We start from the raw sequence: 56,500 nt of genomic DNA on the forward strand, positions 1-56,500 counted from the left end.
GCATCTAAGCGTGAAGCCCCCCTCAAGATGAGATTTCCCAGTATGTAAGACCCCTTGAAGACGACGAGGTAGATAGGCTGGGGGTGGAAGTGCAGCAATGCATGGAGCTGACCAGTACTAATCGGTCGAGGGCTTATCCAATAGCAAGTTTTGATCGCGTACGTTTCGTTTCGAATCTAGTTTTCAGAGTACAATAACTCTGAAACATATTCCCTGATAGCTCAGTTGGTAGAGCACTCGACTGTTAATCGAGTTGTCACAGGTTCGAGTCCTGTTCGGGGAGCCATGGAGAGGTGTCCGAGCTGGCCGAAGGAGCACGATTGGAAATCGTGTAGGCGTCACAAGCGTCTCGAGGGTTCGAATCCCTCTCTCTCCGCCATAATTCTTCTTCAGTAAGGCCCGTTGGTCAAGGGGTTAAGACACCTCCCTTTCACGGAGGTAACAGGGGTTCGAATCCCCTACGGGTCATTATTATTTTCAAACTATAAACTGAGATGAGAAACTCATCACTTCAAAAAAAAAGTTGATTTTCATATCGAGTTTATGGTAAGATCATAAATGTGTTGTTCGGAGGCTTAGCTCAGCTGGGAGAGCATCTGCCTTACAAGCAGAGGGTCGGGGGTTCGATCCCCTCAGCCTCCACCATATAAAATTTTCTAATGACGCGGGGTGGAGCAGCCCGGTAGCTCGTCGGGCTCATAACCCGAAGGCCGCAGGTTCAAATCCTGCCCCCGCAATTGTAACTTTCCTAACCGAAAGTGATCTGGAACCGTGGTGTAGTTGGCCTAACATGCCTGCCTGTCACGCAGGAGATCGCGGGTTCGAATCCCGTCGGTTCCGCCATTTAATTCTTAACATGAGGCAAGTTGTTCACTACATCTGCTGTATGGCACTGATGCCCTGGATAAAGTGTAGCGACTCAAGCTTAAACTTTATTATGGCTCGGTAGCTCAGTCGGTAGAGCAGAGGACTGAAAATCCTCGTGTCGGCGGTTCGATTCCGTCCCGAGCCACCTTGATAGAAAACTTAATATGCCGGTGTAGCTCAACTGGTAGAGCAACTGACTTGTAATCAGTAGGTTGGGGGTTCAAGTCCTCTCGCCGGCACCATGTAATCCTGGAGGATTAGCGAAGTGGCCAAACGCATCAGACTGTAAATCTGCTCCCGTACGGGTTCGGTGGTTCGAATCCATCATCCTCCACCAGTTTTTAGGGGCATAGTTTAAAGGTAGAACAACGGTCTCCAAAACCGTTGGTGTGGGTTCAATTCCTGCTGCCCCTGCCAATTAATTTTAATAGTAGTTTCTATATGGCGATCGTGGCGAAGTGGTTAACGCACCGGTTTGTGGATCCGGCATTCGGGGGTTCAATTCCCCTCGATCGCCCCTTTGTTATCTAATGGGGATTAGCCAAGCGGTAAGGCAACGGACTTTGACTCCGTCATGCATAGGTTCAAATCCTATATCCCCAGCCATTATGCGGAAGTGGCTCAGCGGTAGAGCATCGCCTTGCCAAGGCGAGGGTCGCGGGTTCGATTCCCGTCTTCCGCTCCATAATAAGGCGCCATAGCCAAGTGGTAAGGCACAGCTCTGCAAAAGCTTTATCCCCAGTTCGAATCTGGGTGGCGCCTCCAGCATATTTTTATTATATGCTACAATCAAATAAGCCGGCGTGGCGGAATGGCAGACGCGCTCGACTCAAAATCGAGTGGGAAACCGTGGAGGTTCGAGTCCTCTCGCCGGTATTTATTTAAAGAGTTCATTAGAGTTTATCTCTAGTGAACTCTTTTTGTATTGAGTTTTAATACTCTACTCGTGATTTATATTCTCTCAGTAAATAAAGAAATGATACGTTAGGTACATGGCTTCATTTATGGCCTCTTCCATTTGATATATAAGTGGATCTTGTATTCTGTGTATTAAGTACTCTTTAAGAAGATTAGCATGATGACTCTTTAAAATAAAAATTCGGGGATATCAAACCGATTAAGGATATGATTCGTTTCTTATGATTGAACGCATTTATGCGACATTTTAATTTTTTTATTCTAGGGAGGAAAGCAATAATGAACAAATCAGCAAAATATTTATCCTTACTTTTGGTATTGGGGCTATGTTTAACATTGCCACAGTTGGCAGGTGCAGAAGCATCGGCTCACCATCACATGACGGGAACAACAGACAAAAAGGACGTAAAGCCATCGTCCAAGCAAACGACGGGTTCTACAGCTAACCAAACGACCAAGCCATCTAAACCAACTAAGCCAGCCAAACCGAAGAAATCAGCGCCTGCGACTACAGATAAGAAAAAGTCTACAAAGAAGAAGAGTGATACGTCCAAATCTTCTAAAGATACTAAAAAACCTGCGGGTACCCAAGTAGAGAAAAGCAAAACGTATGTAATTGAAATTTCTGATTTTGCATTTCAAACTGCAGAGCTGAAGATCAAAGTTGGTGATCGTGTTGAATTTGTGAATAAGGATCAAGTTGAGCACTCCGTTGTTGCAGAAGACGATTCTTTCGATACAGGACTAATAGGCGAGGGAGAGAAGTCAGTGGTTACGTTTAAAAAGGCAGGCGAGATCAATTATCACTGTGGGCCTCATCCAAGTATGAAAGGGGTAATTAAAGTTCTCTCCAAGTAGTCCTGTGATTGAAATTGCTCGACCTGACAGGAGAGGGGAAGACTTTTGAATGCAGGAGTATTCCGATTACCAGCTAATTCTGCTGATTAAACAAAAAAAGCAAGAAGCATTATCAGAACTATATGACCGTTATGCTTCTCTCATATACTCATTCGCCTGGAAGGCTCTTCAACAGGAGGACGGTGCTCGGGAAGTGGTGCAGTCCGTTTTTGTCAGGATATGGACAACAGAGGCCGAATATGACCCCAACAAGGGTCATTGCAGGAACTGGATCATCACGATCACACGTCATTTAGCTATCGATTGGTTACGTAAGCAACGAAGTCTGTCGAGCCAGGTGGTGTCTTATTATACATCTGAGAAGCTGGAGAGAGTTGCAGAGCTTGCTGAACTATCGGTCGAAAGCCAGGTTGAAAAACAAATGTTGAAGGAGCAGATTAAAGGAATGCGTGCATTCCTGTCTCAGCAGCAACTTCAATTGCTCGAACATTTTTATTGGCAGGGATACAGCTTGAGTGAGTTAGCTGCACACTATCAGGAGCCTTTGGGCACAGTTAAAAGCCGACTGCACCAGACACTGAAAATACTGCGTAAGCATTTGCTTGCGGGAGGGGAAGAGTGGTAATGTCGTCAATAACCGTCTGCTCATACATGCTGGAATATCTATCGGATCCATGCTCAGAGGAGGGCAAAGCTTTCGAAAGGCATCTTGCTGATTGTGCGTCATGTAAGCTTGAATTAGAACAATTACGGCTAGGTTGGGAGGCGATTCCAACACATATGGAGCAAGTGAAGTTGCCATCTGATTTAAAACAACAGGTGATGGAAGCCGCATGGGGGAAAAGCAACGAATCCTTTGCGCCAGATCTTATTGAACATAAAAGGAGTAGCAGATTCAAGCGGTTTACGAAGCGCTATAACAATCCAAAAGTGAATCTTGTAGCAGCATCTGTACTTATCCTTCTTGGTGCTAGTTTGATAGGAAATGTAGTTTTAATTCAAGAGCGCATCGAGCAACCTGTAACGCTAATGAATTCGATGGATTTGCCTGCTTCTGAAATACAAAAGGTTATGAAGTTGGAGTCGCTCACCTCTGGAACGAGTTATGGAGTAGCTTGTATTGTAGGCACCGGCAAAGATCAGCAGTTTGTCGTCTACCTGTTCAACCCTCCACAGACGCAGAAGAATGAGGTTTACCAGGTATGGTTGAACAAGGATCAGGCGTACCATAACGCAGGCAAGCTGAGAGTAGAAAATCAGATGGGGCTTGCTGTGCTCGCAATTCCTATGGGCAACCAGGCATGGGCCTATGATTCCATTGCGATTACGTTGGAACCTGATTCTACGGGACTTGTCCCGCGTGGTCCGCAGATGTTTCGTTCAAGTTAACAGGTCAGATAAGCAGGGGAGAAGAGATTGTTGTAAATCCGTGTACCATTGAGCGCCATAGTGTTAAACAACACAGGAGAGGGCTTTCCCCTTCTGTGTTGTTTTTACGTTTGAAGATAAGTAACATAAAGGTTGACGTACAAATTGATTCAATATATTGTAGATATATTAAGTCTATAATATGAAAGGACGTGAAGAAGCTGACGACTCAACCGAGTACAGCGAATGCAGAACTATTATTTGACCTGGGTGTATGGGAAGAAGCGTGGAAGAACCGCCCGAGAAGTTCAAGATATAAGCAAAAAAGTGCCCCTTTTGATACAGAGGAAGCATTCGAACGTTGGGCCCGGAATTATCATGCCCAGTCTTTTACAGAGGAAGGCAAGAACCGCTCGGCACGCATAATGGGCTGGATTGAAAATCAGGGTGTAACGTTTGAAGGAGCCTCGGTGCTGGACGTGGGTGCGGCCTCTGGTATATTTACGATTCCTTTTGCAGAAAAGGGAGCCAGGGTTACTGCAGTTGAGCCTTCTGCTTTGCTTGTCTCGTTAATGCAGGAAACCATTCCTGCTGAACTGAAGAATAACATTACGATTGTATCCGAGCGATTTGAAGAAATCTCTATATCGAATAAAGGCTGGGAGAAACAATATGATATCGTTTTTGCCTCGATGTGCCCCGCGATGTCTGATTGGGAAACGATTGAGCAAGCTATACACTGTGCCCGAAAGTATGTTTACGTCAGTACGATTGCCGGTGCAAAAGAGCATACACTGATGGATGAGCTCAGGACAGTACTTGGCGTGGATGCTCCTTACAAGGCAGGGGACATGGCATACCTCCAGCAGTTGCTATACCTTAAGGGATATTCATATACAATGATTATTACGAGAGAAGTGAATGATTTTGAGATTCAGGTAGAAGAATTGATTCAACAGCTCCCTGAGTGGCTACACACCTATGAAATACCAACCGATGCGGTAGCGTTAAGTAAAGCTGAAACATATATTCGTGACACCTATACGAACGGCCTGATTCCCTTTTCTCGCGGAGCAAGATTTGGTAAAATGCTGATTCAGCTAGAACAAGCACATATGAAAACAGTGTCTGCAGTCAAAAAGTAGATATAAAACAAACTTGAATGCATCTTCAAGGTTTAATAAATGGCCCTCTTTCCAATGGAGTTCTTATCTATCCTTTAACAGCCCGTTCGGGATGTTTCTTACACTCCCGGTATCTTCCGGGAGTCATACCCTCCCATTTTCGAAAAGAACGGATAAAATTTTGTGGATTGGTATAACGAAGCCGTTCAGCAATTTCTTTTACCGTCCAATCCCGTTCGTCCAGCCATCTTTTGGCGATATTCAGCCGGTACCTCGTCAAATACTCACTAAATGAAGCGCCCGTTTCCTTACGAAAAACGCTGCTTAAATAGTTAGCATTGTAATGAAGCCGCATTGCACATTCTTCCAGGGTTAGATCTTTGTCGTAATCTTGCTGGATAATAGCGATCACTTTCTCTGAAATGTTCTGAGACTGTACGACCTGTCTTTCTTTAAAAATTTGAATGACAGGCAGGATCACCTGATGGCTGAACCAATGCTCCACCTCAGTAGCGGATTGTAAAACTTGAAGTTCTTGGAAAAGGGAACGGTGGCTCTGACTGATCTGGGCAAGTCGAATGCCAGAGTCCTGTGCAAGCTTCAAGATATGTGTTAACAGCCGCATGAGGGCATATTGATACTCTTCTGGAGTGCACTCCAGTGAAAATAGAGTCTCTAACAGTTCAGTCAACTGTTGGGTAGCAACACTCTCGTCTGCTTGCTGAATAGATTGAAGCAACGAATACTCTATTGCCTCTGGATAGGTCATGGCCCATGCAGCTGAAGCCAAATCATGTTGCTTATATTGTACGATAATGCCTGTCCCAAGCCGCATCCGATGTTTAAGCGCATCTATAGCTTCGTTGTATGCCTGTGGAATATGACTCATGAATGGATGTGGCTGACTTAGACCGATACTGACCTTCAAATCCAAAACCTCACCGATCTGTTGCTGTAATCGTTCTGTTAATTTTGAAATATGCTCCGAGAACAGCAGTAGATCTCCCTCCGTACTGCCAATCACGGTTACAACATGTTGTTCCAATACAATAGGAAGTAGTTGCTGATCAGGCTGAAGCGTTTCTTCAAGCATGTTCTGGATGGCAAATAAGAGCAGAGAGCGATCCTCCATTCTATATTTAGAGTGTTTTATTAGTTCAGGCTGTAGCGCAATGACGGCAATTAGTTGCCACGTAGAAGCGTGTGTGACGTACCCCTGTTCTCTTAATGTGCTGTGTAATGTTTTAAAGCTGGTTTTGCCTTGAAGCAACTGCATCATAGCGTAGGTACGTATCTGGTTCTGATGCTGATTTAAAGTGGATTCCAGTTGAGAATGTGCATCGGATAACTGAGAAACACCCATTCGAATCTGCTCCAGTTCATCAGGCATAATCATAGACTGTTTTGGTACCACGGAATAGCCTTTGTGGATGATATGATCGCCTAATTGAGTAAGAATCCGTCTGATAGGGGCGAGCATTCGTTGGGAGCCCAGCCACGCGAGCAGCAGCGAAAGCAAGAGTATGGCCATACTGATATATAGCGTATGGAATCCGATTTTAATATAGTCTTGAGTCAATGTATTCTCCGGAGAAATGAGAATATATGTCCATCCTTTTAATGTAGAAGGACTATAAGTTAACGAATAATCTGCATTGGCAAGTTGCACTTCACGCTCAGCATAAGCGTCTGAGTACATTACAGGTGGTAACGCCTGAATGTGTTCTCCGTTTTTCCGATCACGCAGGCCTATCGCAGACAAAGGTTGTCCAATAAAGGATGCATTCGGGTGGGCAATGATCCGTTGTTCCCGATTTATAATGATCAGACCTGAGGCTGAGGCTTCAGTTGTCGGGGATTGCGCCAGCGGATTTTGCATATAACATGCCGGAATTCCAGCGATCAGTGCTGCATTGGACGATGCACTTGCATCGGGAATCGTTCTTGCGAGCGTAATATGATAAATGCAGCCTTTATCTGAAAGACGCTCGCTTGAGATGCTTTGCTTGTCTTCATCTTCGTTACTAAATATGGTTGAGGGTGCGAGTTGCCATCCCGAGGTTAGTGTATCCGCAATTAGATCTTTCATGGGCAGTGATAACGGGAAGCGAGTGTTGGTATAAAAGCCGGCATGATTAATAAGCCAATCCTTGGATTGGTTCACCAAAATAATATCGAGCAGAGGTTCCCATGACTTCATATGCTGGAACTCTGTCTGCAGGTCGCCCGCTTGTAACTTGCTGACTCGTTGAAGTGAATTAGAGTCCGTAAGAGAACGAAGTGTAATCGGAGAGCGCACCGCTTGGTCTAGCATGTAACTAACCGTAGCGAGTTTGTGCTCTACATTGGACTGGATCTGTTCGAGAAGCTGTTGATTCGCTTGTGTCCGGTGCAGTTCTGTCTGGTTAGAAGAATAAATAAAAGCAGCAATTCCCGTGAGCAGAATTGGCACTGTACTTAACAGAAGTCCGAAGATAATCATTTTATGGAGATAGCTTAGTGATCGCACGTGTCCACCCCTTGATGGAAAATAGATTTCATTACTTCTTTATTTTAGTAAACGCTTACAATTAGAACAATCTAATTTTTGTTTATTTGGATAAAAAAGTAATTCCAGAAACGAAATCGTGTAATCCACGTACGTATAGAGATAACGGCTTTTTCATATTAGAAGGTGGGCTTCCATGAGATGTTTCCGTTATAAGGGTAATAACAGGTATCCGAAGTGTGGTGTTTTGACGAAAATACCCTGAGTCCTGCCCGCAGACAGTCCAAGGTCCAAGCAGATCCCCGACCTGAGTCTAGGATCAAAAACCGTCCGCAGTCTGTTTTGAAAAGTTGCTGAATCCCCTAGAATAAGGACATAAGGTTAAACAAGAAACACGGAAACAAAAACAAGCAAGTTTTCAACAAACGGATTAAACGATGCATTGAACAGAAACACGAATGAAGCTAAACACAGCACGAGTGTGCTGAGCACATCAGGATTGAAGTTCAAAAACAAAAAAGTAAAATCGGGAAGGGCGGTGAACAACAATTATGAGAATGAACAAGGGAAATGGCTGGGCGATTGTGTTGATTGTACTTGGTGCTCTGATTCTCTTCGGAAAGTTAACACCATTGCTTGGACATCTGATGGGTTACCTGATTCCGGTCTTGATGATTGCACTAGGGTATTACGGAATTAAAAGAGGAAATGTAACGCTCGGATGGATCGTTCTGATCATCGGTATCGTATCTCTGATGGGCAAACTGGCTTGGCTGATCGGGCCGATTATCGCAATCGGATTGATTATCTTCGGTATCTCGATGCTGAGCAACAATCGCAATTCACGTCGCCGTTATTAAGAATTTTCACGATAAACTAAAAGGAGGGACAGAACATAATGAGTGTATTTCGTCGAATGCGGGATATCACCGTAGCTAGTCTGAACGAACATCTGGAGCAAAGTCAGGACCCCGTTAAACTGATTGATCAGTTCCTGGTCTCGACCCGTCAAGACATAGGAGAAGCCGAGAAGCTTCGACACCAGTATGCGAGTCATACAAGACAAATGAAACAGCAGGCAGATCAAGCCGCCGCTATGGTTAACAAACGAGAGGAACAGGCATCTATGGCTTTGAAAGCCGGAGAGGAACATCTCGCCAAGCTGGCTCTGCAGGAGAAAATTCTCCATGAGGAAAAAATGGATCAATACACTGAATTGTACACACAAAGCGCTGCTGCACTGCAGGAACTCGATGAACAGATCAATCAGTTGAAGGCAGAGTATCAGAATGTGTATAGCAAACGCCAATATTACTACGCTCGAATGCAAACCATTCAGTTGCAACAACGAATGAATCAACGTGGAAACTACAGTGGTCAAAATGTACCCGGTATGTTTAACAAGCTTGATGACCAAGTCTCCGATCTCGAATATGAGGCACAGAGTCTTCGGGAAATCCGGCGAATGGGTCAGGATGGTTCCGGCTTATCCGGTAACATGTCATCCTCTGCACTGGACAAAGAGCTGGAGCGCTTGAAGCAAAAGCTCAATAACGATAAAAAGGAGTAGTAAAATGAATAAATTATACCGCTCAACGCGCAACCGTATGCTGACAGGTTTGATCGGCGGCATATCTGAAAATCTAGGATTAAGTACCACGCTGCTACGGATCATTTTCTTCATCAGTATCTTCGCAACGGGTGGTACATCTCTATTCATCTACTTCATCGCAGCATTGGTTGTACCTAAGGAACCTAACTACGCAGATCCGTACGTATATGGTCCCGATCACAGTAGAGGTTACAAGTAAACGAAAGGAGCAAGCACATGAGCAAACTATACCGCTCAACGCGTGACCGAATGATGACCGGTCTAATCGGCGGCATATCCGAGGCAATTGGAATGGATTCTACGCTATTACGGATCATCTTCGTCATCAGTATCTTTGCAACCGGGGGCACGACGTTGTTAATCTACTTCATCGCCGCTCTCGTCGTACCAAAAGAGCCTTTCCCACCATATGATCCATATGGTTACGGCCCGGGGGCTGGCAGAGGTTATGGTGGTTATGACCATCAGCCTCCAAGAGATCCTTTTAACAGCAACCCTAATCAACCGGGTCCCGGCTTTGGCCCTGGTCCAGGATACAACAGCAGACCGCATTCCGGCCCGCGTTCCTATGATAACAACACTTATGGCGCAGGAAGCCAGCACGAAAGTGAACTGGATTCCATGATGAAAGATATTGAGAAGAAGGCATTGAAAAAAGAAGTTGAAGAGCTTCGCCAAAAATTATCTCGTTACGAGAAGGGAGAAAAGTAAAATGGGAGTATTTAAACGGATTAAGGATATGACGAAGGCATCTGTAAATGATATGTTGGATAAAGTGGAAGATCCGATTGTAATGTTGAACCAGTACTTGCGTGATATGGAGGCCGAAATTCATGAGGCTGAGGTGACTGTTGCTAAACAAATGGCTAACGAGCGCCGCATGAAGCAACGTCTGGATGAAGCAGAACGTACTTCGGTACAACGTGAGTCCCAAGCTGAAGCTGCTCTGTCGAATGGTCAGGAAGAAGTAGCACGCAAATTGCTGGAAGAGAAAATTTATTTTGATCAAAAAATTGAGGAATACCGTGAACTGCACGCTCAATCTGAAGCACAAGCGAAAGATCTGTTGCAACAGTTGCATGATATGAAAGATGAATTCTACAAAATGCGCAACAAACGTAATGAGCTTGTATCCCGTGCACAGATGGCTAAAGCTAAGAAACAAATGTCTTCGATCAACAGCTTGCATTCCATTGAGAGCGGAAGCGCATCCCTTGGATTCCACCGCATGGAAGAGAAAATCATGCAACTTGAAGCTGAGGCAGATGTAGCCCGTGCACCATACCGCAATACTGGAGCATCCTACACCAATCCGGTTGATCTGGAGAAACAATTCAAAGTAGATCAACAATTGCAGGCTCTGAAAAACAAAATGGGCAATGGTTCCAAGAACGAAGCGATCGATACTTCTAAAGAATAACTGTTCGCATGCTGGACAATATGATATTCTATAGATCGTGTAGCCTATACGATTCGTAGAACAAAAGTTAAGCCATACAGGACTTCAGTGCCTGCTATGGCTTTTCCGTCGAATGAAGAAAATCCAGATCGTAGATGAACTTACAGAGGAGGTGCGGCAGAAATGAGTAAAAAAAGTCACTGGATTGCAGTCATTATTATTGTGGTTGGTTTTCTAATGCTCTTTAACCGGAATATGAACCTGCTGACGGCTGCCGCACTTATTCTGTTAACGGTTGGAATGCTTCAGATTCGAAAAGGAGAAACCAAAAAAGGGTATCGTTATCTTGGTGTTGGTGCAGCCCTGCTATTGCTAGATAACTTGATGATTGTCTTTATAATTGTACTCGCATCATTAGCTTATTTTTATTCCAAGAACAAAAAGATTCATCTACATGATGATGTCATGAAAAAACAAAATTTTATGGCCCGTTATTACTGGGATCAGTCCTCCTGGAGGCTGCGCAGTATGAGTCTATGGCATGCCATCGGCGAGGTCAATGCGGATCTGTCCCTCTCTATTCCTGAGGAGAAGCAAACGATTGTGCTGTTGCAAGGCGTTATGGGCAATGTACGTCTAACGCTACCTGAGGATTACGGAGTTGAGATTGAGGCGTCGGTGCTATTTGGCCGAATTAATCTGTTAGGCGAGCAGGATAGCGGCATGATGAATCAATTGGTATGGAGAACTCCTGGATATGAATCCAGTGAATATAAAGTGAAATTTGTTATTTCGTATATTGTTGGCGACTTAAATATTCATAATCCGTAGTACTAAGAAATGGATGAAAAAAAGGAGGAGGTCCCGGATGAAGGATAGAAAACATACCGATATGGTTACCCGAAGTATGCGTGAAGGGATCCTCCTTGTTTTCATTGTGTTTGCTGTTATTTTATATGTATTGTATACATATGGTTATCTGGCTCCATTTGCAGGCTGGCGTCATCTTATTCAATCCGGGCTGGCTCTGTTGTTACTTCTGATCGGGATTGGGGCGGTATTTGGATTTTATCAGAGTTATAGGGTGAAAAGGCGGCTAGAATTGTTAACGGAAACCTTGTTGCAATGGGAAAAAGGATCACTCTCCCGTACGGTACCCGATCTCGGTCAGGATGATGTCGGACGGCTTAGTGAACAACTGGGTCGCATAGGCAAAAAGTGGGAGGATCAGGTGTCTTCCCTCCAGCGGTTGTCCACGAACAATGCACAGCTGGCCGAACAGGCCAGAATTACAGCCATTGTAGAGGAGAGACAACGGCTTGCAAGGGAATTGCATGATGCGGTATCACAGCAGCTATTTGCGATCTCAATGACAGCAACGGCGGTAGGCCGGAAGATGGAGAAGGATTTTGAACGGGCACAGCGGCAGGTTGCTTTAATTGAAGAAATGGCTTCCGTGGCTCAGTCCGAGATGAGGGCTTTGTTGTTGCATCTTCGGCCAGTCTATCTGGAGGGAAAACAGTTGGAGCAAGGTCTGCGTGATCTGGTGATGGAACTCAAAACCAAAGTACCGATGGAGATCGTGCTGGAGATGGACGAGGATATTCATCTGGTTAAAGGAATCGAGAACCATTTATTCCGGATCGTGCAAGAAGCGATGTCGAATACGTTGCGTCATGCAAAAGCGGAGAAAATGGAGATCAGATTGCAACGCCGAATGGATGCGGTTCGTGTACTGATTCGAGACGACGGGCAGGGCTTCGATCTGGATGAACAGAAGCAGGCCTCCTATGGTTTGGCGAATATGCGTGAACGGGTTACGGAGATTGGGGGAGCCATCCAATTTGTGACGGCACCTGGCAAAGGAACACGGATTGAGATTACCATCCCTCTGATGAACGATGAAAGCGAGGTAGAACATGTCAATGGAACCGGAAGTCGAAACGGAGACGGAAACGTCGATCAGAGTGTTGCTCGTGGATGATCATGAGATGGTGCGGATAGGTCTTGCCGCGGTTCTTGATACGGAAGACGGCATTGAAGTAATCGGTGAAGCCGGAAGCGGAGAGGAAGGCATCAGGCTTGCACAGGAGTATAAGCCGGACGTTGTACTGATGGACCTTGTCATGGAAGGTATGGATGGCATTGAAGCGACACGTCAGGTACTCAAAATGAATCCGGAATGCAAAGTCATTGTGCTGACCAGTTATCTGGACGATGAGAAAATGTATCCGGTCATTGAAGCAGGAGCATTCAGCTATCTGCTGAAAACGTCCAGAGCCAATGAGGTAGCTGATGCGATTCGTGCCGCTGCCCGCGGGCAATCTGTTCTGGAGTCACAGGTAGCATCCAAGATGATGAATCGGTTCAGACAGCCGCAAGCGGCGGCGCCTTTACATGAAGAACTGACCGATCGTGAGATGGATGTTCTGCGTTTGCTGGCCCAGGGCAAGTCCAATCAGGATATTGCGGACGAATTGATCATCGGTATTAAGACGGTTAAGTTCCATGTAACCAACCTGCTGGCGAAGCTGGATGTGGATGACCGGACACAGGCCGCGATTTATGCCTATAAGAATGGATTAGCCGAGTAAGATAATACGATAGCCAGGTAGCCGCAAGGTATGTGTCTGGAATGGAAATAAACAAAATTTTGAAAAATTTCAGATGAAAGAATCAAGGTTGAATATAACGGAAAGCTCGGTCTGCCCTAACGTGGTGGATGGGCTTTTTTTTGTATGTATTCATAGAAAGAGTCTCGTAATGGGGTTTAGGTCACGTTGGAAGGGGGCATGCTGTTGATAGATTCATAGATTGGCAGAGCGAATGGGGGAATTCACTTGGTAAAACGTTGGATGAATACAGGGGTCATTGCCATAGCCATTATAATTTTAATCGGAGTTACACAGGTATATGCAGCGAATGTAGAAGTAGAAACGAAAGGTTCTGGTACCGAAGTGGCAGAACTGGAGCAATTGTTACATACAGCAGATGCAGTTATCAAACATGCAGATCAATGGGTGATCAAATGGCAAGTCGCAGGCCACGGAGATGCTCGTATGCAAGCTATGAAGCTGGCAGCAGATCTGGGACTTGAAGCTCCCGTTCAGGATGTTCAAACCGGACATGATGTATATCGAAGCGAGGGGAAAGTTGGCGTTTCTGAATCTCCAATAGGGTTGTTGCTTAATGTAGCGAGTACAGAACAGGATGAATATTATGTGATCGTGCAGCTGGCAGGAAGAGCAAAACTGGATCGTCAGGCATTGCTTGCATTACATGGTCAGGTGGCAGAGGCAATGACTGAACACGACTTGAACGAAGCAAGCTGGAATATGTCCGTACAGGGCAAGTTAAGTGAGATGAATGAAGGGAATGACACAACATCTACTATAGATGCATCAAGTCCGGTTCAGGCTGGTGCAGAGATAAAGGCCAGTGAACAGTTAGCGGCGCTCGAAGCCAAGCTCTCTGATGAACTGGAAATGATAGCAGTTGAGCGTTATGAGGATGGAGCTACAGCCAGTGTTTCGTATCAGGCGACAGAGTTATCTTTGGAGATTATGAGCGGCTCGCACCTATTAAATATGCAGCTTGCGGTACATCAAGTCAGTGGACAGAATGATGCACGTGTTACTGTCGGTTTTCCGGTGATCACGATTGAATATTAATTGATGGAGGTAATGATATTGTAGCTGATTCCCGGCAGGGGATATGCTAAAATATCATCACATCCAAGTTGGGACTTGCTGGTAATTGTTATTTGGTTTGTTGAGATCGACTGAACTGAACACTATTACATAGCTCGGGAAGCGGATAAGAAGGTCTTCCCGGAGGAAAGAGGAGCCTATGGACAATAAACAGATGCAAAATGAAGTACAGACACCAGGTGCAGTGTTTTTCATTTTTGGAGCAACGGGAGATTTGGCCCGCCGGAAGTTGTTTCCGGCCATCTACAGTTTATACCGTGAAGGCAAGCTTGCTGATGACTTTGCGGTTATTGGCGTAGCCAGGCGTCCGAGGTCACAGGAACAGTTCCGGGACGATCTTCTTGAATCTATCCAGGAGTTCTGCCGTTACCGGGCAGGGGATTCGCAGGAGTGGAACGCTTTTGCCGAGCATTTTGAATATAAATCACTGGACATCAACAATGTGGACGGGTTCCGGGAACTGCGGGAGCAGACCGAACATTTGGAGACTAAGTTCAAAACACCGGGAAATCGGCTGTTCTATCTGGCACTGGCGCCTGAGTTGTTTGGCAGTGTGTCGTACAGTTTGAGAGATGGCGGCATGCTGGAGGGCAGTGGATGGAATCGTCTGGTGATTGAGAAGCCGTTCGGATATGATCTGCCATCGGCCGAGAAGCTGAATGAACAGATCCGCGAGGTGTTCAAGGAAGAGGAAATTTATCGGATTGACCACTATTTGGGCAAGGAAATGGTGCAAAATATTGAAGTGATTCGCTTCGGGAACGCCTTCTTCGAACCGCTCTGGAACAATAAACACATCGCCAATGTTCAGATTACACTAGGTGAGACAGTTGGTGTAGAGGAGCGTGGAGGATATTATGATCATTCCGGTGCACTCCGTGATATGGGTCAGAATCATATGTTGCAGATGCTGACGATGATTGCGATGGAGCCGCCAAGCCGTCTGTTCCCGGAGGATATCCGGGATGAGAAGGTGAAGGTGCTCCGTTCGTTGCGTGAGTTTACGTCGGATGAAGATGTGCGTAACAACGTTGTACGTGCTCAGTATTCAGAAGGAGAGTCCCGAGGCAAACAGCTTCCGGGCTACCGTCAGGAAGACAAGGTTGAACCGGAGTCCAATACGGAGACGTATTTTGCAGCACGCGTATTTGTAGATAATTTTCGCTGGGCTGGTGTGCCGTTCTACATTCGGACAGGCAAACGTCTGCCGGTGAAAACAACAGAAATTGTGGTTGAATTCAAATCGATGCCGAATAACGTATACCTCGGTAAAAAATATAAGCTGGAGCCGAATCTGCTTGTGATTCGGGTAAATCCGATGGAAGGCATTTATATTAAAATTAATGCCAAAAAGCCAGGCTCTGATTCCGAGATTCAGCCCCTGGCGATGGACTTCTGTCAGAGCTGCATGATCGGAATCAACTCGCCCGAAGCTTATGAGCGTTTGCTGCATGATGCAGCAGAAGGCGATTCCACGTACTTCACCCGCTGGGATGAGGTGGCGACCGCATGGTCTTTTGTCGACCGAATCGCGGCTGCTTGGGGCCGTAATCAGGGTGAATTGCACACGTATCCGGCAGGAACATGGGGCCCGGAGGAGACAGCGAAGTTGCTGGAGCAGGATGGTTTCCACTGGTGGCCGGTGAATGGGCAGGATGAGGATAGCGTCATTTGGCATGTGAACAGTTAAGCTCATGAGGGAATCGACCATAAAGGAATTTAAAGGTTATTAAGGGATAACACGAATGTTCAGGTGGTTTTCCATCGGAATGCTCTGTGTAACTCCCTTTAGTTCAACTATCTGTGTTTGAAAAGGGCCTTGAAAGATCGCATGAGAGATGCGGTCTTTCAGGCTTTTTTCTGTTGATAGTGAATCGAAGTCACGGACATAGAAGTAGATCCAAAGAGGTTCCACCAAAAGGAAATAAATAATTTAAATTAAGTTGTTGACAAAAAGTAAGTTAATAACTTATACTCAACACATGAGTTAAAGAGTTAAGCAAAAGACCTGCTGCGTTCGGTCAAAAAAAATGATATATAAATCCGACGCAGAGGAACATTCATGAGATAAAAGGTAAACCAGTTGAAGGGGTTTGCGGGCAGACAGTATCATGAAAAAATTTTCGCATAATATCTTTAATCTAAGAATACTATTTTGTATATATCGAATGGAGGAAAAGAAAATGATGTTGGATGTAGGGTTGTTGTTGATTCGTTTGGTGATTGGTTTGTCGTTCATGGCGCACGGGGCACAGAAGCTGTTTGGATGGTTCGGGGGTTACGGCATCAAAGGTACAGGCGGTTGGTTTGAATCGATGGGCATGAAACCTGGTGCACTCGTTGCTTTGCTGGCAGGACTTGCAGAGTTCGGCGGCGGACTATTGCTGGCGCTGGGTCTGCTGACACCGGTAGGTGGCATCCTGATCGCACTGACTATGGTGATTGCCATCGTTAAAGTACATGGTGCTAACGGTTACTGGTCTACACAGAACGGATTCGAGTATAACCTCGCCATCCTTGTGGTGGGCGTAGCTCTGGCTCTGACAGGCGGCGGGCAATATGCGCTGGATGCACTGATTTTCTAAAATCGAATGATCTGTAAGACATGAGAGGAACCCGGATGCCAGTTACATGGCGGAAGGGTTCTTTTTTTTGCGAAGAAAAGTGTTGAATTGGTGGAACGTAATCGGTTATTTTCGGCACAGATTATGGTACAATAGGAGAGTTGAATTGAGAACGAGGGAAAAAGCATGAATGGAAGCACCGATCTGAAAGGATGAACTCCATTGTAAATGTGTAAAATGAATTTATCGTGTACCTCTGATGATGAGGATGACATGCGAGTTTATAATCAACCGGCTTAGCCGGGTGGCATAAAGTTTTAGATTTTACAACTACGTTTGAAAGTTTACCAAGTGACTCTATGGACGACCGGCGCTGGCCGGATTAACGTGAATGAACGGATGAAAGGGATAGACGCTATGAGCAAAGCTGCAAATAACATTCTTCAAAAGGAAGTGGACAAACGTCGCACGTTTGCCATTATCTCTCACCCCGATGCGGGTAAAACGACTTTGACCGAGAAGCTACTGTTGTTCGGGGGCGCGATTCGCCTTGCAGGAACGGTTAAAGCCCGGAAAGCAAGCAAACACGCGACAAGTGACTGGATGGAAATCGAGAAACAGCGGGGGATCTCGGTTACGTCCTCTGTCATGCAGTTCGATTATCTGGATCATCGGGTTAACATTTTGGATACTCCAGGTCACCAAGACTTCAGTGAGGACACGTATCGTACACTGACAGCTGCCGACAGCGCGGTGATGTTGATTGACGTGGCAAAAGGTGTCGAGGCACAGACGATCAAATTGTTCCAGGTATGTGCGAAGCGTGGCATTCCGATCTTTACGTTTATCAACAAACTGGACCGTGAGGGACAAAGTCCGTTTGACCTGATGGAAGAACTGGAAAACGTATTGGGTATTCGCTCCGTCCCTATGAACTGGCCAATTGGTACAGGCCGTGATCTGTGCGGTGTGTATGACCGGATGAAAAATCAGGTGGAGCTGTTCCAAGGCGACGATCATTCGACGATCAAAGTGCAAAAAGTCGATGGATACAAGGATCCGATTATCCGCGAGATGGCGGGTGAGTATCTGCATGATCAGCTATGTCAGGAGCTTGAGCTTCTGGATGTAGCAGGTGACCCATTTGATATGGAAAAGGTACAGAAGGGTGAACTGACACCGATTTTCTTCGGTAGTGCCATCAACAATTTTGGTGTGCAGACGTTCCTCGAAAATTTCCTGGAGCTGGCTCCGAAGCCGGAACCGCGCCGCAGTACCGCAGGCGAAATTGAACCAACGAATGAGAAGTTCACGGGTTATGTATTCAAAATTCAGGCGAATATGAACCCTGCACACCGCGACCGGATCGCGTTCTTGCGTATTGTGTCCGGTAAGTTCGAGCGCGGCATGAGCGTGAAGCATAATCGTGTAGGCAAAGAAATTAAGCTGTCCCAACCGCAGCAATTCCTGGCACAGGATCGGGATATCGTCGAAGAGGCTTATGCTGGCGACATCATCGGTCTGTTCGATCCGGGAATTTTCCGGATTGGTGATTCGCTGAGTCAGGGCAGTGAAGTCGTATTTGATGAATTGCCAACGTTCTCGCCAGAGATTTTTGCCAAAGTGACGGTTAAAAATGCCCTGAAACACAAACAGTATCAAAAAGGGATCGATCAGCTTACGGAGGAAGGTACTATTCAGGTATTTAACACGGTGAGCTTTGATGAGACCATTCTGGGTGTAGTCGGTCAGCTCCAGTTCGAGGTATTCGAATACCGGATGAAGGGTGAATATGGGGTAGATGTGCAGTTGCAACGGATGCAGTATCAGTTTGCCCGCTGGATCGTGGACGAGAACTTAGACCCGAGTAAATTCCGGATTAACTCTGCCCTGGTAAAAGATAAAAAGGGCAATTACGTTGTACTGTTCGAGAATGAGTATGCGATGAGAACGGCGATCGATAAAAATCCAACGGCAAAGTTCCTCGAAACCGCGCCTTAATGTTATCTTGATATAATGAAATCCCTCCGCCGGGTGGTGGAGGGATTTTTTTGCTTTACCCTTACCGATCTCGGCAGAATTTATCCTGCCGGGTTAGGGGAGCTTTTTTTTGCAGACAGAACAAACGGTTTGATGGTTCCCTTCACCCGTCAGTGCTTCGATTATCGAAGCGGTTGTACGGGAATGGTGTGCAGATGCTCCTGCGCGATCTGAATCAGTTCCTCCTGCTTGGCAGGCTCTGTGTTCTTCCAGATCATCTCGAAAATGGCGCCAAGTCCAGGCAACGCTGCTTCGGGTCCGTCTACTGAACCTTCGATCATCTCCCGGAGCTGGTCATCACTTTTGTCATGAACCTTATGAACAATCGCTTCACGCAGGCTTAATGTAATGGGCATCGCAATTCCCTCCTCGGTTTATTCGGCTGCTGTATTACTGTTCCCTGTGGAGGGTGAGCGCATTCAAGTTTTTCCGTCTTTGTGGTATACTACGAAGGATTATTTACGTTGGCATCGTACCAGAACTGGTGCGTCTTGCCGTAATGCAGCGGGAGGTTAAATACCCTGATGGCGAAGAAACAATATGCTGTAATCGGTATGGGACGATTCGGATCAAGTATAGCGAATGCACTGAGCGGCATGGGATTTGACGTGCTGGCGATTGACGCGAACGAGCAGCGGACGCAGGAGATGTCCAATGTGGTAACCCATGCAGTATCGGCAGACTCAACGGATGAAGAAGCGCTGAGAGCGCTGGGGATACGTAATTTTGATGTTGTTGTTGTAGCGATTGGTGAAGATATACAAGCGAGTATATTGACTACTTTGATATTGAAGGATATGGGTGTGCCCGTGCTAATTGTAAAAGCTCAAAATGAGTTACATGGCAAGGTGTTGCAGAAGATTGGTGCGGACAAAGTCATTTACCCGGAAAGGGATATGGGTCTGCGTGTAGCGCATCACTTAACATCACCCAACATTCTGGACTATATTGAATTATCCGAGGATTACAGCATTTTGGAGATCAGAGCATCCGAACAGATGATTGGCAAAAACCTGCTGGAGCTGAACATTCGGGCACGCTTTGGTTGCAACGTCATGGCAATTAAGAGCGGGGGTTCAATGAACATCTCCCCTTATGCCGAGGATCGGATTGTAGATGGAGATGTGCTGGTTATTGTCGGACACAAGGATCATCTGACCAAGCTGGAGCTGGCCTATCCAAAATGATTAAGGAATAATAATGAGCCCGAAAATGGGAAGGATGGAACGATGGATATTGTATCACCGCAAAATACACGTGTAAAAGAGTGGGCACAGTTGCTGGAGAAAAAGCATCGAACCCGTCAACATAAATATATAATCGAAGGCATTCATCTCGTACAGGAAGCGCTATGTGCCGGAGCTGATCTGGAGTGTATCGTGTACGACGGTGAGCAAGGAGTGCCTGTAGAGCTGGCAGGACTGGAGAATCCACTGAAGCGAGTCGAGTGGGTCAGTGTGTCTCCTGCCGTGATCGCCAAATGTACGGATACGATGACCCCTCAGCCGGTATTTGCAATCGTGCGAAAAAGCAAAGAGCCGCTACAAAGTCTGATTGCAGAGCCGCAAGGTTTGGTGGTTGTGCTTGACAATGTGCAAGATCCAGGAAATGTGGGCACGATCATTCGCAGTGCGGATGCTGCCGGAGCCGCAGGTGTCGTTCTTGGCGCTGGTTGTGCGGATGTGTACAATCCGAAGACGATTCGATCAACGATGGGCTCTTTGTTCCATTTGCCCATTGTGGAGGGAGAATTGCAGACGTTGCTTCCTGAGGCAAAAGCCGCAGGTGTGAGGCTGGTTAGCACCTCTTTGCAGGCAGAGCATTCGTGTTACAGTTATGATTTTACCCAGCCGGTGTGGCTTGTCATTGGCAATGAAGGCAAGGGCATCTCAGACACCACGGCACAGCTCGTAGATGACGCAATTACGATTCCGATGCAAGGGCAAGCAGAGTCGCTTAACGCCGCGATGGCAGCAACGATATTGTTGTTTGAAGCGATGCGGCAGCGGATGGGTTGAAATAGTACCTACCCTTATTATCCACCCCTATTACCTCCACCAATTGAATGGAGACTGGAACAAGTGAGGGTTTTCCCTCAGCAGATTTCAGTCTTTTTGGTGATGATGTGAAGCATTGAACGACCTATTCCACCTTCAATATGAAGTGTCTGGAATAGGTTTTATTTTTATTCAGGATTGAATTCACCAAATTAAATCGAACGATATCATAGACCAAAACCAATATATAGTATCAGCAGAAAGGGGGATGGGAAATGAGTGAAGAGAATGAGTACATAACATTGGTGAAACTGACCTTGGCTGGAGACCATGAAGCTTATGGAGAGTTATATGAGAAGACGGTAACGGATGTGTATCGTACGGTTCGTTTTCTAGTGCATGATGCGGCGGATGCCGAGGATCTGGTGCAGGAGATTTATATTCAGGCTTATCGATCCCTGGCACGATATGATACTGGACGTGCTTTTCGGCCATGGTTAATGGGGGTTAGCATGCGACAGGTCAAGAGTTATCGACGCAGGAAAATGATGCAGTTTCGCTTCAAGCAACGGATTGAACAGATGGATACCGATACGGGCATGGAAGTTGATTTCTCGTCCCAACTAATCCATAGATTGGCCAATCGTCCCTTACTGACGCAAGTACAGCGTCTGCCTTACAAGTTGCAACAGGTGGTTACATTACACTATTTGAACGAGTATACCCAGGAAGAAGTCGCTGACATTTTAGATATCCCGCTGGGGACGGTCAAATCTCGAATCCATGCGGCACTTACCAAGCTGAGACAGCAGCAACAACTGCACTCCGAATTTGCGAGAAAGGTGGACAATGCCAATGAAATTGGATGAACAGTTACGGTCGGCATATCAGGAGGAAACGAAAGATTGGATTATCTCGGCTCGTGTCAAACATAACGTACTCCATGACGTTCGAAAAAAATCGTCTCTCCTAACTCGCGGCAGAAAATGGTGGGTTACTGCATTGCTCGCGGCCGTACTTATTATCCCTACAGGAGCTTACGCAGGGTATACCTATCTGGCTGACAGTATATACAGCTCGCCACATAACATCACTGCCTTAGGAGGCACTGTAGCGGATTATGAGCGATTGGAAGCAAAGCTGCAACAGGCACAGGCTCATTTTACGGAAAGTGAATTCGTATTATATATGGGACTGCTCAAACAATTTGCACAGATGGCATTGACCCATGCTGATGCCCAGGGGAAAATGAATCCGGATAGCTGGAGTAAGGAGGAGCAGGAAAAATACAAGCAGATCACGGCAAAGTTGCAACCCTTTTTTAATAAAATGGAAGGGTTAGAGAATAATTCGTCAACAGCTATACCTGTTTCACCGAGACTTATGGACGAGGATGAATTTTGGGCGGAACAGTTTACCAAGGCAGAAAAGTTATTTACGAAGGAAGAATATGCCGATTTTAGATCTGTATATGAACAGATGAAGACGTACAAGACGACAGTGGAAGACACGGACGGAAGCTATCACATGGATCGGTTATCCAATGAACAGCGGGCTGAACTGGATCAATTAACAGAACGTATGAGTGTGTATTTGGAAAAGATCGGGCTGCATGTGCGCTGATTATGCTAGCTATTCTTTTTCCGTCCGTCCCATCTCATGGCTACCTCTCATCCTCAACCGATATTGGTGTGGTGTGGTGCCGGTGGTTTTACGAAATACTTTGCAAAAATAAGAGGGGCTAGACATGCCGACACGGTGGCCGATCTCTGGAACGGATAAAGATGTACGACCAAGCAGTACGCAGGCTTGACGAATACGGGTGGCCTGAGCATATGCAATAATGCTGGTGCCGGTCGCCTTTTTAAACACATGGGACAGGTGATAGGCAGAGAGATGCAACTCACTCGCAATGTGTTCTAAACGAAAAGGTTCCGCGTAGTGTTGCTCAATCCACTGCATGGTTGCTTGGGCGTGGGGATCGATGATTTCTGAATGACCTGTTGGTTGGTTTGACAAATACTGATCCGGGAGACGGGCTAGTGTGTTCCAGATGTGACGTAGTTGCGTCAGTACATCCAGTACAAAAAGACAAGCATCTTCAGCAAGCTCATGAGGTAATAACTCAGGGTATTGTTCGCCGAAATGTTCCATTCGCTGAATGAGTAGTGAATCCGGTAAGAGAAAGATCGGTTGAATAGAATGCTGCTCGTTGAGAAGGTGCTCGGTAAAATGATGCGTGGTTATGAAGTGTGGCCAATAGGCGTGTAGTAACTCTAACTCCACCATAAGCACCGTGCGTACAAATGGGTGTGCTTCGGATACCTGAATTTGCACATGGTGCATCTGAAAGGGGCGGAAAATCATAAGTGTACCCGGTTCAAGCGGAAATACCTGTCCCTCGGTAATCAACTGCCCGTAACCGTCATGAATATATGTTAATTCAAGCTGTGAATGAGCATGAAAAACCTCACGAAAGGTTGCACGGGATGTACGGCGACATACCAGGCTGAATTGTCTATCACTTATATGTGGCATAGAAATCAGATGACCTCCCTTACCATCGCAAGATAGTTATATTTTATCACAGAATACATGCATAAAAGCGCTCTATTCTGAGGTATTGTGAAGAAACTAAGGGAGGGATAGAGTGATGATTAATGTAGCTATTATTGGTGCGGGTGCGATTAGTAATGCGCATATCTCTGCGTATATGAAGTTCCCGGAGCGGTGCCGGATTGTGGCAGTAGTCGATGTGTATATGGAAAAAGCGCAAAAACGAATTGAAGAATACGGACTACACGATGCTGTGGCAGTAGCGGATTATCATGAACTACTTCAAAACGATATTGATCTTGTATCGATCTGTACACCTCCATATACTCATGCTTCCATCGCGTGTGATTTCATGAAGGCCGGCAAGCATGTATTAGTTGAAAAACCGATGGCTTCTTCATTGGAGGAAGCGGACCAGATGCTGAAAGCAGCGCAGGATAGAGGCACACTGCTGTCGGTTATTGCCCAGAATCGATTTACCACTCCCATGATGAAGCTTAAAAGTGTACTGGATAGCCGGCATATGGGGCCAATTTTCCATGTTCAAGTGGACTCCTACTGGTGGCGGGGACATTCCTATTATGATCTGTGGTGGCGCGGGACCTGGGAAAAAGAAGGCGGCGGCTGTACGCTTAATCATGCGGTACATCATTTAGATGCCATGCTCTGGATGATGGGGGCGCCCATCGAAGTGCAGGCTATGATGGCCAATACGGCGCATGATAATGCCGAGGTGGAGGACATATCTATGGCGATGCTACGCTTCAGCCAAGGAGCAGTGGGCATGATTACAAGTTCCGTGGTACATCACGGAGAGGAGCAGCAGTTGATTTTTCAAGGAAAAGAAGCCCGCGTGTCCGTTCCCTGGAAAGTGGTCGCATCCACTTCGCAAAGTAATGGATTCCCCGAACCTAATCCGGATCTTGAACGTAAGCTTCAGCAGGAGTATGATGCATTGCCGGAAGTTATTCATTCAGGCCACGCCGGACAGGTTGAGAATGTGTTGGATGCTATAGAGTATGGGACATCGCTAGTTGTTGATGGGGAGAGCGGACGGAATACACTGGAGCTAATTGTTGGGATATATAAGTCTGCAAGTACGGGGGAGAAGGTGGTTTTTCCAATACCATCGGACGATACATTTTATTCCAGAGAGAGTATGATAAGGCATGTGGTTCACTTTTATGAGAAAAAGTCGTCTGTTGAAAATTTTGAGGATATAGGTATTACGCTTGGACGCCGATTGGATGAAGAGTAATCGTCTTATGTAAATCAAATCCCCTTTCGAGTAACCGAAAGGGGATCTTTTCTTAAAAATGTTACTCTAGAAATTAGCTAAAAGGCATCCTTTAGTGATGATTTTACGATGATTTCGTAGACTACCTGTGTTTTATTATCAACCAGAAATGCGATCATACATACATCTTCCATATTTGATATACGATCATAGATTGAAATATCCTGATAAGTACCATCATTCATCTTTTTATAGTGATAATCGATGATCCCATTTCCTCTTACTCCAGATGATCCATATCGGCTTATAACATCGGTTATGGTGCTTTCACCCAATACGATTCCTTTTTTCGTAAGTCGTGAAACACCTGATTGAATGGAATCTTCTTCATATAAGTATGTTTTCCAGCCATCTAATTCTCCATTTTGGTTAAAATGAGCATTGAATAACGGATACATATCGTCATCAAAAATACTCTTCCCTGAAGAATTACCAAATTGTGCATCAATGGATTTTTTCGAGTCTCCAAATCTGAGTTCTGAATTATTGCCCTGAATAACCAAATTAAAATCTTCATCCGTCACAGGTTCTGTACTAAAATCAGGAATCACCTCAGGAGGTGTGTTCGCCATTTCAGGCAGAAGACCGAGGTCCGTAGGGATTTTTGGTCTTTGCTCAATGGTTAGTTTTCCATGTAAAGCAAGTTGGCGTATCCATTGAAGTGCCTCTGCCCTCGTAAGTGTACTTTCACCATCAAACTGTTGCGGAGAAGTTGCTTTGCTATTGGCTAATCCTTGTCCGATATTCCTTCCCACGTCCGAGCAGTTAATTTTTCACTGTACTGGTCTTGAATTACATATTCAGCTGTTACGGTTGTGGAACCTAATAATAATGCAGTTAAAATAGAGCAAGCGGCCATACGTTTAAGGCTTTTCAAGTTATGTACCTTCCTTTGTTGGAATTTATTGTAGCTATAATAATTTATCGGTTGCTTATCTTATGATGTAAAGAATAGGAATAAAATAGCAGAGGTGAAAGAGCGATGAACGCTCCTTACCTCTGCCATTATATTGGTGAGTTGGTACAATGAAACTTACAACCATTTCTCCGCCCATCGCTCGACAGCGCTTAACGCGCGCCCGAGTTCGCTTCCTTTGCGGGACAACATATATTCAGTCCGAACAGGACGTTCAGTAACGACATGCCGCACGACCAATCCCTCTTCTTCCAATTCCTTCATACGTTCATTTAATACACGTTTGCTCAGATCGGGAATATAAGCATGAATTTCACTGAAGCGTTTGGGTTCTTCCATCAACGCATGGATAATTAAAGCTACCCATTTTCGGCCAATGATCTGATAAGATTGTTCCACTTTTGAGCACATCTGTTTGGCATTCTCATCATCGTTCATAACTGTACTCCTTTGGTTTAGTATCCCTTGTACTATACTTAGTATACTTATTGTAACCTTCTTGTCCACAGGTCTTATGTATAAAATGTCACAATCCAATTGCTATTAAACTTACCACATAAAGCGTTAACATTCAACAAAACCCCTGTAAACACTGGAGTTCACAGGTTAGACACGAATGTTGACGAATTGTGACGACAGGTGTAATATGGGTAACGTTAATTCTTAAGGTTACAATTTATAACCTGATCAAAGTTGATTGAGGTTGTGGAGAGAAGGAATGTTCCCATGGTTGGATTGAAGCAACGTTAATAAACGGAGGCAAGGCGGGCGTCGTGCCCACTTATTCCGTCTTTTGTCATGCTTGGATTTGACCATTTTGCAACATCATATACTATACTGCACAGATCATAGGAGGCACTCCAATGGATGCAATGACATTTGTCCTGTTCGGGGCAACAGGCGATTTAGCCAAACGTAAAATTTACCCTGCATTATACAATCTGTACGTAGATCAGAAAATGCCGAAGGCATTCTCCGTCATCGGTTTGGGCCGTCGTGAACTATCGGATGCAGACTTCCAAGCGAATGTGGAAAAGTCACTACAGGAATTCTCCCGTCAGAAGCCGGAGGAGGCATCACAGGTACGCGATTTCATCGGAGCTTTCCGTTACTGTTCGCTGAACAATACGAAGCTTGAAGATTACACCCGGTTGCTTCAGCTGGTGCAAGAGCGTGAACAAGAATTGAATATCCCGGAAAACCGCATGTTCTATATGTCGGTTGCACCTGAATTTTTCGAGCCAATCGCACTGAATATTCAAGAAAGCGGCCTGGGTAACACAAAAGGCTGGAAGAAACTAATCATCGAAAAACCATTTGGACATGATTTGCAGTCTGCTCGTGAGCTGAATGAGAAGCTGAGCAATACCTTTGCGGAAGAAGAAATTTATCGGATCGACCATTTCCTGGGAAAACCAATGGTACAGAACATCGAAACATTGACGTATGCCAACCCGGTGATTCAAGCACTTTGGTCTAACCGTTACATTGCGAACGTACAGATTACAGCCAGTGAAACTGTAGGTGTTGAGGAACGTGCTGCGTATTATGATCAAAGTGGTGCTCTTCGCGACATGTTCCAGAACCATATGCTTCAATTGCTGATGATGATTGCATTACATCTGCCGAAACGTTGCACACCGCAAGAAATTCAGTATAAAAAGAAAAAAATTGCTGAGTCGCTATGCCCATTAAACAAAGAGAATGTAGCATCTGAAGTGGTTCGCGCCCAATATGGTGCAGGCGAGCTTCAAGGCTCCGCAGTCGTTGGTTATTTGGACGAGCCAGGTATCCCTGCTAACTCACAGAATGAAACATATGTAGCCGCAAGACTGTGGTTGGATGATCCGTTCTGGGACGAGGTTCCATTTTATATCCGCACAGGTAAACGCATGGCTGAGAAATCAACCCGAATCGTCGTTGAATTCAAGGCGCCGCTCAAAACAGGACATCATGAGTCTGAAAACACGATGGCTCCAAACCTGTTGACGCTGGAAATTGGTCCTGGCGAAAGTATCTCTCTTCAATTAAATGCGAAGAACCCACTGAACCACGGTGAGGTAGAACCGATGCATATGACTTTTAACTCAGGAGAACGTAACGTTCCTGAAGCGTACGAGAACTTGATCTTTGACGCGATGCGTGGAGATTCTACTTTCTTTGCACACTGGAATGAAGTTGAACTGGCATGGCAGTGGGTACAACCGATTCAGGAAGCCTTTGCGGCAGGTACTATTCCACTGGATACGTACAGTGCAGGTTCGAATGGACCTGAATCAGCCGATCGCCTGACTGCGGAGAATGGATTCCGTTGGTGGTAAGAGAGGCAACATTCCTTAACTATTTTCTAAATATTTCATTGCTTTAAATTATACCGTTCCAATTTTGCATAAGACCTTCTGACTTATTCAGCCAGAAGGCCGCAAACATTTTATATATAGATGGCAGAAGCATCACGGCTTAAGCACACATCATCATGGATCACGTAGTGGAGGGGACGGAATCGATTCTGCAGAAACGAAGTGTTCGCCTTTGTAGTCCAATTTTACCCGTACAGCTAGGGAATTATAAAAATTGGAATACAACAGCGATCGAAAGAACGATCCGTAACCGGAACGGTTGGTGGGCAAAAGCGGAATGTGTTCTGTATCCTGATTCTACTCAAAACATTCGCAAAACAGGAGGATTTTATCATGAAACTTGGACTTATCGGACTCGGAAAAATGGGCTTGAACCTGGGCAGAAACCTGATTGATCACAAACACGAAGTGGTTGCCTTTGACCTGAATGCAGAAGCGGTTAATGAAATGAAAGAATACGGCGCTCAAGGCGTGTCTTCATACAAAGAAATGGTTGAATCCTTGGAATCTCCGCGCGTGCTGTGGATCATGGTTCCTCACAACGTTGTGGACGCTGTACTGGCTGAAGTGAGCCCGCTGCTGTCCAAAGGTGATATCATCATCGAAGCAGGGAACTCTCACTACAAAGAGTCCATCCGTCGTTACGAGCAGCTGAAACCACAAGGCATTCATTACATGGATGCAGGAACTTCAGGCGGTATGGAAGGTGCGCGTAACGGTGCATGTTACATGATCGGTGGAGATCCAGAAGCTTGGGCGATCGTTGAGCCTGCTTTCAAAGACACTTCCGTAGAAAACGGTTATCTGTATGCGGGTAAAGCAGGTAGCGGTCACTTCCTCAAAATGGTGCACAACGGAATCGAGTACGGTATGATGGCTTCCATCGGTGAAGGCTTCGACGTATTGGAGAAAAGCGGATTTGACTTCGACTTCGAACAAGTTGCGCGTGTATGGAACAACGGTTCCGTAATCCGTTCTTGGCTGATGGAATTGACAGAGCGTGCGTTCTCCAAAGATGCGAACCTGGATGAAATCAAAGGGGTTATGCACTCTTCCGGCGAAGGCCGCTGGACCGTTGAAACAGCATTTGACCTTCAAACGGCTACACCGGTTATCGCCCTGTCCTTGCTGATGCGTTACCGTTCCCTGGAAACCGATACGTTCACGGGTAAAGTCGTTGCAGCATTGCGTAACGAATTCGGTGGACATGCGGTGGAAAAAAACTAATCTGTTCATTAGAACAAACCTAAAGATTCCTTATTTGTAAAAAGTAAATCTTTCGCCTGTGCAGATGACATATCTGTTACGGGCGGAAGGTTTTTTTGTGCCTGGAGCAGCCTGATGTGCACATCCTGCGGATTTGCCGATCAGGCCACTCCAACGTGCATTACAGGGTGCTGTCCTTCTTTTTCAGGACAACATTGCATATGGATATCATATAAGCCTATGGCTCATCCCGCAGGGGAGGGAAGCTCCGATGATGCGAAAGAGATGGCGAAGCCGCAGACGACGCTCTAAGCCGCCAAGCGGTAAGCGGAAAGTATGGTTAATTGCTTTGCTCGTAGCTATATTTTGTTTGATGCAGGGCTTCGCATACGTGGACAAAAAGATGAAGCCGCCCATTATGCATCTGGCCAAGATCAGGGTGAAGCAGATTGCAACCGAGGCGATTAATAAAGCGATTACGGCTCAGGTTGCTGAAGGCAAGACAACGGAAGGTCTGATTGATTGGAAAACCGATACGGCGGGCAAAGTTTCAGGTTTCATGCTGAACTATAACGAACATATGCGCATCACGGCAAGTACGATGAATGTCGTGCAGTCTACCCTTCAGAACGTGCATATGTTAAAGGAAAAAATACCGCTGGGGCAGGCGCTGGGTAGCCCGGTTATGGCTTCCTTTGGCCCAAGCATCCCCGTTCGTATTGAACCTCAGGGGGCGGTGAAGGTTGACCTGAACACCCGTCAGCAGAATGCAGGTATTAACATGATTCTGGTCGAGGTATACATCCACATTATTGCCGAGGTTGCCGTTGTAGTGCCTTTTGACATGGAACCTGAGACCGTAGATACCGAAATCCCGATCTCATATTTACTCGTTGTGGGTGATGTACCGATGTATTATTACGATAATCAGGGCAGGCCTGTCGGAAGCAACGGTAGTAATGCTCCCGCAATTGCCTTGCCTTCAGGGCAGGCAGGCGTATCTAACGGCGGTAACGGTCACACGGGAAGTGGAAGTGGTACGAACAGTGGTAATGGCAATGGAAACGGCGCGCACAATAGTGGTGAGACACCAGGTAATCAGCCACAGATTCCAAATCCGCAGCAAGCGCCGGGAAACAATACACAGTCAAACGGGCTGGAACTTGAACTGGACCCGCCTGATCTGAACGGGAGTTTTCAGTCCGGACAAAATGGGCATTAGGCGCGAAGCGCTGGATTGCTTGCTCTCAGGCAATATTCCATCAAGCTTAACCATAGAAAGAGAAAGGGGAACCTCTCGTCAATCGTAGAGGTTCCCCTTTCAGAGCGCGTATTTAACAAGGTGTATGCTGTCCGCCTTTACTTGCTCTTCTTGTTTCTCTGGCTTCGTTCTTCCTGTTCCCAGTGTCTGAGTAACGGATAGGGATCGAAAGACCATTCATGCAGACCGCTGTCACGGTAAATGCCGTAATGAAGATGCGGGGGGAACTTGCCTTGAGTTCCCGGCTTGCCGTAGCCAGAGCTGCCAACCCAGCCTACAACCTGCCCGGGAGTGACCACATCACCGATCCGAACTCCTTTATCAAAGCCGGACAAGTGAGCGTAATAATGATAGTGGTTGTTCAAATCCCGGATACCAATCCGCCATCCACCGAATGGATTCCAACCCTTGATCTCCACAATGCCGTAACATGTACTGCGAACAGGCAGACCATGTGGAGCAAAGATATCTGTACCTTCATGAATGCGATATCCACCCCAACTTCGTTTGGTTCCCCATGTGCTGCGATAGGAATAATTGGTACCCAAAGGAACGGGAAAGGCATGTCCGAATAGATCCAGATTGTCAAAATGCTCATATAATTTCGCAAATTGCTGAATTCGCTGCACGGCTCTTGAATTGTGATAGTACTCCCACAGGCCTATGCCAAAGTCCTCCTGTTTGTTTCCGTATTGTTGCATGATTGAGGCCATGCTGTAGAGTACATCCAAATCGTTGTTGGAGTCGGCAATCCCGTCTCCTGAACCATCTCTGCCTTTTCCATTGAAAAAAAGAATCGATTGCGGATGCTGGTCTGTCTCATCCGGGTTCAGCCAGCCTCTCCAAGCCGGAGACGTCAAGAAAATACCAGTCAAACGTTCAGGGTGTTTGCGATCTTTGGGATGTGCTCGTGTAATCGTTCGTTCATACTGATCAATGGCGGCCAGCCTGTACCATGGAATTTGGGTCATCTGACCAATACTTTCATACAGATGTCGACGTGCGGCAAAAATGTCGGTTGCTTTGGTCTCTGCAGTTTGGGGTTGGGTCATTGTTGTATGGACAGACTCACCGTAAACATCAGCAGGCAGGAATGGGAGAAGCATCGCGCCTGCGAGTAACGTTTTGATGCAAAAGCTGTACGTATTTCGGAGTATCCACTGATGTTGCACAGGGAAGCAGCCCCTTTCCGTTAAGATGATGCACTTATGCCCGATAAATCAAGCTATATCTTAGCGTTCTTCAAACGTTCTGTTTTTATCCATTTGGTTGTGTAAGCACAAGATGTGACAAATGGGGGTTTTTCCAAGCCTTTCATGGTATAATATGTTCCGAGCAACAGCCTAACTTCAGTAGAAAGAAGGTTTATGCATTGGCTAAACGTGTTAAAGAACCGAAACCGGACTGGATTCGGATCAAATTGACAACCGGAGATAACTACCAGGAAATTAAAAACATGATGCGTTCCAAAACATTGCATACCGTATGTGAGGAAGCACGTTGTCCGAATATTTATGAATGCTGGGCGAATCGAACAGCGACTTTTATGATTTTGGGCGATATTTGCACAAGAGCATGCCGATTTTGCGCGGTCAATACCGGTTTGCCTACGGAACTCGATTTACAGGAACCGGAACGTGTAGCTGAAGCAGCTGAACAAATGAATCTGCAACATTGTGTCATTACAAGTGTGGCCCGGGATGATTTGAAGGACGGAGGAGCAACCATTTTTGCCGAAACGGTAAAAGCTGTACGCAAGCGTCTGCCACTGTGCAGTGTGGAAGTGCTTATTCCGGATTTTATGGGTGATCGGGATTCACTGCAGATCGTTATGGATGCTAAACCGGACATCTTGAACCATAACATCGAAACCGTTGAACGGTTGTCAGACAAGGTGCGTGCCAAAGCCAAGTATAAACGTTCACTGGAATTGCTCGCTCGTGCCAAAGAGATGCAACCTAACATCCCAACGAAATCGAGTATTATGCTCGGTGTAGGTGAAGAATATAACGAAATTTTGGCAACGATGGATGATCTTCGTGCGGTGAACTGTGACATTATGACGATTGGTCAGTACTTACAGCCATCCGAGAAACATCTGTTTGTTGAGAAGTATTATCCGCCTGAAGAATTTGCAACATTGAAACAAGAAGGATTGAAGCGTGGATTCAGTCACGTCGAATCCGGTCCGATGGTACGCAGTTCTTATCATGCCCATGAACAGGTAAAATCAGCGAATCAGCATACGGAACAGGCGGCAACACACGCGTGATGGAGGAATCCGGATTGGAACAGAATAAAAACACGGAAGAACAGCTGGAGAACGAGCAACAGAACGAGCAACAGCTGCAGGAAACGGAACAGGAGTCTGTACAGGAGCAGGAAAAGCCTAAGGCACCCGTCATTGTTCAAGTCGGCGGTAAAAATTATGAAATTGTACAGAACCACAAGCAGGGTTGGAACCCTGAAGTGTTCCGTGACCGGTACAGCGAAGTGCTGGAGCGTTACGACTATATTATTGGTGACTGGGGTTATAGCCAGCTTAGACTCAAAGGCTTTTATCGAGACAATCACCCCAAAGCAACGAAGGATTCAACCATCTCTTATCTTGTGGATTACATTAACGAGTACTGTAACTTTGGCTGTGCATACTTCGTACTGCAGAAGTGCAAAGAGCAGCCACAAGCCAAAGCAAAAAGCGGTTCCTGAGAAGGACCGCTTTTTTGATGCGTATACATAAACTTTTGGCTGGTCAGACATGTTGCCTAATCAAGAAAGGCTGTGCGAACCCGGTTCCAGAACGGATATGGGCGAAAACGCGCAAAACTGACCTTCTGCTCCGAGACCTGGCAACGAACGGAGATCAGATCCTCCACCATTACATTGACATGATCAATGGTTAGCAACAGACGCTGATCTTTACGTGAGAAAATGTCACAATGGTGATGCTTGGGCAAAATGACAGGTGAACCGAGCGTCCGGTAGACACGGTTGTTAATGGATGCAATCTCAGCAATCTGAATAGCTTCAATCGTTGGATGTACCATGGCTCCGCCGAGTGCTTTATTGTACGCCGTACTACCTGAAGGAGTGGAAACGCAGATCCCGTCCCCCCGGAACATCTCAAATGTAACGTCGTTGATGTCCACTTGTGCTACGACGGTACCATCTACCCCTTTTAACGTGAATTCATTCAGGGCGATGTACGAGGCGTTACCTGATTTCTTACGAATCTCCAGTTCGAGCAATGGATACTTCACAATACGAGGTTTAAGGAGATCGGGATCCCCTTTACCGCTCATAAGTCGAACCAATTCCCTTAATTCTTCCTTCTTCCAATCGGCATAGAAGCCGAGGTGGCCCGTATGAACCCCAACAAAAGCAATATCCGGAATGCGGTCGATGAAATTGTGAAAAGCTTGAAGCATCGTTCCATCGCCTCCGATGGAGATGACAATCTCCGGCGATTCTGCATCCAGCTTGAATCCTTCTTCCTTCGCCAGCGCATGAAACTGCTGACTGAGATCAATCGATAACTGGTCTCCGCGGTCTTGAACATAGTATCTCAAGATGAAAGCTCCTTTGTGGTCATTATACTACCGATGATAATCAATTCCGCGCCAGAACACAACGTCCGATTCAACTTCTGGGCAAACTATTTGGACAAAGCCCTATTTTTCGCTCCGTTTGGGAATCAGTAACGAACGAATCCAGGTAAGACATAAGAGAGTAGCGAGCATACCGACGAACATCTTTATTCCTGTTATTCCAATGACATTCCATCCGGGTGTGTGATCGAAGACAGAAGGGTTCAGCGTGTTCTCCAGAAATGCAGGCGAGGCCGATATGTTCATGAATAGCGGCCATAACAAAATGACGAGTAGAGGTGCAATTGCCGCATGAATTGCTCGAGCCAGTAAAAAAGGCCCGTATCGCATTGGCGTATTGCTTAACACGCTCATAATTTGCGCATGTACGGATAACCCGCCCCAGGAAAGTACAAATGCAGCGGCAGCAACTTTAAAGACAAGAGGAATGGAGGTGGATGCAGCTCCAGCTTCTTTGGCTCCAAGTGTCACTTCAAATAATCCGCCGACCAGACTGTGGGACAGGGATGGTGGTAAACCGGCAAGTTGAAGTCCTTGTTCCGTTAGAGTGTATAGCATGCCTAGCCATCCGGTCTGAACCAATAATTCCATAATGACGGAGAAGAATACAACTAGCCCGCCTACGATAATAATAAGCCGGAGGGAAGAGGATATAGCATGCCGAAGCAATTCCCCTAAGGTCCGCCCATCGGCTTGTCTCGCTTCGTGCATCGCATAGATCGCACTCAGGAAACGGTTGCGATGCTCTCCGTGAGCGGGAGGGGATTCAGACGGTAGAGTTGCAGCGGGACGGCCATGGAAACGCATGAGCACACCTACAAGAATAGCCGCAGAGTAATGGGAGGCCACAAGAATTGGAGCGATGGACGTATTGTGGAAAAAACCGACAGACACAGCCCCAATCATAAAGATCGGATCAGATGAGGTAGTGAAAGCAACCAAGCGCTCACCCTCCTCTCTTGTAACCAGTTTCTGTTCCCATAATTGTGCGGTCAGTTTAGCCCCTGTAGGGTAACCAGAAGCACAGCTTACGGCAAAGACAAACCCGCCGCTTCCGGGAACGCGGAATATCGGGCGCATAAGTGGATTAAGCAATGTACCCAAAAAATGCACAATACCAAAACCGAGTAGCAACTCGGATAAAACCAGAAATGGAAAAAGGGAAGGGAACAGAACATCCCACCAGATCGATAGTCCCCTCACACTGGCATGCCAAGTTTCAGATGGGTACAAAGCCATCAGAACACAAAAGAAAAGGAGAGCAAGGATGACCAGGATTTGCATGATGCGCTTTGAAACGTTCATGAATTTCTCTCCTTTTAGGGTTAAGATGCAGGAATCACAGTCCATGATGGAGCTTTTGCCATAAATATATGAAAAAGATCGGACAAACAGTACAAAATAATAATGGGAAAGCGCTTGCAAAAGTGGCTGTGTTTTTGAATGATGTATGCTAAAATGGTAAAAACGCCTGAACGTCACCTAATTGCCATAAAGGTGGAATCAATAAGGATGGAGTGATGATCATGAGTCTTGTCGCCGGAGTCCTGGTCTGTGCATTTGTGTATGTGATACGTGCCTCGCTGGTGCGTACTGAAGAGGAAGATTGGCGAAGTTATTAATGGAATATGTGATGCGCCAGCCTTGAAGGTTGGCGCTTTTTTTGTCATTTTGGCCCGGAACTCCTTGGTACGTAAGGCTCTGGTCAAATCTGATCTTTCATGTGATATAGGACTTTTTGGTTTTTTTTGATAGAATGAAGATGCTGGCTTTTAGGGCCAGCTTGTTGATCTGTTGTTTATCATGTTCCTGTAGCATGTGTTATATTACAAAATTCGACATATTGAAGGAGGGAAGAAGTATGAATTCCAGTTTAAGTATTTATGACAATCTTGGCGGTGAACAAGGTGTTCGGGCGCTGGTGGAGGCTTTTTATCCAATCGTATTGCAGAATGAACAACTAGCACCGCTCTTCCCGGAAGATATTACTCCGGTAATGGACAAGCAATACATGTTCCTGTCTCAATTTTTTGGTGGTCCTGCATTGTTCTCTGAGGCCTACGGACATCCGATGATGCGTGCTCGTCATATGCACTTTGAGGTGACGGTAGAGCGAGCAGAGGCATGGCTTGCATGTATGAATCAAGCGTTAACACAAATTGGTGTGGAAGAACCGTTGCATTCGTTTATTTTGCAGCGTTTATCGGGGCCAGCTCACCATTTTGTGAATACGCCATAGTTCCAAATATACGACAAGCCTTACGGGAGAGGGATGGAACAAGTGGAATTAGAGCCGCTGTATAAGGTGAAGGTGACATGTCATTATTGCGAGAATGAATTTGAAACGTCACGAGTAAGACCGAGCTTGAAACGGCCTTACCGAACGGATTCTGATTTTTGTGCTTATTACAAACAGGAAAATCCGGATTTTTATGTTGTCCGAATCTGTCCTTCGTGTGGATTTGCCTCTACCGAAAATTCTTCAGGTAATCTGAATGAGATACAGCGCAAGGCGTTCATTGAGCAGATCGGAAACCGTTGGGTTAAGCGAGATTATAGTGGAGCAAGAAATCTGGAACAGGCACTTGCTACGTACAAATTGGGTCTGCTATGTGCTCAGGTTATTCAGGAAAAGGATCGTGTCGTTGCTGGCCTGTTGCATCATATAGCCTGGTTGTATCGGTATATGGAAGATCATACACAGGAGCATCGTTTTCTCGAGTTCAGCCTGGAAGCTTATATCAAGGTGTTTGAACGGGAAGGAACAGGCGGTAATGAGGCGAAGTTACTATATCTGCTTGGAGAACTGAATCGCAGAGTAGGAAGGTTCCATGAAGCGGTTCAATGGTTCGGTAGAGTCATTCATGACAAACGCATTACAGATGCAGCGATGATTCGTGCGTCAAGAGAACAATGGGCGTTGCTACGTGAACAGATGATATCAGGAAAAATGGAACTGCCACAAGAGATGCTGGAAGCAGAAAAAGAGGCTGCAAAGCGCAGCCCTCTCTAAGTGTATTGCAGGATGTATTTATCGAACAGGACGACTGGACAACAGGTAATCGTTATCGGTATCAATGACGGTCATGCTGCTATTACAGCAGGGAAAGACAAGCAATTTCTTTTTTCCTTCACGGATACGGATGAGTTCCTTGGGTTTGAGGGGAAGTAGCACATTGTTTGCACCGCAAAAAGGGCATTGCTGTACATAGATATCCCCCATAATGACATCGTATGGCCAACTGTTCTCAAAAGGAATCATTTGGATTTGTCTTCCTGATCTGAAGATTTAGCGGCCTCTTCCTTGGCCAATTCTGCAATCTTCTGCATGAGAATATGTTGAGGCATATGCATCAGATGTTCCAGAGGCACGCCCAGAGATGCTGCTAATTTGACGGCTGTTTCAGCCGATACTTGTAAAGGTTTCATACACTTACCTCCTGAAAAAGTTGCTTATTATTTCTCTAGTATAGAGATACGTTGCGTATAAAACCAGTTTTTAATTCAATTCTATTCACCCGAATCTATAGAAAGAGGTGCCTTATTAGATGAAAATGCCATTACATCCTGTATGGGATCTGGAGTCCATCTTTAGTGGAGGTTCTTCTTCCGAAGCATTCGCCGCATATCTGAGTAAGCTGGAAACGGATGTGCGAAAGTTGCAAGAAACATTGAATCAAACGGTTGCTCCAGCAACATTGAAAGATACAGAGACTTTTGATCCTATTCTTGAACTGTTGCAAAATTGTTATGTTCGAATCTCTGAAGGGTCTGCGTTCGTATCTTGTCTGTCCGCTCAAAATCAGCAAGATAAAAAAGCGACTCAACTTCAAGGGACTGTTAGTTCCATTGCTGCGATGCTCAGCAGCAGTAAATCCAAATTCGACAATATACTTAGCCAGATGCCAGAAGATGTATGGGCGGAATGGCTTGAACGTCCTGAAATCCAACCTTTGTCCTTTGTGTTAAACGAGAGTCGTACACAAGCGAAAGAAAAATTGTCACCGGAGCTGGAAGGGCTTGCTCTGGATCTGGCTGTGGATGGTTATCATGGTTGGGGCAAATTCTACAATACAATTGTAAGTAAAGTGAATATCCCGTTTGAACAGGATGGGGAGACAGTTATGCTGTCCGCAGGACAGGCCGCTAACAAGCTTAGTGACAGTGATCGTGCAGTGCGTGAGCAGGTATATGCATCCTGGGAGCAGGCCTGGACAGATGTGGAGGATTTCTGCGCAGACACGTTGAATCATCTTGCGGGTTTCCGTCTAAAATTGTACGAGAAGCGTGGCTGGCATGATATCTTGAAAGAACCTCTCTCCATCAACCGGATGTCACGCCAAACGCTGGATACGATGTGGGAAGTCATCAACGGAGCCAAACCGGTACTTGTACAGTATTTGGAGCGAAAAGCCCAATTGCTGGGTGTCGATAAGCTAAGCTGGAGCGATGTAGAAGCACCGGTAGGCAAGTCTGTTGGTAAAGTGACGTATGACGGGGCAGCTCAGACAATCGTGGAGCAATTTGCCAAGTTCAGTCCCAAACTGTCGAGCTTTGCAGAGATGGCTTTTGAGAAACGATGGATTGAAGCCGAAGATCGTCCAGGTAAACGTCCAGGGGGATTCTGCACTTCACTGCCACTAAGCAAAGCGACTCGCATCTTTATGACCTTCTCTGGAACGGCGTCGAATGTATCCACACTCGCGCACGAACTTGGTCATGGATACCACCAGCATATCATGGAAGAACTGCCGGCATTGAATCAGCGTTACGCGATGAACGTAGCTGAGACGGCTTCTACATTCGCAGAGATGATCGTTGCCGATGCATTGGTGCAAACTGCAAGTGATGAGCAGGAGAAGCTGGCGTTGCTTGAAGATAAAATACAGCGTAGTGTTGCGTTCTTTATGAACATTCATGCCCGTTTCCTGTTTGAGAATCGTTTCTATGAGCAACGTAAGAAAGGCCTGGTAAGTGCCGACGAGTTGAGCAGATTAATGGTGGAGGCTCAAGAAGAGGCATACTGCGGCGTTCTGGCATCAAATCATCCTCATTTCTGGGCATCGAAACTGCATTTCTATCTGACAGGTGTACCTTTCTATAACTTCCCATACACCTTCGGGTACATGTTTAGTGCGGGAATCTATGCTCGGGCACAACAAGAAGGTACGGCTTTTGCGGGGAAATATGATGATTTGCTGCGTGATACTGGACGAATGACTGTGGAGGAACTAGCTCAGAAACATCTGGGTACAGATCTGACACAACCGGACTTCTGGCAAAATGCTGCGAATTTAGTTATTGCCGATATTGAGCAATTTTTAGAGATGACCTCAGATATAAAATAGCGTAGCCAACTATTTCGAGAAAAGAGAAGCCATAGTGGATTGTCTGACAGACATCTATTATGGCTTCTTTTATTTGTAATGCGCCTTAAAGTCGAATGTATATTTTGTCGTAAATAAATGAAAAAACTCGTTTTAAGGAGGGGGATTGGCAATTAATTGTGCAAATTATAGGGATAATTACCCAAAGTTGTTTATATTTGTTGAGTAAGCGTATATGATGTCATATAATGAGTCGTAAGTCCTTGCTTTATAGGACTAAAAGCATAATAGGAGGAGTGTTAACGTGAAAACGGAGCAACTTTCATTAGCAAGACAGTTAGATCTGGTGTTTAAAGAGCTTGATCAGGAACTGTCAGGATTAGATTCAGGGGTAGTTTTTGTGCAAATACGAAATAACGTTATTGGGAAATTCGGCATTCGACATAATCCGATAACCGGTAAAGATGGACGGATGGAGATGGAGGGTGAGGGACTTAATCATGCGCAACGTGCTTCCTTCCGCGCTATGGCACTGGAGACACTGAAATTTAAGCGGAATTGGACACATGGCGAAATTAGCTATGACTTTACCGTTAGACAAGGCATGATCATGATCGATGCGACGATGGAATCCAATTACAACATGGCGAACTTGATGATTCGCTACCCTAGAACGAATACATATCTGGATTCGGGGATGGGATCTGGCTCATAATTTAGCAAAACCAGAGAATGATATCGTTAAGTTTGTTACACATGTTTAGTAAAAATAGAAATAAAGCGGCACTTCCGAAGAAGGCCGCCATTCATTTTCAGCAACACTCAAGCAATAATTACGAGCTTACGAACGACCCGATAATTGCTGCTCAGCGATTTGTACCAGACGTTTTGTAATATATCCACCCAGAGATCCAGTCTCACGGGAAGTATAGTTACCGTAGTAACCATCTTGAGGAATAGTTACACCCAGCTCTTGCGCAGCTTCCATTTTCAGTTGTTGCAATGCTGCGTTCGCTTGAGGTACTACCAGATTGTTAGAGCGGCTTCCGCCACCTTGGTTTTGGCTTCCGTACATATGTCTCACCTCCTTGTGGGTTAGTGATGTTAGTATGGATCGAGAATGAGGAAATATACATGATATGGCGTAAGGGAATATATGGATAATCAAACGAAGGCATGTCAACTCAAAAAGCCGATCCAGTGCGGATCGGCTTGTTTTGCATCATTGCGAGAATAGCAAAAGTCGAGGTAGTTCATCTATTGTAAAAAAAGTATTGCTTAGTCAATTGGTGGAACAACCTCGATATGGGTGAACAGCTCTACAGGTTGCTCTGGTTCAAGCCGGATCAGTCCAGTTACATCCTCAGTCAATGGCAGATTCGGCGCATCCGGCAACCAGGTGTAAGGTTCAATACACAAGAATTGATCGGATTCTCCTTTGGTATACAAAACCCAGTGTTTGAAAAATGCTTCATCTACTGAATATTTCAGTGCATATCCATCATTTCTCCGCAAATGAGCAACTGCAGGCTGACCTTCCGCCGCACGAAGCAACGTATCCCAGTCTCTTCCCTGCATGTTGATTCCTTCCCCGATAGAGGACCATTCATCATGTAACGTTTCTATTTCGCCTGTAGGCAGCTGATCTTCATTTTGTGCATACAATCCGGAAACAGGTAGCTGTAGTGTCCAATCTTCAGGTTTACCGTCGAGCAAAAACCATGTATGATATCCCATCCCAAAGGGAGCAGGTGTTGAACTCAAATTGGTGACACGCAACCGCTGGGTCAGTACAGCATTTTTCAAGCTGAATGTCATTTCAAGTTTCAGAGGGATGGGGAACTGTTCCATCCAATGTTTTTCATTTTCGGTTAATAGTTCGGTTGTGATTGCACAGCCGTCCTCATCTTCTTCAATATCACTGACACACCAGGACTGGCTGCGATGGAGACCGTGAATATGGTTGCCATTCGCCGTATTCTGATCGAACTGATAACGTACACCTTCATACTCGAATTGTCCCTTATGGATACGTCCTGGAGGTATAAGCAACGGGACTCCAAAATGATAGGGCTTCTGTAAATAGAAAGCCAGATCATTTTCGTCCGGGCGACGAACGACATCCCTATTCTGCACCAAATCGCGAATCGAGATGATATTATTTCCCAGACGAGGCAGCAGGGTGATTTCCAATTCACGGCTATGTAGGATATACGTGTCGTAACCATTCCATTGACCTTTGGTCACTTGTTTCATATCGATGCTCCTTTTCCCACTTGAAATCTGTCTGCATGCAGTTGGGCTTGCTGAACTGCTACAGGCGTGTCATTGTGATCATTCCAACTTTTTAAGACATCCTGCGATCAGCATCATAGCCTTCACAGGATAAGCAATACCATCATAACAGATTTTCAAGCTTCGCGAAAAAAAACTCATCTCATTTTGACATTCAGGCTTAAGGGCATTAATATGGAATTCTAAAAGCTTTTTATGAACTGAATGATATCAAAGCGATGACGGGGACAAGTAGGCAAGGAGTATTCTCTTCAGAAAGCCAGTGGTTGATGCGAACTGGTGTGAACTCTTTTTTGAATGGACCCTTGAGTGTATAACTGAACAGATCGAGCTATACAGGGAGATCTCATTAGGTTATGCCGGTTATTCCACGTTAAGGAACAATGAAGGCTTTTTCCCTGCTATATTCCTGCATATCAGGATAGCGGAGAGGAAAGCGAATAAGGGTGGCACCACGGTCTCACGTCCCTTGCGGATGTGGGGCTTTTTTGCGTTCGCAGAGCGAAGATGCCAAATTTTTGAATTCTAGATGATGTGTGAATTAGGGAGGCGTATCAGATGAAAACGGTATTATCAGGTATTCAGCCGAGCGGTAAGCTTACACTGGGCAACTACATTGGTGCGATTAAAAATTTTGTGAAATTACAGCATGACTATAAGTGTCATTTTATGGTTGTAGATCTTCATGCTATTACAGTGGCACAGGAGCCAGCGGCACTGCGTGAACAGTCCGAGGCTGTGGCCGCATTGTTCATCGCGGCAGGAATTGATCCGAGCAAATCACACGTATTCCTGCAATCTCACGTACCACAGCATGCAGAGCTCGGATGGTTGATGACAACGCTCACATCTATGGGTGAGCTGGAGCGTATGACCCAGTTTAAAGACAAATCTTCCGGCAAAGATTCTGTCGGCGCAGGACTGTTCGTTTATCCATCCCTGATGGCTGCAGATATATTGCTGTATAATGCAGATCTCGTGCCTGTCGGGGAAGATCAGAAACAGCATCTGGAGCTGACTCGTGATCTGGCAGGGCGCTTTAACCATCGTTACGGAGAATATTTCACCATTCCTGAACCTTATATTCCACAGGTCGGTGCGCGTGTCATGTCACTGGATGATGCTTCCTCAAAAATGAGCAAAAGTAACCCCAATGCAGGAAGTTATATCGCCCTGTTAGATCCGCCGGATGTCATTCGCAAAAAAATTAGCCGTGCTACGACGGATTCCGGTCGTGAAGTTGTCTATGATCCGGCGAATAAGCCAGAGGTGAGCAACTTGATGAGCATCTATGCGGAATGTGCGGGTATGACACTGAATGAGGTGGCGGAGCGTTACGAAGGCAAAATGTACGGCCCATTCAAAAAGGAACTCGCCGAAGTCGTTGTCTCTGTTATCGAACCGTTACAAGCAAGATACAACGAAATTCGTGAGTCTGGTGAGCTTGCAGATGTATTAGAGACTTCGGCACGTCGTGCTGAAGAGGATGCTGCGAAGACGCTGGATGCGGTGAAAGAGCGGATGGGTTTCGTTCCTAGACGTAAGCTGTAATTGGGAATACAGGTTCAGCAAAGTCAATTTAGCATAAAGACCATGAACGGTTAATCATTGTTAACATAGAAGAGGAGACGGATGAATCCATCCGCCTCCTCTTTTTTGACTTATTAACTTCATATGATAACAATAGCTTATGAAGCTGATTCGGAAGCGGAGCGGGCTTCCTGACGTTCTTTTTTCGCCCGGATGACAAATCCCCAAACGATATTAGCCATGGATAGAACAAACAGCAGGGCTGCAAGCCAGCCGTTGTAAGAAATCGTGATTGCTGTAACCGTTAACAAAACTATCGAAGAAAATGCAAACCATAAGGATAAGCCTTTGCTCATTGGGAAAAACCTCCATGTACAAATTTATTGAATTTTCGTATAACCTGAAGCGTGCGAGCCATAATAATCTTGCAAGCTTGCAATACATTACAGACACAGATTGAAAGGAGATTTTAAATATGGCTCAAGGATCTCGCTCTTCTAACAACTTGGTGGTGCCTCAAGCGACAGCAGCTCTGCAACAATTGAAAATGGAGGCTGCACAAGAACTGGGTGTAACTATCCCGCAAGACGGATACTATGGTAACTACACTTCCCGTGAGACTGGATCTTTGGGTGGATATATCACCAAACGTCTGGTACAAATCGCTGAGCAGTCTCTGTCTGGCAAATAATTTATATACCAAAGCAGTAAAAGCCCGGAGCGGATAACGCTCCGGGCTTTTCCCGCGCAATCGTTCCTATAACGATTGTGCCCTGCAACCAAGGTCTGCGTCAAGGGCGAGCAGATAAAAGTTTTTTATCCATTTTTTCATCACTTAGCCAGCCTACGTAAGTATCAATTGTTTTGAAGTTACGATCCATGACCACTACGGCGACAAAGGGATACTGTTTCCGGTGTCGATACCGAACATCAGCCCAGCGAACTTTATATCCGGCAGGAAGTTCCTCCACCTCGGCTACAGCATAAGAAGTGAAATAGAGGAATGCACTAACCTCCGGTGCCTTGCGTGAGGCTACAACGGCTGCATGAGTGGAAGAGGTGGCATGCAGGCTCCAGGTCAGCTCAGAACCATCGATCTTACCAAGCTCATAACTTCCATCCTTATTCGTTTTGACAACATGCCAGCGGCTCCAGGAAATCGTTGGAATCACAATGTATTTGGCTGGTTCCGGACTGTTATCCATACGTCTCACTTTTCGAACCACCAGTGCCCGCGCGATGGTACGCCATACATAATATATTCCAATCAGGATATACAGCGTAGTAAAGAGTGGGGCAGGTGCGATAAGGTCGAAAGCCCATAATAGAATCGCAATCACATGTGTAGTAAACAGGAACGGGTCAAAGATATGAATGATGTTCCAGGCAATCCAGCGTTCCGTAAAAGGACGGGCAGCCTGTGTTCCATACGTATTGAACAAGTCGGTAAAGACATGTATGCCTACAGCTACAGCAGTCCAGAGGGCAACATGACCAAGTGAAACTCCTGAAAAAATCAATCCGATCACACCCGTAATTAGCAGTACCCATAACAACAGAAACGGCAACGAGTGGGACAGTCCCCGATGATTTCGAATATAGAGCGAATTACTTTTAAAACGCAGTGCAGTATCAATGTCAGGGGCTTGGGAGCCGGCGATCGTGCCTACCATGACGGCGGCTGCCAGCATGGGGTCGGTTGCAACGACAGGATCAACATAGGCGAGACCCGCCAAACCAATGCCCATAACAAAATGTGTAGAGGTATCCATAAATCTCTCCTTTATAAGGTGTAACGTCAGTGTATCGTCATCAAAATTAACCTTCTCTATCTAGGTGATACCCAATTCTAGTGTATATTATCCACCCGCATGGATGCAAAACATGCTAAGCCCTGGTAACAATCTGTCCATTTCCCAACAAATGTACGAACATTGTCAAACTATTCCGTGGTTTCTTGTGATAAAATTTATATCGGAAGTCGCGTGGATTTAATAAACATGTCGCGATGAGACATATTTTGTGAACAACGACCTTGTCATAAGCCAAGATATGTCCCGTAATGAAGGCACTGTATTATACATATGTATCCCTTGGCTGAAATGATAACGTAGATTTAATTTATCACGTTAACCGAAATCATTTTGTATCAGTAAGCCAGGGCAGCTTAACAGAGGGTTTTTATGGATCAAATATGTATGCGCATTCACTAGTACATTGTTAGGGGGAAGGGAAGAGGATGCAGGTCATTAAGAAATACAAATGGACGTGGATTTTGCTCGGTATTGCACTGATTATGGCGGTATATTTAATGTGGAATACGGCATTTGCCAGCCAGGAGAAATTACCCGAGATTCGGGAGATCCAATCGTTTTCCATGGAAAATGTGGATGGTCGTAACGTATCGCTGGCGGATACGCAAGGCAAAGTGCGATTGTTCTACTTTTATTTCACCAGTTGCCCTGATGTTTGCCCGATTACGACATTTACACTGTCTCAGGTGCAGGACTTGTTGAAAGAAGATGGAACATTCGGAGATAAGGCATCTTTTGTATCGATTTCCTTCGACCCAAAAGTAGATACGAGGGAAAAGATCAAAACCTTTGCCGACCGTTTCCACGCGGATTATTCTGGCTGGTATTTCCTGCGTGGGGATATGGATAAAACCAAGCAGTTCGCCAAAGAATCGTTCCAGATTCTGATCGAAGGCGAGAACAAGGATGATTTTGCCCATATGAACATGATTGGGCTGGTGGATGAGAATAACCAGCTTCGCAAGGTTTATAACGCTTTTAATACAGAAGATGTGCAGCCGGAAGCTATCGCAGAGGACATTCGCAGGCTGATTAAAGAATAACACCGTAAAATGTTAAGCACGAAGTCTTTAGAAAAGGCTGTCTCTGGTTCCTATAACCAGAAACAGCCTTTTTGTCGTTATTCCTTTTAATACGAAGGTTCGTCAGGATACTGGATATATTCCTCCAGCCCTGCCTTCTCTAATTGCGAGATGATGTATTCATCAGGTGTGCCTTCAACCCCTGCGTACCCACGTCTTGTATACATTTGTACCGCATCGGGAAAAGCATCGCGCAGTACACCTCTTATCTTTTTACCTGAGCTGTCATTGTCCATGAATAAATAAACTTCATCATATCCGACTTGCTTGCGCAGTGTCTCCAGTTTAAGGGAGTTCAGCGTTCCGAATGTGCACAAAATATTGATCTCTGGACCCACTAAACGTTTGAGTTTACTGCGATCATTCTTACCTTCCACAATGACATGAATAGGCATCTTATTCACCCCTGATTCGAGAGCTGATGTCGACATTCCCCGGGAAATGTTACAGCGAAAATCGACTGAATGTACTTATAGTGTATCTGGAAATAGGGGAATGATGCAAAGCTTAAATTGTTCTGCAGAAGGCTCTAACGTATAAGTTGGTCAGGACAAGCTTAGATACTTCACCCCAGGATGCTTTTCGCATCGGAAGATGAGAGCGGGGCAGTATGTCTTGACGTATAATAGGGGAGTACCAAGATGCCGATCATCAGCAAAATAAAAGCAATGAAATAAGGAGATACCCCCAGCCTCAGCTGTCCAGCCGTAATCGGACCAATAAACGAACCAATAGAGGTGGCAATCGATTGCAGAGAGAAAATACGCCCAAGCTTGCTACCACCGCTTAAGTGAATAAAAAGTGTAGCCATCGCGGGGAAAATGATACCTTTGGACATCCCGAGCACAAATAACACGATGGATAACGAAATTTGCGGAACGGCTGCCATCACGAAAAAACTCAAGGACATCAGCAGTACACCAGCAACTAAACGCAGTTTGGGCGAATAACGGTTAAGAAACAGCATGCTGAGTGTAAAGAGCGCACCGATGCTAATGATTGAAAACAGTAAACCTGTCGACATCATGGAGGAATGCCCGCCTCCCCGTAGCGGTAATTCAAAGAAGAGAATACCTTGAGCGCAGGCAATAACCAAGGGTAGCATGAAATAACGCCAGGAAACGGGCAGGAATGCTTTTGGCGCTTCTGATGGCGAATGATCAGAGTTAGCTTTAGCCGAGCCGGAAGGCGCAAGGCCAGGTTTTGCGGGTTCGGTCAATGGCTGCGGCTGGCGAACGAGGCCACGCGGCATGGTAAGCAGTGCAATGACACCTGTCAGAATGAGTAGATAGCCGAGACTCGAGAAGGTGGCAGAGAACCCCATGGCACCGACGATCACGGCACCTGCGGCTGGTGACACCACCGAAGCCAGCGTGTGCACGACACCGTGACCCGACATGTATTTTCCTTGTTTCACCGGGTCATTGGAGAGTTGAGCGAGCAGGGCCAGACATGCCGGAGATAGAAAGGCTAATACAAAGCCGCTAATAGAACGTAGCGCGAGCAGTTGCCAAGGGGTATGAATGTGAGCCTGCAGAAGTAGGATGAACCCCGCACCGACCAGACTGAACACAATATATCGACGGCTCCCGTGTTTATCAATCTGTGTTCCAGCAATCAGATTGCCAGGCAGGTGGGTTAAGGAATAGATGCCCATCATCCAGCCGATAAAGGTTGGAGCCGCACCGAGCGATATCGCAAATGGCGTCAGAATGGGATACTGGGCATGCAGATCAAACACAGCTAGAAACAAAAACAGGTATAGCCAGATGGCCGTTTTCACTAGAGCCCCTCCTTGTTAGGCGATGCCTGTTTGTACACAGGTCTTGAACGTGTCCACGTTCGTCGGACGAATCCTCATGGTACTACTTGTACGCCCCGCAGGACGAACTTAGACCGTTTATTTTTGCCGGAGAGGGCTTAGCTGACAGCAGGTTCGGAAATCATGTATAATATTCGGGAAGTCATGAATCAATTCTAATTCGGAAGGTGTAATCATGAACATAGAAGTAATCAAAGAGTTTGTGATGCAGAACTGGCTGGTGATCGTCGTTGCACTGATCATTTTGTTCTTTGTTCTGAATGTGGTCAAAACGATGTTAAAATGGGCGATTGCCATCATCATTATTGCGGCTCTGCTGATATACAGCGGCATCTCCATTGAACAGATCAAACAAACCGTCACAGACGTGCAGTCCAGCACGATGGACACACTCAAGAAAGAAGCAACAAGCATCATGCTGAAGGAAGCCTCCAAGGCCACCTATGCGGCGGGGAAAAATGGTGAATTTACGATAACCAGTCCTAACGTTGAGCTTAAGGGTAGCACGAAGTCGGATAAAGTCGATGTGACCTTCCGCGGTATTTCTGTTGGTGAGTGGAAACTCGACAACGATACGATCCGCACATTTGTCGAACAGGCACAAAAAAATAAAACAGCACCTGCTTCGTAGTTTAAAGGAGGAATGAAGACGTGCTGCAAACTTGGCTGGACAGCCTGAAGGAGTTTAATGGGATTACCATTCTGCTGTTGCTGATCGTAGCAGCATCCTTATTACAGGGATGGTCCAGAGGGGCTTCACGTTCTGCGGGGAGACTCTTTGGTTTCCTGATGGACGGTATTATGGCGGTCATTGGTATTTTGTTATCTATCGGTCTGACGTTATGGCTTGCGCCTTATGTACAGCAATGGTTATCTGTACATGCCGGGGATATGCCTAATCGTGAGTTAAACCGGTGGGAACAGCTGTATTATACGCTGGTTACAGCGATCGCAGATTTCCCGCTTATGCGGTTTGCCGTATTATTTGTATTGAGTTACGGCTTGATTCGCATGATTCTTGGATTTTTAACATCCTTCATATTTCGCAGAAGACATGCAGGAGATGAGCAAGCTGCGCCAAAAGGGATTTTTAGCCGGCTGACAGGCGCAGTGATCGGCACGGTCATCGGTTCGGTCCGAGGAATCATTGTGATTGCCGTATTGTTCATGATTGTAAGTCTCTATCCGGGTAGTATGTTCAGCCGTTATGTGGAGGCATCTCCGATCTATATGCAGGGTGCTAAATCGGTGATTGAGCCTTTGTCTGGTACGTTTATCAAGGACAAACTTCCGGTATTCACGCAGGCTGTGCAGAAGGAACTCGGAGGTATTTTGCAACGGAAATATGAAGTGATTGACCACAATATTCCAGCCGATATTGAGCAAGCCGCGCAGGAGATTGTCAAAGGAAAATCGACGGATGAGGCAAAAGCCAGAGCTCTGTATGACTGGGTTGGCACCCGGGTTCAATACGACTACGGGAAAGTGGATGATTATGAACAGAGGGGAATATGGCATGAACAGACCCCTCAGAATACTTTTGATACGCGCAAAGGGGTATGTATCGATTATGCCCGCTTATATGCGGTAATGGCACGTTCTCAGGGGCTTGATGTCAGGGTTGTTACAGGTCTGGGATATAACGGTCAGGGAGGGTACGGCCCTCATGCATGGAATGAAGTCTATTTGAGTGATTCGAATCGCTGGGTTCCACTTGATCCAACGTGGGCCATCAGCGGAGATTGGTTTAACCCACCTAACTTTGCCGACACGCATCTGAAAGATCAGTCAGCCTGATAGTACACCGGACACGGATATGGTTCGGAATATGACGACGTTGCCAGGTTATCATGCCGGTAAGTTAAGGTTCTGCGGTATGCATCAAGTCATGAAAGAGGTAGGATGAATGAAAAAGCATTCCAATGAGAAGGATGAACTTGCGGACAAACGGCGTTTTAGTTACCGGATGAACGTATTTTTCTTCGCTTCCTTTGTTATTTTTAGTGTAATCATTGTACGCTTGGCGTTTTTACAATTCGTTGAAGGACCTGAGCTCAGTCAGGAAGAAGCAAGTAACATTACGAAGGATGTGCCGCTTGCTCCGGTGAGAGGAACCATCTACGATTCTACGGGGACGGTGAAACTGGCGTATTCCAAGCCGATTCAGTCGCTGTATCTCACATTGTACAAAAACTACGGGGATGTGGATGGCCAGCCAAATCCGAAAATTGGTGAAGTTCAAGAGATGGCTACGCGTCTGCATGATGTTTTTGAAAAGTATAAAACCCCGAATTCCGAATCCTTGACCGTGGATCAAATCATGGAGGAAATGGATCTGAATTCTCGCAAGGCTAACGGGTTTATGCCACGTCTGATCAAGAGTGATTTGTCCGAAGGGGAGGTTGCTTATTTCCTCCAGCATAAGGATGAATTCAAAGGTATTCAGATTGTGGAAGAAAGTGTACGTTACTACGATCCGGATACAGTGGCCGTTCAATCCATTGGTTATTTGAAAAAATTCAAAAGCTCCAAAACGTTGAAAAAATATAAAGAAGTAGATGAAGCAAACAAAACGCAGACTGATCCAGGTCTGGTCTATACGGAAAATGAGTTTGTTGGATTTGATGGACTGGAGCTACAGTATCAGGATAAGCTGCGGGGCAAAAGTGGTTATACGTCGGTTGACGTTGATTTACGTAACTTGCCTGAAGGTGTAGCGGGTACAACCCCGCCGCAAAAAGGCTATGACCTGATTTCCAGCATCAACAAAAATGTGCAGGTGAAAACCGAACAGGCAATTATGGATCAGTTGAGCTGGCTGCATCGTAATCCGGTATCGGGCAGATTGCATCCCAATGCCAAAACAGGCTTTGCTGTAGCGATGGAAGTGGATACAGGGAAGGTTGTAGCGGCAGCCAGTATGCCTGATTACGATACGAATGTGTGGAGAACAGGCAGTATCAGCACAGAAGATTACGACAAAATCAAATATATTTACCAGAATGGTACGATCCGAGGGTTCCTGCCTAGTGATTCCAAGAAAAGGGCAGAATCCGTCGTATTGCTCGGTTCAACGATTAAACCACTTAGTGTGTTGATCGGTTTGAAGGAAGGTTTCTTTACCACTAACTCAGTGTATATCGACCGAGGTTCAACCACATTCGGTGGAGATAACCGACGCGTACAGAACTCATCGGGTCACGTTTACGGTGCCATGTACCCTCGCGACGCCATTCGTCATTCCTCCAACGTATTTATGATTGACGAAGTTGGTAAGAAGCTGTACGCACGATATGGTGCTAAGGGCGTTGACGTGTGGGATAAGTACATGGAGCAGTTTGGTCTTGGTATAAAAACAGGAGTAGACTTGCCGAATGAATGGGCTGGGCGTAAAGAATATGAAAATGAAACGGAAAGTTCCTTGACCAAACTAGCCTATGCTTCCTTTGGACAACAAGGAAAATATACAACCATGCAGCTCGCGCAGTATACCGTGATGCTCGCGAATAAAGGAAAACGCATGGAACCACAGCTTGTTAAAGAGTTCCGGGATTCGGAAGGCAATGTGGTGGAGAAGGTGAAACCGAAAGTGCTCAGCACAGCAGACTTCAGTGATGCATACTGGAATGAAGTACAGCGTGGTATGGCTACCGAGGTTTCTGCCTTTGGCGGTTTCCCTTATGATTTTGCGAGAAAAACAGGTACGTCGACACAGAATATTGGAGGGAAACTGGTGGATAACGGGGTATTTATCGCTTTTGCACCCCGTAACAATCCAAAACTGGCTGTTGCGGTCATGATCCCGGAAGGGGGCTTTGGTTCCAACAGTGCGGCTCCGGTTGCACGTGCGATTTTCGATGCTTACGACCAGGAATTCGGCCTGGATGGTGTTCCGAAAAAAAATAAAGATAAAGAAACAGAAACAAGTACACAGTGATGCAGTGATGGAGATCGTGTTCTCCATATGTTAAAAGGCCCCCAGAACGGGGCCTTTTTTTGTTGCTTTTTTTATGGAACCCAGGCAGTCTTCTTACGTTATATACAGAGGGCTTCTTATTACGAAAATGTAACCAAAATTAGAAAGACGTTACAGTCTGCATTTGCTACACTTAAGAAGTGAGAGTTTGCCATTTTGGTCTGTTGTCTGTTGGGGTCTGTTATGACGTTTCGGTATGTATAGATCGTGTGATTTTTAAACTTATACAAAGAACGGAGAGGGGAGCATATGTTTAATCGACTTAAAAATAAACCGCCGAACGAAGATGAGAGAGCGGTAAATCAATCGACCAGCGCGAGGCTGAATGTGTTTTTTTTCGTGGCATTTGTCATATTCAGCATTCTGATCTTCCGACTGGCATTTGTGCAGTTTGTCGAAGGGCCTGAACTGACGTACATGGAATCTACGCGCAATACAAAAGATATCCCTCTAGCCCCGGTGCGCGGCCCGATCTATGATGCGACCGGGAAAGTGGCGCTTGCTTATTCGGAGCCGGTACAGTCACTGTATGTGCTGTTATATGAAGATTATCGTAATGATGATCGTAGGCAGGAAGCCGAGGGACTGGCCCGTGAACTTGCAGATATATTCAAACGATTTAATCCGGGAGACGAGAAGCAGCCGGATGCAGAGGAGATTATTAAAAGACTGGATCTGGATCATCAGAAGACATTCGGTTATGTGCCAAGACTGGTCAAGTCTGATCTGACGACCCAGGAAATTGCTTTTTTTCTAGAGAAAAAAACGGAGTATCCTGGCGTAATGGTGCTGGAAGAGAATGTACGGAGATATGACCCTGATCGTGTTGCTGTGCAGGTTATTGGTTATACGCGGGACTTTAAGGGAGCAGGGGCATTGAAGCAATACAAAACGATCATAGAGCAATCGGCTTCTCAACGTGATCCAGGATTGGTGTATTCACAGGATGAGAGGGTTGGATTCGATGGGTTGGAGCTGCAATATCAGCAGGAGCTTCGCGGAAGAAGCGGATATCAATCCATTGATATTGACTCTAGGAATTTACCTACAGGCACGATGGAATTGACTCCACCAGAGAAGGGGTACAGTCTGATCTCCACGATCAACAAGGAGGTTCAGCTTGCCGCGCAAAAGGCTATTACGGATGAATTACGAAAGCTTCCAAAGGCCATTACAGGTTACGCTGTAGCTATGGAAGTGGATACAGGCAATGTGGTAGCTATGGCAAGTATGCCGGACTATGATCCGAATGACTGGGATTATGACAAAATCAAGTATGTTTTCCGAAACGGGACGACAGAGTCTTTCCCGCCCAATGATAATAAGCCAAGCCGTGCAGAGTCCGTTGTTCTGCTTGGATCGGTTATTAAACCGCTCAGTGTGCTTATCGGCCTGAAAGAGGGACTGTTCACTACGGGGAGTACTTATCCTGATAAAGGTTACGCTGTATTAGGCAAGGATGGAAGACAAGTAAAGAACTCACATTCGGCCTACAACGGTAATATTACCGCACGGAGAGCGATTGAAAAGTCGTCCAATGCATTTATGATTGATATGGTGGGCAAGCGTTTGCTGAATAAATATGGTGCCACAAAAGCCCTTGCTAAGTGGGACGAATACATGAAGGATTTTGGTTTGGGTGTCTCGACAGGCATTGATCTGCCCAAAGAATTTCTTGGTCAGTTGGAGTATAAAGCAGACAATAATGAGTCTGCACTGACACGTCTTGCGTTTGCGTCATTTGGTCAGCAAGCCAAATATACAACGATGCAACTTGCCCAGTACACCACAATGCTTGCGAATAAGGGCAAACGAATGGAGCCACACTTGGTGAAGGAAATCCGTGATGCGGATGGCAATGTGGTGAAGAAGTTTGAGCCAAAGGTTCTTAATGAGGTGCAGTTTGCGGATGCACACTGGAACGAAGTGCATAAGGGTATGGTCACCAAAGTAAGCTCCTTCGACGGTTTCCCTTATGATTTTGCCAGAAAGACAGGAACATCCGAGCAAGGAACCGGACCGAATAAAAAGGAGAACGGTGTCTTTATCGCCTTTGCGCCAAGAGACAAACCGAAACTGGCTGTAGCGGTTATCGTGCCGGAAGGCGGTTTTGGATCGGTCAGTGCTTCCCCGATCGCACGCAAAATTTTTGATGCATACGATGAAGTGTATGGCCTAGATGGTATCCCAAAGGGGAAGAAGGACCAGAATAAAGAACAAGATTAATGATTAAGGGCATAAAATAATAGGAAACAATGGCATGCTCATAAAAGTATTGAATAAACGGCTTTAGATTGAACTCATAAGTAACAGGACAGGCAGGGGAAAATATCCCTTGCCTTTTATTTTTCCATCGGCTAAAATTTGCACAAGGGAAACATTATTAGACGAGTTTAAAAGTTGGTACCTTGTACAACTTAATTAGTTACGGACAAATATTTTAGGACAGGGAAAGGGGACGGTCAATTTGTTAATGGTGAAGATGAGGAGTATCCAACGTGGAGTCATTACGCTGATAGGCGTTGTTCTGGTCATTGTACTTACAGCTTGTTCGAGTACTTCGGGAGAAGACGGTACTGGCAAAGTGCAGGTTACAGCAACCACAGGCATGATTGCGGATGTAGCACGAGAGGTGGGCGGAGTATATGTTGAGGTTACCGGATTGATGGGACCGGGAGTAGACCCACATCTGTATAAGGCATCCCAAGGGGATATTCGCAAACTGGAGCAAGCCAAGGTGATTTTCTATAACGGCCTGCATCTGGAAGGAAAAATGACCAGTATCCTGGAGAAAATGTCCAAAAGCAAACAAGTTACCGCAGTTGCCGAAAAAATCCCGGTAGAGGAACTGCATTCCGGTCAAGCGACAGGTGGAACAGAGTATGATCCTCATGTATGGTTTAACGTCAAGCACTGGATGCGTGCAACCGAAGCTGTGCGTGACACGCTGGTGGAAGCAGATCCGGATCATGCGGAACAGTATAAGACGCAGGCAGCAACATACCTGGAGAAGCTACAAGCGCTGGATACGGAAGTTCGGGAAAAAATCGGGCAGATCCCTGAGGAAAGCCGAGTGCTGGTAACAGCACATGATGCATTTGGTTACTTTGGTCAAGCCTATGGCATTAAAGTGATGGGTCTTCAAGGCATCAGTACGGCAGCAGAATATGGCGCCAAAGATGTAAGTGAACTAAGAGATTTTCTCGTGGAAAATCAAATCAAAGCCGTATTTATCGAATCTAGTGTACCTGCTAAAGCGATGGAAGCGATTATTGCTGGGGCAGCTGAGAAGGGCCATACCGTAAAAATTGGTGGCGAACTGTTCTCTGACGCTATGGGGGCTGAGGGAACCGTAGAGGGCACCTACATTGGAATGGTGCGGCACAATGTCGAAACGATCGCGGCGGCTTTGAAATAATATATCATCAGAAGGGAGGAGAACTATGATGATGAAAAATACCAATACAACAAAACAAGCATTAGAAACTATAGATAATAGTCAGCTCGGACAGGAAAAAGCAACGGTCTCTTCGCCTCTTCGTGTGAGGAACCTGGCCGTGGCTTACCACAAAAGGCCGGTGCTCAGCAATGTTTCCTTTGATGTACCTGAAGGGCAACTCATCGGCATTCTTGGACCGAACGGTGCAGGCAAGTCAACGTTGATCAAAGCGGTTCTGGGGCTTGTTCCGAAAATGCACGGTGACATTGAGATCTTTGGAGGATCTTATCGTGAAACCAGGCGGCGTATCGGTTATGTGCCACAGAGGGAGTCCGTAGATTGGGACTTTCCGACACATGCATTAGATGTTGTCATGATGGGAAGATATGGACATCTGGGCTGGTTCCGCCGCCCGGGAAAAAAGGAAAAGGATCTTGCGGCTCAGTGCCTGGAGCAAGTTGGTATGGGGGATTACATGTATCGGCAGATCAGCCAGTTGTCCGGCGGACAGCAACAGCGCGTATTCCTGGCCAGAGCACTGGTACAGGATGCAGACTTGTATTTCATGGATGAACCTTTTGCAGGAGTGGACGCAACGACAGAGAAAGCGATCATCTCCCTGCTAGAGCAATTAAAAAAGCAGGGCAAAACCGTTCTAGTTGTTCACCATGACCTGGCAACGGTAGAGGAATACTTCGATCATGTATTGTTGCTCAACGGACGTTTGGTTGCCGCTGGGCCAACAAGAGAAGTATTTGTACCGGATTTATTACAGGAAACCTACGGAGGTCGCATCGCGATGATCGGCAGCCGAGCGGAGAAAGGCCAGGTGTAGTTATGTGGAATTGGGTTGTTTCTATATTGTCAGACCCGAACACACGCTGGATTTTGCTCGGTTGTCTGCTCCTCGGATTCAGTAGTGGCATTATCGGCTCATTTACCTTTCTTCGTCGTCAAAGTCTGATGGGCGATACATTGGCACACGCGGCATTGCCTGGAATCTGTATTGCGTTTATGTTGACGGAAACGAAGTCGATTGGATTGTTTCTGTTTGGCGCACTCATTG

Annotated in this window: 56 protein-coding genes, 15 tRNA genes, 1 rRNA gene and 1 other annotated feature (1 of these 73 cut by a window edge); of the genes, 56 read left to right on the forward strand and 16 right to left on the reverse strand. The window is 45.9% G+C overall.

What is annotated here, in order from left to right:
- The 20 genes from J2T16_RS19560 to J2T16_RS19655 all read left to right on the forward strand — a co-directional run.
- A 23S ribosomal RNA gene (locus J2T16_RS19560) occupies nt 1–141 on the forward strand; the annotation flags it as partial.
- Nucleotides 142–210: 69 nt separating this feature from the next.
- Nucleotides 211–286: transfer RNA gene (locus J2T16_RS19565), tRNA-Asn, on the forward strand.
- A gap of 1 nt (nt 287) precedes the next feature.
- A tRNA-Ser gene (locus tag J2T16_RS19570) sits at nt 288–379 on the forward strand.
- A 17-nt stretch (nt 380–396) separates the two neighbouring features.
- Nucleotides 397–468: transfer RNA gene (locus J2T16_RS19575), tRNA-Glu, on the forward strand.
- Nucleotides 469–569: 101 nt separating this feature from the next.
- A tRNA-Val gene (locus J2T16_RS19580) sits at nt 570–645 on the forward strand.
- A gap of 18 nt (nt 646–663) precedes the next feature.
- A tRNA-Met gene (locus J2T16_RS19585) sits at nt 664–737 on the forward strand.
- A 28-nt stretch (nt 738–765) separates the two neighbouring features.
- A tRNA-Asp gene (locus J2T16_RS19590) sits at nt 766–843 on the forward strand.
- A 96-nt stretch (nt 844–939) separates the two neighbouring features.
- Nucleotides 940–1,012, forward strand: a tRNA-Phe gene (locus tag J2T16_RS19595).
- Between the two features lie 21 nt (nt 1,013–1,033).
- Nucleotides 1,034–1,109: transfer RNA gene (locus tag J2T16_RS19600), tRNA-Thr, on the forward strand.
- Between the two features lie 9 nt (nt 1,110–1,118).
- A tRNA-Tyr gene (locus tag J2T16_RS19605) sits at nt 1,119–1,204 on the forward strand.
- Between the two features lie 6 nt (nt 1,205–1,210).
- Nucleotides 1,211–1,284 (forward strand) — tRNA-Trp (locus J2T16_RS19610).
- 27 nt (nt 1,285–1,311) lie between these two features.
- Nucleotides 1,312–1,384 (forward strand) — tRNA-His (locus J2T16_RS19615).
- A gap of 14 nt (nt 1,385–1,398) precedes the next feature.
- Nucleotides 1,399–1,473: transfer RNA gene (locus J2T16_RS19620), tRNA-Gln, on the forward strand.
- A gap of 4 nt (nt 1,474–1,477) precedes the next feature.
- Nucleotides 1,478–1,552, forward strand: a tRNA-Gly gene (locus J2T16_RS19625).
- A gap of 6 nt (nt 1,553–1,558) precedes the next feature.
- Nucleotides 1,559–1,632: transfer RNA gene (locus J2T16_RS19630), tRNA-Cys, on the forward strand.
- Between the two features lie 32 nt (nt 1,633–1,664).
- Nucleotides 1,665–1,743, forward strand: a tRNA-Leu gene (locus J2T16_RS19635).
- Between the two features lie 321 nt (nt 1,744–2,064).
- Nucleotides 2,065–2,643: a plastocyanin/azurin family copper-binding protein gene (locus tag J2T16_RS19640; protein WP_499019086.1), complete on the forward strand. Its 579-nt coding sequence runs from the start codon at nt 2,065–2,067 to the stop codon at nt 2,641–2,643.
- Between the two features lie 49 nt (nt 2,644–2,692).
- On the forward strand, nt 2,693–3,268 hold the full coding sequence (locus tag J2T16_RS19645) for an RNA polymerase sigma factor (RefSeq protein ID WP_154891101.1): 576 nt from the start codon (nt 2,693–2,695) through the stop codon (nt 3,266–3,268).
- A 155-nt stretch (nt 3,269–3,423) separates the two neighbouring features.
- On the forward strand, nt 3,424–4,032 hold the full coding sequence (locus J2T16_RS19650) for an anti-sigma factor (RefSeq protein ID WP_221789998.1): 609 nt from the start codon (nt 3,424–3,426) through the stop codon (nt 4,030–4,032).
- A 191-nt stretch (nt 4,033–4,223) separates the two neighbouring features.
- Nucleotides 4,224–5,156: a class I SAM-dependent methyltransferase gene (locus tag J2T16_RS19655; RefSeq protein WP_221789997.1), complete on the forward strand. Its 933-nt coding sequence runs from the start codon at nt 4,224–4,226 to the stop codon at nt 5,154–5,156.
- A gap of 67 nt (nt 5,157–5,223) precedes the next feature.
- Here J2T16_RS19655 and J2T16_RS19660 read toward each other — a convergent pair whose 3' ends face one another.
- Complete coding sequence (locus tag J2T16_RS19660; protein WP_499019087.1) at nt 5,224–7,617, reverse strand: helix-turn-helix domain-containing protein; 2,394 nt, start codon at nt 7,615–7,617, stop codon at nt 5,224–5,226.
- 557 nt (nt 7,618–8,174) lie between these two features.
- Between J2T16_RS19660 and J2T16_RS19665 the strand changes: the two genes are divergently transcribed.
- The 12 genes from J2T16_RS19665 to J2T16_RS19720 all read left to right on the forward strand — a co-directional run bounded on the left by J2T16_RS19665 (nt 8,175) and on the right by J2T16_RS19720 (nt 18,909).
- On the forward strand, nt 8,175–8,483 hold the full coding sequence (locus J2T16_RS19665) for a LiaF transmembrane domain-containing protein (protein WP_090919712.1): 309 nt from the start codon (nt 8,175–8,177) through the stop codon (nt 8,481–8,483).
- Between the two features lie 38 nt (nt 8,484–8,521).
- Nucleotides 8,522–9,193 (forward strand): PspA/IM30 family protein, encoded by a 672-nt coding sequence (locus J2T16_RS19670; RefSeq protein ID WP_123064746.1) that lies wholly within the window; start codon nt 8,522–8,524, stop codon nt 9,191–9,193.
- Nucleotides 9,194–9,197: 4 nt separating this feature from the next.
- Nucleotides 9,198–9,434, forward strand: a complete 237-nt coding sequence (locus J2T16_RS19675; RefSeq protein WP_090919706.1) for a PspC domain-containing protein — start codon at nt 9,198–9,200, stop codon at nt 9,432–9,434.
- 17 nt (nt 9,435–9,451) lie between these two features.
- Nucleotides 9,452–9,946 (forward strand): PspC domain-containing protein, encoded by a 495-nt coding sequence (locus tag J2T16_RS19680; RefSeq protein ID WP_154891096.1) that lies wholly within the window; start codon nt 9,452–9,454, stop codon nt 9,944–9,946.
- Between the two features lies 1 nt (nt 9,947).
- The gene (locus J2T16_RS19685; RefSeq protein WP_090919700.1) at nt 9,948–10,655 is read left to right on the forward strand and encodes a PspA/IM30 family protein; all 708 of its coding nucleotides are present in this window, start codon (nt 9,948–9,950) and stop codon (nt 10,653–10,655) included.
- 162 nt (nt 10,656–10,817) lie between these two features.
- Nucleotides 10,818–11,465, forward strand: a complete 648-nt coding sequence (liaF, locus tag J2T16_RS19690; RefSeq protein WP_090919697.1) for a cell wall-active antibiotics response protein LiaF — start codon at nt 10,818–10,820, stop codon at nt 11,463–11,465.
- 37 nt (nt 11,466–11,502) lie between these two features.
- Nucleotides 11,503–12,618: a sensor histidine kinase gene (locus tag J2T16_RS19695; protein ID WP_090919694.1), complete on the forward strand. Its 1,116-nt coding sequence runs from the start codon at nt 11,503–11,505 to the stop codon at nt 12,616–12,618.
- Nucleotides 12,560–13,228, forward strand: coding sequence for a response regulator transcription factor (locus J2T16_RS19700; RefSeq protein ID WP_090919691.1), 669 nt, complete (start codon nt 12,560–12,562; stop codon nt 13,226–13,228). Before J2T16_RS19695 ends, J2T16_RS19700 begins: the two co-directional genes overlap by 59 nt.
- A gap of 246 nt (nt 13,229–13,474) precedes the next feature.
- Entirely contained in the window at nt 13,475–14,305 is an 831-nt protein-coding gene (locus J2T16_RS19705; RefSeq protein ID WP_499019088.1) for a YwmB family TATA-box binding protein, read from the forward strand.
- 178 nt (nt 14,306–14,483) lie between these two features.
- Entirely contained in the window at nt 14,484–16,034 is a 1,551-nt protein-coding gene (gene zwf, locus J2T16_RS19710) for a glucose-6-phosphate dehydrogenase (RefSeq protein ID WP_499019089.1), read from the forward strand.
- Nucleotides 16,035–16,530: 496 nt separating this feature from the next.
- Nucleotides 16,531–16,929 carry a DoxX family protein gene (locus tag J2T16_RS19715; protein ID WP_053783291.1) on the forward strand — a complete coding sequence of 133 codons (399 nt, stop codon included), beginning with the start codon at nt 16,531–16,533 and terminating at the stop codon, nt 16,927–16,929.
- Between the two features lie 396 nt (nt 16,930–17,325).
- Nucleotides 17,326–18,909: a peptide chain release factor 3 gene (locus J2T16_RS19720; protein WP_090919682.1), complete on the forward strand. Its 1,584-nt coding sequence runs from the start codon at nt 17,326–17,328 to the stop codon at nt 18,907–18,909.
- Nucleotides 18,910–19,070: 161 nt separating this feature from the next.
- On the opposite strand, the gene sspI is transcribed toward J2T16_RS19720, so the two are convergent.
- Nucleotides 19,071–19,304 carry a small acid-soluble spore protein SspI gene (sspI, locus tag J2T16_RS19725; RefSeq protein ID WP_036673259.1) on the reverse strand — a complete coding sequence of 78 codons (234 nt, stop codon included), beginning with the start codon at nt 19,302–19,304 and terminating at the stop codon, nt 19,071–19,073.
- Between the two features lie 168 nt (nt 19,305–19,472).
- On the opposite strand from sspI, the gene J2T16_RS19730 reads away from it, so the two are divergent.
- The 4 genes from J2T16_RS19730 (at nt 19,473) to J2T16_RS19745 (ending at nt 22,568) form a co-directional block, all read left to right on the forward strand.
- On the forward strand, nt 19,473–20,135 hold the full coding sequence (locus J2T16_RS19730; RefSeq protein ID WP_221789992.1) for a potassium channel family protein: 663 nt from the start codon (nt 19,473–19,475) through the stop codon (nt 20,133–20,135).
- 42 nt (nt 20,136–20,177) lie between these two features.
- Complete coding sequence (locus J2T16_RS19735; protein ID WP_221789990.1) at nt 20,178–20,966, forward strand: TrmH family RNA methyltransferase; 789 nt, start codon at nt 20,178–20,180, stop codon at nt 20,964–20,966.
- Nucleotides 20,967–21,220: 254 nt separating this feature from the next.
- Nucleotides 21,221–21,814: a sigma-70 family RNA polymerase sigma factor gene (locus J2T16_RS19740; protein WP_221789989.1), complete on the forward strand. Its 594-nt coding sequence runs from the start codon at nt 21,221–21,223 to the stop codon at nt 21,812–21,814.
- On the forward strand, nt 21,801–22,568 hold the full coding sequence (locus J2T16_RS19745; RefSeq protein WP_221789988.1) for a DUF3600 domain-containing protein: 768 nt from the start codon (nt 21,801–21,803) through the stop codon (nt 22,566–22,568). Before J2T16_RS19740 ends, J2T16_RS19745 begins: the two co-directional genes overlap by 14 nt.
- 9 nt (nt 22,569–22,577) lie before the next feature.
- On the opposite strand, the gene J2T16_RS19750 is transcribed toward J2T16_RS19745, so the two are convergent.
- Nucleotides 22,578–23,483 carry an AraC family transcriptional regulator gene (locus J2T16_RS19750; RefSeq protein WP_221789987.1) on the reverse strand — a complete coding sequence of 302 codons (906 nt, stop codon included), beginning with the start codon at nt 23,481–23,483 and terminating at the stop codon, nt 22,578–22,580.
- A gap of 115 nt (nt 23,484–23,598) precedes the next feature.
- Between J2T16_RS19750 and J2T16_RS19755 the strand changes: the two genes are divergently transcribed.
- Entirely contained in the window at nt 23,599–24,759 is a 1,161-nt protein-coding gene (locus J2T16_RS19755) for a Gfo/Idh/MocA family protein (protein ID WP_499019090.1), read from the forward strand.
- A 77-nt stretch (nt 24,760–24,836) separates the two neighbouring features.
- Here J2T16_RS19755 and J2T16_RS19760 read toward each other — a convergent pair whose 3' ends face one another.
- Together J2T16_RS19760 and J2T16_RS19765 are read right to left on the reverse strand one after the other, a co-directional pair.
- Entirely contained in the window at nt 24,837–25,553 is a 717-nt protein-coding gene (locus tag J2T16_RS19760) for a hypothetical protein (RefSeq protein ID WP_499019091.1), read from the reverse strand.
- A 278-nt stretch (nt 25,554–25,831) separates the two neighbouring features.
- Nucleotides 25,832–26,152 (reverse strand): winged helix-turn-helix transcriptional regulator, encoded by a 321-nt coding sequence (locus tag J2T16_RS19765; RefSeq protein WP_090919666.1) that lies wholly within the window; start codon nt 26,150–26,152, stop codon nt 25,832–25,834.
- Nucleotides 26,153–26,577: 425 nt separating this feature from the next.
- Here J2T16_RS19765 and zwf (J2T16_RS19770) point away from each other — a divergent pair, with 425 nt between their 5' ends.
- The 3 genes from zwf (J2T16_RS19770) (at nt 26,578) to yunB (ending at nt 30,502) form a co-directional block, all read left to right on the forward strand.
- The gene (zwf, locus tag J2T16_RS19770) at nt 26,578–28,035 is read left to right on the forward strand and encodes a glucose-6-phosphate dehydrogenase (RefSeq protein ID WP_499019092.1); all 1,458 of its coding nucleotides are present in this window, start codon (nt 26,578–26,580) and stop codon (nt 28,033–28,035) included.
- Between the two features lie 372 nt (nt 28,036–28,407).
- On the forward strand, nt 28,408–29,301 hold the full coding sequence (gene gnd / locus J2T16_RS19775) for a phosphogluconate dehydrogenase (NAD(+)-dependent, decarboxylating) (protein WP_090919660.1): 894 nt from the start codon (nt 28,408–28,410) through the stop codon (nt 29,299–29,301).
- A 250-nt stretch (nt 29,302–29,551) separates the two neighbouring features.
- Entirely contained in the window at nt 29,552–30,502 is a 951-nt protein-coding gene (gene yunB, locus J2T16_RS19780; protein WP_154985894.1) for a sporulation protein YunB, read from the forward strand.
- Nucleotides 30,503–30,639: 137 nt separating this feature from the next.
- Here the strand turns inward: yunB and J2T16_RS19785 are convergent, their stop codons facing one another.
- Nucleotides 30,640–31,647 carry a M23 family metallopeptidase gene (locus J2T16_RS19785; RefSeq protein ID WP_499019168.1) on the reverse strand — a complete coding sequence of 336 codons (1,008 nt, stop codon included), beginning with the start codon at nt 31,645–31,647 and terminating at the stop codon, nt 30,640–30,642.
- 266 nt (nt 31,648–31,913) lie between these two features.
- On the opposite strand from J2T16_RS19785, the gene lipA reads away from it, so the two are divergent.
- Nucleotides 31,914–32,813 (forward strand): lipoyl synthase, encoded by a 900-nt coding sequence (gene lipA / locus J2T16_RS19790; RefSeq protein WP_090919653.1) that lies wholly within the window; start codon nt 31,914–31,916, stop codon nt 32,811–32,813.
- 14 nt (nt 32,814–32,827) lie between these two features.
- On the forward strand, nt 32,828–33,250 hold the full coding sequence (locus J2T16_RS19795) for a YutD family protein (RefSeq protein WP_244159298.1): 423 nt from the start codon (nt 32,828–32,830) through the stop codon (nt 33,248–33,250).
- A 56-nt stretch (nt 33,251–33,306) separates the two neighbouring features.
- On the opposite strand, the gene J2T16_RS19800 is transcribed toward J2T16_RS19795, so the two are convergent.
- Nucleotides 33,307–34,110, reverse strand: coding sequence for an NAD kinase (locus J2T16_RS19800; RefSeq protein ID WP_090919650.1), 804 nt, complete (start codon nt 34,108–34,110; stop codon nt 33,307–33,309).
- A 102-nt stretch (nt 34,111–34,212) separates the two neighbouring features.
- On the reverse strand, nt 34,213–35,454 hold the full coding sequence (ylbJ, locus tag J2T16_RS19805; protein WP_154891085.1) for a dipicolinic acid transporter SpoVV: 1,242 nt from the start codon (nt 35,452–35,454) through the stop codon (nt 34,213–34,215).
- A gap of 556 nt (nt 35,455–36,010) precedes the next feature.
- On the opposite strand from ylbJ, the gene J2T16_RS19810 reads away from it, so the two are divergent.
- Both J2T16_RS19810 and J2T16_RS19815 read left to right on the forward strand, forming a co-directional pair.
- Nucleotides 36,011–36,388, forward strand: a complete 378-nt coding sequence (locus tag J2T16_RS19810) for a globin domain-containing protein (RefSeq protein WP_090919642.1) — start codon at nt 36,011–36,013, stop codon at nt 36,386–36,388.
- A 42-nt stretch (nt 36,389–36,430) separates the two neighbouring features.
- Entirely contained in the window at nt 36,431–37,162 is a 732-nt protein-coding gene (locus J2T16_RS19815) for a DUF2225 domain-containing protein (protein ID WP_221790006.1), read from the forward strand.
- A gap of 18 nt (nt 37,163–37,180) precedes the next feature.
- On the opposite strand, the gene J2T16_RS19820 is transcribed toward J2T16_RS19815, so the two are convergent.
- Nucleotides 37,181–37,411 carry a hypothetical protein gene (locus tag J2T16_RS19820; protein WP_090919639.1) on the reverse strand — a complete coding sequence of 77 codons (231 nt, stop codon included), beginning with the start codon at nt 37,409–37,411 and terminating at the stop codon, nt 37,181–37,183.
- Nucleotides 37,408–37,578 (reverse strand): YycC family protein, encoded by a 171-nt coding sequence (locus tag J2T16_RS19825; protein ID WP_221789982.1) that lies wholly within the window; start codon nt 37,576–37,578, stop codon nt 37,408–37,410. The genes J2T16_RS19820 and J2T16_RS19825 overlap by 4 nt, the downstream gene beginning before the upstream one ends.
- A gap of 119 nt (nt 37,579–37,697) precedes the next feature.
- On the opposite strand from J2T16_RS19825, the gene J2T16_RS19830 reads away from it, so the two are divergent.
- Together J2T16_RS19830 and J2T16_RS19835 are read left to right on the forward strand one after the other, a co-directional pair.
- Nucleotides 37,698–39,497: a M3 family oligoendopeptidase gene (locus tag J2T16_RS19830; protein WP_499019094.1), complete on the forward strand. Its 1,800-nt coding sequence runs from the start codon at nt 37,698–37,700 to the stop codon at nt 39,495–39,497.
- 283 nt (nt 39,498–39,780) lie between these two features.
- Nucleotides 39,781–40,191, forward strand: coding sequence for an O-methyltransferase (locus J2T16_RS19835; protein ID WP_090919630.1), 411 nt, complete (start codon nt 39,781–39,783; stop codon nt 40,189–40,191).
- Nucleotides 40,192–40,317: 126 nt separating this feature from the next.
- Here J2T16_RS19835 and J2T16_RS19840 read toward each other — a convergent pair whose 3' ends face one another.
- On the reverse strand, nt 40,318–40,551 hold the full coding sequence (locus J2T16_RS19840) for an alpha/beta-type small acid-soluble spore protein (RefSeq protein WP_090919627.1): 234 nt from the start codon (nt 40,549–40,551) through the stop codon (nt 40,318–40,320).
- A 203-nt stretch (nt 40,552–40,754) separates the two neighbouring features.
- Nucleotides 40,755–41,732, reverse strand: a complete 978-nt coding sequence (locus J2T16_RS19845) for an aldose 1-epimerase (RefSeq protein ID WP_499019097.1) — start codon at nt 41,730–41,732, stop codon at nt 40,755–40,757.
- A 248-nt stretch (nt 41,733–41,980) separates the two neighbouring features.
- Nucleotides 41,981–42,244: a binding site (T-box leader), on the forward strand.
- Nucleotides 42,245–42,329: 85 nt separating this feature from the next.
- On the opposite strand from J2T16_RS19845, the gene trpS reads away from it, so the two are divergent.
- Nucleotides 42,330–43,322 carry a tryptophan--tRNA ligase gene (gene trpS, locus J2T16_RS19850; RefSeq protein WP_499019098.1) on the forward strand — a complete coding sequence of 331 codons (993 nt, stop codon included), beginning with the start codon at nt 42,330–42,332 and terminating at the stop codon, nt 43,320–43,322.
- Between the two features lie 137 nt (nt 43,323–43,459).
- On the opposite strand, the gene J2T16_RS19855 is transcribed toward trpS, so the two are convergent.
- Entirely contained in the window at nt 43,460–43,657 is a 198-nt protein-coding gene (locus tag J2T16_RS19855; RefSeq protein WP_123064719.1) for a hypothetical protein, read from the reverse strand.
- 119 nt (nt 43,658–43,776) lie between these two features.
- Between J2T16_RS19855 and J2T16_RS19860 the strand changes: the two genes are divergently transcribed.
- A complete protein-coding gene (locus J2T16_RS19860; protein WP_090919614.1) occupies nt 43,777–43,992 on the forward strand; it encodes an alpha/beta-type small acid-soluble spore protein in 216 nt (71 codons plus the stop codon).
- 100 nt (nt 43,993–44,092) lie between these two features.
- Here the strand turns inward: J2T16_RS19860 and J2T16_RS19865 are convergent, their stop codons facing one another.
- A complete protein-coding gene (locus J2T16_RS19865; RefSeq protein WP_090919611.1) occupies nt 44,093–45,073 on the reverse strand; it encodes a metal-dependent hydrolase in 981 nt (326 codons plus the stop codon).
- A gap of 467 nt (nt 45,074–45,540) precedes the next feature.
- On the opposite strand from J2T16_RS19865, the gene J2T16_RS19870 reads away from it, so the two are divergent.
- Nucleotides 45,541–46,158 carry an SCO family protein gene (locus tag J2T16_RS19870; RefSeq protein WP_154891081.1) on the forward strand — a complete coding sequence of 206 codons (618 nt, stop codon included), beginning with the start codon at nt 45,541–45,543 and terminating at the stop codon, nt 46,156–46,158.
- Nucleotides 46,159–46,244: 86 nt separating this feature from the next.
- On the opposite strand, the gene J2T16_RS19875 is transcribed toward J2T16_RS19870, so the two are convergent.
- Both J2T16_RS19875 and J2T16_RS19880 read right to left on the reverse strand, forming a co-directional pair.
- Nucleotides 46,245–46,592, reverse strand: a complete 348-nt coding sequence (locus J2T16_RS19875) for a toprim domain-containing protein (RefSeq protein WP_090919605.1) — start codon at nt 46,590–46,592, stop codon at nt 46,245–46,247.
- Nucleotides 46,593–46,762: 170 nt separating this feature from the next.
- Complete coding sequence (locus tag J2T16_RS19880) at nt 46,763–47,980, reverse strand: MFS transporter (protein WP_499019099.1); 1,218 nt, start codon at nt 47,978–47,980, stop codon at nt 46,763–46,765.
- Between the two features lie 214 nt (nt 47,981–48,194).
- Between J2T16_RS19880 and J2T16_RS19885 the strand changes: the two genes are divergently transcribed.
- From J2T16_RS19885 to J2T16_RS19915, 7 genes are all read left to right on the forward strand, one after another.
- Nucleotides 48,195–48,650 carry an ATPase gene (locus J2T16_RS19885; protein ID WP_090919599.1) on the forward strand — a complete coding sequence of 152 codons (456 nt, stop codon included), beginning with the start codon at nt 48,195–48,197 and terminating at the stop codon, nt 48,648–48,650.
- Between the two features lie 20 nt (nt 48,651–48,670).
- Complete coding sequence (locus tag J2T16_RS19890) at nt 48,671–49,816, forward strand: transglutaminase family protein (RefSeq protein WP_154891079.1); 1,146 nt, start codon at nt 48,671–48,673, stop codon at nt 49,814–49,816.
- Nucleotides 49,817–49,925: 109 nt separating this feature from the next.
- Complete coding sequence (locus J2T16_RS19895; protein WP_499019101.1) at nt 49,926–51,956, forward strand: peptidoglycan D,D-transpeptidase FtsI family protein; 2,031 nt, start codon at nt 49,926–49,928, stop codon at nt 51,954–51,956.
- A 288-nt stretch (nt 51,957–52,244) separates the two neighbouring features.
- Nucleotides 52,245–54,221, forward strand: coding sequence for a peptidoglycan D,D-transpeptidase FtsI family protein (locus tag J2T16_RS19900; RefSeq protein ID WP_499019102.1), 1,977 nt, complete (start codon nt 52,245–52,247; stop codon nt 54,219–54,221).
- A 247-nt stretch (nt 54,222–54,468) separates the two neighbouring features.
- On the forward strand, nt 54,469–55,413 hold the full coding sequence (locus J2T16_RS19905; protein WP_499019103.1) for a metal ABC transporter solute-binding protein, Zn/Mn family: 945 nt from the start codon (nt 54,469–54,471) through the stop codon (nt 55,411–55,413).
- Between the two features lie 31 nt (nt 55,414–55,444).
- A complete protein-coding gene (locus J2T16_RS19910; RefSeq protein ID WP_499019104.1) occupies nt 55,445–56,269 on the forward strand; it encodes a metal ABC transporter ATP-binding protein in 825 nt (274 codons plus the stop codon).
- Nucleotides 56,270–56,271: 2 nt separating this feature from the next.
- Nucleotides 56,272–56,500, forward strand: the 5' end (the start) of a protein-coding gene (locus J2T16_RS19915; protein WP_154891077.1) for a metal ABC transporter permease. The gene runs 731 nt beyond the window's last position; 229 of the gene's 960 nt are visible here — the first part of the coding sequence; it begins with the start codon at nt 56,272–56,274; the stop codon falls past the right edge of the window.

Source organism: Paenibacillus intestini (genome assembly GCF_030803945.1).
In the GTDB taxonomy this organism is placed as follows: domain Bacteria; phylum Bacillota; class Bacilli; order Paenibacillales; family Paenibacillaceae; genus Paenibacillus; species Paenibacillus polysaccharolyticus.

What these genes read in the sequence shown, in the direction of transcription:
- J2T16_RS19640 (WP_499019086.1), top strand. Translation starts at nt 2,065, where the DNA reads ATGAACAAATCAGCAAAATATTTATCCTTACTTTTGGTATTGGGGCTA.
- J2T16_RS19645 (WP_154891101.1), top strand. Translation starts at nt 2,693, where the DNA reads ATGCAGGAGTATTCCGATTACCAGCTAATTCTGCTGATTAAACAAAAA.
- J2T16_RS19650 (WP_221789998.1), top strand. Translation starts at nt 3,424, where the DNA reads ATGGAGCAAGTGAAGTTGCCATCTGATTTAAAACAACAGGTGATGGAA.
- J2T16_RS19660 (WP_499019087.1), bottom strand. Translation starts at nt 7,617, where the DNA reads ATGATTATCTTCGGACTTCTGTTAAGTACAGTGCCAATTCTGCTCACG.
- J2T16_RS19665 (WP_090919712.1), top strand. Translation starts at nt 8,175, where the DNA reads ATGAGAATGAACAAGGGAAATGGCTGGGCGATTGTGTTGATTGTACTT.
- J2T16_RS19670 (WP_123064746.1), top strand. Translation starts at nt 8,522, where the DNA reads ATGAGTGTATTTCGTCGAATGCGGGATATCACCGTAGCTAGTCTGAAC.
- J2T16_RS19675 (WP_090919706.1), top strand. Translation starts at nt 9,198, where the DNA reads ATGAATAAATTATACCGCTCAACGCGCAACCGTATGCTGACAGGTTTG.
- J2T16_RS19680 (WP_154891096.1), top strand. Translation starts at nt 9,452, where the DNA reads ATGAGCAAACTATACCGCTCAACGCGTGACCGAATGATGACCGGTCTA.
- J2T16_RS19685 (WP_090919700.1), top strand. Translation starts at nt 9,948, where the DNA reads ATGGGAGTATTTAAACGGATTAAGGATATGACGAAGGCATCTGTAAAT.
- liaF (WP_090919697.1), top strand. Translation starts at nt 10,818, where the DNA reads ATGAGTAAAAAAAGTCACTGGATTGCAGTCATTATTATTGTGGTTGGT.
- J2T16_RS19695 (WP_090919694.1), top strand. Translation starts at nt 11,503, where the DNA reads ATGAAGGATAGAAAACATACCGATATGGTTACCCGAAGTATGCGTGAA.
- J2T16_RS19700 (WP_090919691.1), top strand. Translation starts at nt 12,560, where the DNA reads ATGGAACCGGAAGTCGAAACGGAGACGGAAACGTCGATCAGAGTGTTG.
- zwf (WP_499019089.1), top strand. Translation starts at nt 14,484, where the DNA reads ATGGACAATAAACAGATGCAAAATGAAGTACAGACACCAGGTGCAGTG.
- J2T16_RS19715 (WP_053783291.1), top strand. Translation starts at nt 16,531, where the DNA reads ATGTTGGATGTAGGGTTGTTGTTGATTCGTTTGGTGATTGGTTTGTCG.
- J2T16_RS19720 (WP_090919682.1), top strand. Translation starts at nt 17,326, where the DNA reads ATGAGCAAAGCTGCAAATAACATTCTTCAAAAGGAAGTGGACAAACGT.
- sspI (WP_036673259.1), bottom strand. Translation starts at nt 19,304, where the DNA reads ATGCCCATTACATTAAGCCTGCGTGAAGCGATTGTTCATAAGGTTCAT.
- J2T16_RS19730 (WP_221789992.1), top strand. Translation starts at nt 19,473, where the DNA reads ATGGCGAAGAAACAATATGCTGTAATCGGTATGGGACGATTCGGATCA.
- J2T16_RS19735 (WP_221789990.1), top strand. Translation starts at nt 20,178, where the DNA reads ATGGATATTGTATCACCGCAAAATACACGTGTAAAAGAGTGGGCACAG.
- J2T16_RS19740 (WP_221789989.1), top strand. Translation starts at nt 21,221, where the DNA reads ATGAGTGAAGAGAATGAGTACATAACATTGGTGAAACTGACCTTGGCT.
- J2T16_RS19745 (WP_221789988.1), top strand. Translation starts at nt 21,801, where the DNA reads ATGAAATTGGATGAACAGTTACGGTCGGCATATCAGGAGGAAACGAAA.
- J2T16_RS19750 (WP_221789987.1), bottom strand. Translation starts at nt 23,483, where the DNA reads ATGCCACATATAAGTGATAGACAATTCAGCCTGGTATGTCGCCGTACA.
- J2T16_RS19755 (WP_499019090.1), top strand. Translation starts at nt 23,599, where the DNA reads ATGATTAATGTAGCTATTATTGGTGCGGGTGCGATTAGTAATGCGCAT.
- J2T16_RS19765 (WP_090919666.1), bottom strand. Translation starts at nt 26,152, where the DNA reads ATGAACGATGATGAGAATGCCAAACAGATGTGCTCAAAAGTGGAACAA.
- zwf (WP_499019092.1), top strand. Translation starts at nt 26,578, where the DNA reads ATGGATGCAATGACATTTGTCCTGTTCGGGGCAACAGGCGATTTAGCC.
- gnd (WP_090919660.1), top strand. Translation starts at nt 28,408, where the DNA reads ATGAAACTTGGACTTATCGGACTCGGAAAAATGGGCTTGAACCTGGGC.
- yunB (WP_154985894.1), top strand. Translation starts at nt 29,552, where the DNA reads ATGATGCGAAAGAGATGGCGAAGCCGCAGACGACGCTCTAAGCCGCCA.
- J2T16_RS19785 (WP_499019168.1), bottom strand. Translation starts at nt 31,647, where the DNA reads ATGCTTCTCCCATTCCTGCCTGCTGATGTTTACGGTGAGTCTGTCCAT.
- ylbJ (WP_154891085.1), bottom strand. Translation starts at nt 35,454, where the DNA reads ATGAACGTTTCAAAGCGCATCATGCAAATCCTGGTCATCCTTGCTCTC.
- J2T16_RS19810 (WP_090919642.1), top strand. Translation starts at nt 36,011, where the DNA reads ATGAATTCCAGTTTAAGTATTTATGACAATCTTGGCGGTGAACAAGGT.
- J2T16_RS19820 (WP_090919639.1), bottom strand. Translation starts at nt 37,411, where the DNA reads ATGATTCCTTTTGAGAACAGTTGGCCATACGATGTCATTATGGGGGAT.
- J2T16_RS19825 (WP_221789982.1), bottom strand. Translation starts at nt 37,578, where the DNA reads ATGAAACCTTTACAAGTATCGGCTGAAACAGCCGTCAAATTAGCAGCA.
- J2T16_RS19830 (WP_499019094.1), top strand. Translation starts at nt 37,698, where the DNA reads ATGAAAATGCCATTACATCCTGTATGGGATCTGGAGTCCATCTTTAGT.
- J2T16_RS19840 (WP_090919627.1), bottom strand. Translation starts at nt 40,551, where the DNA reads ATGTACGGAAGCCAAAACCAAGGTGGCGGAAGCCGCTCTAACAATCTG.
- J2T16_RS19845 (WP_499019097.1), bottom strand. Translation starts at nt 41,732, where the DNA reads ATGAAACAAGTGACCAAAGGTCAATGGAATGGTTACGACACGTATATC.
- trpS (WP_499019098.1), top strand. Translation starts at nt 42,330, where the DNA reads ATGAAAACGGTATTATCAGGTATTCAGCCGAGCGGTAAGCTTACACTG.
- J2T16_RS19855 (WP_123064719.1), bottom strand. Translation starts at nt 43,657, where the DNA reads ATGAGCAAAGGCTTATCCTTATGGTTTGCATTTTCTTCGATAGTTTTG.
- J2T16_RS19860 (WP_090919614.1), top strand. Translation starts at nt 43,777, where the DNA reads ATGGCTCAAGGATCTCGCTCTTCTAACAACTTGGTGGTGCCTCAAGCG.
- J2T16_RS19865 (WP_090919611.1), bottom strand. Translation starts at nt 45,073, where the DNA reads ATGGATACCTCTACACATTTTGTTATGGGCATTGGTTTGGCGGGTCTC.
- J2T16_RS19870 (WP_154891081.1), top strand. Translation starts at nt 45,541, where the DNA reads ATGCAGGTCATTAAGAAATACAAATGGACGTGGATTTTGCTCGGTATT.
- J2T16_RS19875 (WP_090919605.1), bottom strand. Translation starts at nt 46,592, where the DNA reads ATGCCTATTCATGTCATTGTGGAAGGTAAGAATGATCGCAGTAAACTC.
- J2T16_RS19885 (WP_090919599.1), top strand. Translation starts at nt 48,195, where the DNA reads ATGAACATAGAAGTAATCAAAGAGTTTGTGATGCAGAACTGGCTGGTG.
- J2T16_RS19895 (WP_499019101.1), top strand. Translation starts at nt 49,926, where the DNA reads ATGAAAAAGCATTCCAATGAGAAGGATGAACTTGCGGACAAACGGCGT.
- J2T16_RS19900 (WP_499019102.1), top strand. Translation starts at nt 52,245, where the DNA reads ATGTTTAATCGACTTAAAAATAAACCGCCGAACGAAGATGAGAGAGCG.
- J2T16_RS19905 (WP_499019103.1), top strand. Translation starts at nt 54,469, where the DNA reads ATGGTGAAGATGAGGAGTATCCAACGTGGAGTCATTACGCTGATAGGC.
- J2T16_RS19910 (WP_499019104.1), top strand. Translation starts at nt 55,445, where the DNA reads ATGAAAAATACCAATACAACAAAACAAGCATTAGAAACTATAGATAAT.